Here is a 55,872-nt window from a genome sequence, read left to right as displayed (position 1 = left end):
GAGAATGCGTCGATTTCCAGGCCCTCGACGATCTTGTATTCGCCGTTTTCGCAGGTCACAGGGAAGCCGAACATCGTGTCTTTGGGAATGCCGTACTGACCGTCCGACGGGATACCCATGGTGACCCACTTGCCGTTGGTGCCCAGGGCCCAGTCGTGCATGTGGTCGATGGCAGCGTTGGCAGCCGAGGCGGCCGAAGACAGGCCGCGGGCCTCGATGATGGCGGCGCCGCGCTTACCCACGGTGGGCAGGAACACGTTGGCGTTCCATTCCTGGTCATTGATCATCTTGGCGACGCTTTCGCCGTTGATGGTGGCAAAGCGGTAGTCGGCATACATCGTGGGCGAATGGTTGCCCCAGACGGTGAGCTTTTCAATGTCTGCCACGGCCTTGCCGGTCTTGGCAGCGATCTGGCTGGCTGCGCGGTTGTGGTCCAGGCGCAGCATGGCGGTGAAGTTCTTGCGCGGCAGATCCGGCGCACTCTTCATGGCGATGTAGGCATTGGTGTTGGCAGGGTTGCCAACCACCAGCACCTTGACGTTGCGGCTGGCGACGGCGTTGAGCGCCTTGCCCTGTGCCGTGAAGATGGCGCCATTGACAGCCAGCAGCTCGGCACGTTCCATGCCGGGGCCACGGGGGCGCGAGCCGACCAGCAATGCATAGTCGGCATCCTTGAAGGCGGTCATGGGGTCGCTGTGCGCAGTCATTTCGACGAGCAGCGGGAAAGCGCAGTCGTCGAGCTCCATCATCACACCCTTGAGTGCCTTTTGCGGGCCTTCAACCGGCACTTCCAGCAGTTGCAGGATGATGGGCTGATCTTTGCCCAACATTTCGCCAGAGGCGATGCGAAACAGAAGGGCGTAACCAATTTGGCCTGCGGCGCCGGTGACGGCAACGCGAACGGGTTTTTTGCTCATGGTGAACTCCGATGGTGTGAGAAATAAGGACGTGATCAGCGGATGCCGGCTGCGCCCTGTCTTCCCGCAGCATTTGCCCGCAAACAGCCGGCGATTTTACTGCCGGTTTCCGCAGTGCGTCAATTTGTCTTATGTCTTATATAAGATATGATGAAGCTTTCCGGCATACGCGACGGCAGCATCCTCTCTGCAAAGTCGCCTGAGGCCTCGCAGAGCCGGTTTTGTACGCCGTTCTTCATGTCAGCAACTCCACCTTTCGCTGCCGATACCGCATTGCCGTCTGTCGCAGGCTTGCCAGCGCCTGCTTTCAGCCCGCTGTACCAGCAGATCAAGGGACTGATTCTGCAGAGCCTGCAGGCCGGCGAATGGAAGCCTGGAGAAGCCATCCCCAGCGAAATGGATCTTGCGGCACGCTTTGGCGTCAGTCAGGGCACGGTGCGCAAGGCCATCGATGAACTGGCAGGCGAAAACCTGCTGCTGCGCCGCCAGGGCAAGGGCACCTTCGTGTCCACACATGCGGAGCAGCAAGTGCAGTACCGCTTCCTGCGCCTGATGCCCGACAGCGGGGACGCCACTACCGAGGGGCCAGCTGAGCGGCGCGTCATTGATTGCCGCAGTGTCCGCGCCAACGCCGAGGTGGCACGTGCGCTGGGCTTGCGCGCCGGCGAATCAGTGATCCAGGCGCGGCGCGTACTCTCGTTCCAAGGCGAGCCCACCATCCTCGAAGATCTGTGGCTGCCAGGCAGCGCTTTCAAAGGACTGACAGCGTTGCAGATGAGCGACTACCCCGGTCCGACCTACGCCATGCTTGAGCTTGAATTCGGTGTGCGCATGGTGCGGGCAGACGAAAAAATTCGCGCTGTACTGCCAGACGCGGAGCAGGCTTCGCTGCTGCAGGTCACCGAGCAGACACCGCTGCTGAGCGTGGTGCGCACCTCTTACACCTACAACGATGCCCCCATGGAACTGCGCCGAGGCTTATACCGCACAGACCGGCATCACTATCGCAATGCGTTAGGGTAACCGTATGCCTGCAGACCGTAATTACCGAATTTTCACCTGCATCAAACGAACAGTTGCTGCATTGCAATAGAATTTTGTATTCTCCTGCGCTCGAAGTTACCACGCAGTTACACCCACGAAAGCACCAGCCATGACCGAAATAGCGAAGAAGCGGCCCGAGTTCCGCAACATCAACGCCTTCAAGGATCTGACGACCTACCGCATGACTGCAGCGGCATGGACGTCCATCCTGCACCGTGCCAGTGGCGCCATCATGTTTTTGCTATTGCCGCTGGTGATCTGGTTTTTCGACACATCCGTGTCTTCCGAAGTGTCTTACGAGCGGTTCACCGCAGCCTTCGCATCTGGCATCGGCTTTGTGCCGGGCTGGCTGCTCAAGCTCGTCAGCCTGGGGCTGATCTGGGGCTACCTGCACCATATGTTTGCCGGAATCCGCCACGTGATCATGGATATTGACCACCACGCGGTGAACAACCAGTTCGGCAAGGCATCGGGCCTGACGGTCATCGTCTCCGCGCTCGTACTGACGGTGCTGCTCGGCGCCAAGCTGTTCGGTCTGTACTGACCTAGGCGCTGCGCAGCGCAGCGGCCACCCTCGCTGCAACTCTTCAAAAGAACAGGACCCCCCCATGATTGACTACGGAAACCAACGCACTATCGTCGGAGCCCACTACGGTATGCGCGACTGGCTCGCCCAGCGCGTCACTGCCGTGCTGATGGTGCTCTTTACCCTCGCCTTGCTCCTCCAAGTGCTACTGAAAAAAGGCCCGATCGGCTACGACCTTTGGGCAGGCATCTTTGCTGCGCAGTGGATGAAGTTCATCACGTTTACCGTGATCCTCGCGCTCGCCTACCACGCCTGGGTCGGCATGCGCAATATCTGGATGGACTACATCAAGCCTGCAGGCCTGCGCCTCACGCTCGAAATCTTCACTATCTTCTGGCTGCTGGGCTGCATGGGCTGGAGCATCCAAGTCCTGTGGCGCCTGTAAGCGCGCGCTCCATTTCTGCGATCAAAGGCTAAATTCATGAGCTACACCAACGCCAACATCACCAAGCGCAAGTTCGACGTCGTCATCATCGGCGCCGGCGGCTCCGGCATGCGCGCGGCGCTTGAACTCTCGCGCGCCGGCCTCAACGTGGCCTCGCTGTCCAAGGTGTTCCCCACCCGCTCGCACACCGTGGCGGCACAGGGTGGCGTATCCGCCTCGCTGGGCAACATGAGCGAGGACAACTGGCACTACCACTTCTACGACACCGTCAAAGGCGGCGACTGGCTGAGCGATCAGGATGCCGTCGAATTCATGTGCCGCGAAGCACCCAACGTGGTGTATGAGCTGGAACATTTCGGCATGCCGTTCGACCGCAACCCGGACGGCACCATCTATCAGCGGCCCTTTGGCGGCCACACCGCCAACTACGGCGAGAAGCCGGTGCAGCGCGCCTGCGCCGCCGCCGACCGCACCGGCCACGCCATGCTGCACACGCTCTACCAGCAGAACGTCAAGGCCAAAACCAACTTCTTTGTCGAATGGATGGCACTGGACCTGATCCGCGATCAGGACGGCGACGTGGTCGGCGTCACGGCACTGGAGATGGAAACCGGCGACCTGTACATCCTGGAAGCCAAGACCGTACTGATGGCCACTGGTGGCGCAGGCCGCATTTTTGCCGCCTCCACCAACGCCTTCATCAACACCGGTGACGGCCTCGGCATGGCAGCACGCGCCGGCATCCCGCTGCAGGACATGGAGTTCTGGCAATTTCACCCCACGGGCGTGGCCGGTGCAGGCGTGTTGCTGACCGAAGGCTGCCGCGGCGAGGGCGCCATCCTGCTCAACAGCAACGGCGAGCGCTTCATGGAGCGCTACGCACCAACGCTGAAAGACCTGGCCCCGCGCGACTTCGTGTCACGCTCGATGGACCAGGAAATCAAGGAAGGACGCGGCTGCGGTCCGAACAAGGATTACGTGCTGCTCAAGCTCGACCATCTGGGTTCCGAGACCATCCACAAACGTCTGCCTTCGGTGTACGAAATCGGCATCAACTTCGCCAACGTGGACATCACGAAAGAGCCCATCCCCGTGGTACCCACCATCCACTACCAGATGGGCGGTGTACCGACGAACATCCACGGCCAGGTGGTAACGCACAATGGCACGGTCAATCAAGTCGTCAACGGCCTGTACGCCGTGGGCGAATGCGCCTGCGTAAGCGTGCACGGCGCCAACCGTCTGGGCACCAATTCCCTGCTCGACCTGCTGGTCTTTGGCAAGGCGGCAGGCCGCCACATTGTCGAATTCAATGCCCGCAACGCGCAGCACAAGCCGATGCCCAAGGATGCAGCCGATCGCACTCTTGAGCGCCTCAACCAGCTTGAGAACTCCACCGGTGGCACCTACTCGCAAGCCCTGGCAGGCGAGATTCGCGCCACCATGCAGCAGCATGCAGGCGTGTTCCGCACCCAGGCCAGCATGGACGAGGGCGTCACCAAGGTCGCGGCCCTGCGCGAGCGCGTTGCCAGCATTGAACTCAAGGACAAATCCAAGGTGTTCAATACCGCCCGCGTCGAGGCGTTGGAAGTGGCCAATCTGATGGAAGTGGCCCAGGCCACGATGGTGTCGGCTGCCGCGCGCAAAGAATGCCGTGGCGCCCACATGGTGTACGACTACGAACACCCCGCCGACCACCCCACCGCACCACTGGGCCGCGACGACGTGAACTGGCTCAAACACACGCTCTGGGACAGCGCCACCAATACGCTGTCGTACAAGCCCGTGACCCTCAAACCCCTGACGGTTGAGAGCGTTCCACCCAAGGTCCGTACGTTCTGAAAACCCGGCCGCCCCACGAGAGAAGCACCATGCAAAAACGCACCTTTCAGATTTATCGTTACGACCCGGACAAAGATTCCAAGCCCTACATGCAGACCATCGAGATCGAACTCGACGGACACGAACGCATGTTGCTCGATGCGCTGATCAAGCTCAAGGCACAAGACCCTGCGCTGTCGTTCCGCCGCTCCTGCCGCGAAGGCGTCTGCGGATCGGACGCCATGAACATCAACGGCAAGAACGGTCTGGCCTGCCTGACCAACATGAACACGCTGCAGGGCACGATCGTACTCAAGCCGCTGCCTGGGCTGCCGGTGGTCCGCGACCTGATCGTCGACATGACGCAGTTCTTCAAGCAGTACCACTCGATCAAGCCCTACCTGATCAACGACGACATCCCACCCGAAAAGGAGCGTCTGCAGTCGCCCGAGCAGCGTGAGGAACTTGATGGCCTGTACGAGTGCATTCTGTGCGCCAGCTGCTCGACCGCCTGTCCGAGTTTCTGGTGGAACCCCGACAAGTTTGTCGGTCCTGCCGGCTTGCTGCAGGCCTATCGCTTCCTGGCCGACAGCCGCGACCAAGCATCCGGCGAACGTCTGGACAACCTGGAAGACCCCTACCGTTTGTTCCGCTGCCACTCCATCATGAACTGCGTTGACGTGTGTCCCAAGGGGCTCAACCCCACACGCGCCATCGGCAAGATCAAGGAGCTGATGGTGCGCCGCGCCATCTGAGCCCTCTGAGTATTGCCAGCATGCAAGCCGACGCCCTTCATGATGCCTCCGCCCTCCTTGACCCCAGGGCGCTGAGCAAACTGCACTGGCGTTGCCGGCGCGGTCTGCTCGAGAACGATTTGTTCATCGAACAATTTTTCCTGCGCCATGAAAGCGAAATCACCCAGTTTCATGCGATAGGGCTGACCGCTCTGATGGATTTGGCCGACAACGATCTGCTGGATCTTCTGCTGCGTCGCAAGGAGCCCACCGGCTCACTCGACCAGCCCGCCGTGCACACCGTGCTGGACATGCTGCGGCAAAGCGGCGCGATCGCCAGCCCCCAGGGCTGAAAACGCCCCACACCCTCCTATTCAACAGCACTCTCCCCCAAAGGAATCGAACCATGAAGCTCGCTGACAACAAGGCCATCCTGAATTTCAGCAACGGCAGTCCAAGCATGGAACTGCCTGTCTATCAGGGCACGATTGGCCCGGATGTCATCGATATCCGCAAGCTGTACGCACAGACGGGCATGTTCACCTATGACCCGGGCTTTCTGTCGACCGCAGCCTGCCAATCGGCCATTACGTATATCGATGGCGACAAGGGCGAGCTGCTGTACCGCGGCTACCCCATTGAGCAAATTGCCACCAAGTGCGACTACCTCGACACCTGCTACCTGCTGCTCAAGGGTGATCTGCCCAACCCGACGGAGCGCGGTGACTTCCACAAACTCGTCATCAACCACACGATGGTGCACGAGCAGATGCAGTTCTTCCTGCGTGGTTTCCGTCGTGATGCACACCCGATGGCCGTGCTGACCGGCCTGATCGGCGCGCTCTCGGCCTTCTACCACGACAGCACGGATATCAACAATCCGCAGCACCGTGACATCGCCGCGATCCGCCTGATCGCCAAGATGCCAACCCTTGTCGCCATGGCCTACAAGTACGGCGTCGGCCAGCCCTACATGTACCCGCGCAACGACCTGTCCTACGCCGGCAATTTCCTGCGCATGATGTTCGGCACACCCTGTGAAGACTACGTGGTCAACCCGGTGCTTGAGCGCGCCCTGGACCGCATCTTCATCCTGCACGCCGACCACGAGCAGAACGCTTCCACCTCCACGGTGCGCCTGTGCGGCTCGTCGGGCACGAACCCGTTCGCCGCCATTGCTGCTGGCGTGGCCTGCCTGTGGGGCCCTGCGCACGGCGGCGCCAACGAAGCCTGCCTGAACATGCTCGAAGACATCCAGCGCCAGGGCGGTGTCAGCAAGGTGGGCGAGTTCATGGAGAAGGTCAAGGACAAGAACTCTGGCGTCAAGCTGATGGGTTTTGGCCACCGCGTCTACAAGAACTACGACCCACGCGCCAAGCTGATGCAGGAAACCTGCGACGAGGTGCTGGCCGAGTTGGGCCTGCAAAATGACCCCTTGTTCAAACTGGCCAAGGAAGTCGAGAAGATCGCCCTGGAGGACGACTACTTCGTTTCGCGCAAGCTCTACCCCAATGTGGACTTCTATTCGGGCATCGTGCAGCGCGCGATCGGCATCCCGGTGCATCTGTTCACCGGCGTCTTCGCACTGGCGCGCACCGTCGGCTGGATCGCCCAGCTCAACGAGATGATCAGCGACCCCGAGTACAAGATTGGTCGCCCACGCCAGCTCTACACGGGTGCCCCACGCCGCGATATCGACGGCGCTGCCAGGTAAGCACACAACCCAACTGGCGCTTTGGCGCCACCAAAGCCCGCCGCATTCCGGCGGGCTTTTTCATGGGCAATTGCCGGCGCCATGCTCACCCGACCGCCCAAGGCGCTCGCGACACACCTGTTGTGCAGCACCCAACTCCGTCCCACGAAACACTGGTCGCTGCGATTGCCGTATGTGGCAGAGGTCCCGCCCTTGAACAGCCCAGTGTCGGCTACGCAAATGCTGCCCGGGCACACCGCGTACAGTGGCGCATCCTTGTTTCTGGTGCGACCAGAGCGATTGCCCGAAGGTGCAGCCGCCATGTCGCAGCATTTCCTGAAAGAACGCCATGAAATCCCGTGCCGCCGTTGCCTTTAAAGCCGGAGAACCCCTGCAAATCGTCGAAATCGACGTTGCCCCGCCGCAAAAGGGCGAAGTGCTGGTCAAGATCACCCACACAGGCATTTGCCACACCGACGCCTTCACCCTGTCGGGCGACGATCCGGAAGGCCTCTTCCCCGTGGTGCTCGGCCATGAAGGCGCAGGCATCGTGATGGAAGTCGGAGAAGGCGTCACAAGCGTGCAGCCCGGCGACCATGTCATTCCGCTCTACACCGCAGAGTGCGGCGAATGCCTGTTCTGCAAGAGCGGCAAGACCAACTTGTGTATCGCCGTACGCGCCACGCAGGGCAAAGGCGTGATGCCCGACGGCACGACGCGCTTGAGCTACAACGGCGAGCCCCTCTACCACTACATGGGCTGCAGCACCTTCAGCGAGTACACCGTGGTGGCCGCCGTCTCGCTGGCCAAGATCAACCCGCTCGCCAACCCTGAGCAGGTTTGCTTGCTGGGCTGCGGGGTGACCACGGGCCTTGGCGCTGTCAAGAACACCGCCAAGGTGCAGGAGGGCGACAGCGTGGCCGTGTTTGGCCTGGGAGGCATTGGGCTGGCGGTTCTCCAGGGGGCAAAGATAGCCAAGGCGGGCCGCATCATCGCCATCGACACCAACCCTGCCAAGTTCGATCTGGCCCGCACGTTTGGCGCCACCGATTGCGTCAACCCCAAGGACTTTGACAAGCCGATCCAGCAAGTCATCGTCGAGATGACCGGCTGGGGCGTGGACCACAGCTTTGAATGCATCGGCAACGTTGACGTGATGCGCGCCGCGCTCGAATGTGCGCACCGGGGTTGGGGCCAGTCGGTCATCATCGGCGTGGCGGGTGCGGGCAAAGAGATTTCCACCCGCCCGTTCCAATTGGTCACGGGCCGCAAGTGGCTGGGTTCGGCCTTTGGCGGCGTCAAGGGCCGCAGTGAGTTGCCCGGCATGGTCGAGGACGCCATGACCGGGAAAATCCAGCTGGCCCCGTTTGTGACGCACACCATGCCGCTGCCGAATATCAACAAAGCCTTCGATCTCATGCACGAAGGCAAGTCGATCCGCTCGGTCGTTATCTATTAAAAAATGAGCATCTAGCGCTTATCTGGTAATACTTTGCGTATTAATACATGCTATATCACCCTAGATACAAGCGCTGGCAGCTCTCATTTTAGGAGTTCCCAATGCCCCTCGCCTCTCTCGACCTGCAGGGCGCCCACGGCTGCTTTGGCGGTGCCCAGCGCTTTTACCGGCACAACTCGCGCGAGGTTGGCTTGCCGATGAAGTTTTCGGTCTACCTGCCGCCGCAAGCGCTGGAGGGGGCCAAGGTGCCGGCGCTGTTCTACCTGGCAGGTCTGACCTGCAACGAGGAAACCTTCATGGTGAAGGCTGGCGCCCAGCGGTCAGCGGCCGAGCTGGGCATGGCCCTGGTGGCACCCGACACCAGCCCGCGCGGCGCCAACGTGCCAGGTGAAGCCGATGCCTGGGATTTTGGCGTCGGCGCCGGCTTCTACCTTGACGCTACCGAGGCGCCCTGGAAGCCGCATTGGCGCATGGAGAGCTACCTCGCACAGGAACTGCTGCCGCTTCTGGGCGAGCATCTGCCCATCGACACGGCGCGGATCGGCATCTTCGGCCACTCCATGGGGGGCCACGGCGCGCTGACACTCGCGCTGCGCCACCCCGCACTGTTCCGATCGGTCTCTGCCTTCGCTCCGATCTGCGCGCCCAGCCAGTGTCCTTGGGGCGAGAAAGCGTTTACCGGGTACCTGGGGCCGGACCGAAGCCAATGGTCCGCACACGATGCCACGGGCCTGATGCAAGCGTGCGAGCAACCCCCTTTTCCTGCCGGCATCCTGATCGACCAGGGTCTATCCGATCCATTCCTGGCGGAGCAGCTCCATCCACAGCGCTTCGAGGCCGCCTGTGCCCAAGCCGGGCAGCCGCTCACCCTGCGCCGCCATGCAGGCTACGACCACGGGTACTACTTCGTGCAGAGCTTCGTCGCAGACCATCTGGAGCACCATGCGGCGCAACTTGGCGTCCTCCCTTTGCGGGCGTCACATTAAACTGCACTTAACCGGCGGCGGCTAATCTACCCCTGATACATTTCTCCTTGCGCTCACCAGCGCCGCGCCGTGCCGCGCACCACGTGATGCCCACAAACCTAACCAAACCCCGCGCCGCCCACCCAGTCACGATCGTGCTGCCCTTGGCAGTCTGGTTGGCTTCCGTCTGCAACTGGCCCTTGTGGCGCGCCCTGGCAAACACCCACGCAGCCGGTGCCACTGCGCATGGCTGGCTATTTTTTTTCGCCTTCGGGTTTCTGATCGCCGCTGGCAATACAGCCGTGCTCGCGCTCTTCGCCTGGCGCTGGACGCTCAAACCGGCAGGCACGCTGTTGGTTCTGTTTGCCGCCTTCGGCGCCTACTTCATGCTCAGCTATGGCATCGCCATCGATTCGAGCATGCTGCAGAACGTCTTCCAAACCGACGTGCGCGAAACCGGCGACCTGTTTTCCTGGCGCATGCTGGCCATGGTGCTCGCGTTGGCGGCTCCGCCGCTGTGGTGGCTGTGGCGCAGGCCGCTGCGCCATGCATCGGGCCTGCGGCAGGTGATGCGCAACACCGCCCTGCTGCTGACCTGCGTGGGGCTGGTGGTGGCAAGCATCTTGCTGGTATTCCAGGAGTTTTCCTCCACCATGCGCAACCAGCCGCAGTTGCGCTACCTGATCAACCCGCTCAATACCGTTTATGCCCTGGGCGACCTGGCGACACGCCCGCTGCGCATGGACACGCATACCCTGCTGCCGCTTGGCCGCGACGCCAAACTGGGCGCAAGCTATGCCGGTCAAGCCAAACCTCCGCTGTTGGTGCTGGTCGTAGGCGAGACCGGGCGCAGCGGCAATTTCGGCATCAACGGCTATGCCCGTGACACCACGCCGCAACTCTCGGCGCGCAAAGACCTCTCCAGTGCGCGCAACGCCTGGTCGTGCGGCACCAGCACCGCGACGGCCCTGCCCTGCATGTTTTCGAATCTGGGGAAAACCGCGTACGAAGCACGCAAGAGCAACTATGAAAACCTGCTCGACGTGCTCCAGCACGCGGGCTTGGCCGTACTCTGGCTGGACAACCAGTCAGGCTGTAAGGGCATTTGCGCACGCGTCCCCTCGGCCAGCACCACGGCGCTCAAAGACCCGCAGCTCTGCACGGGTGGCGAATGCCTCGATCCCATTTTGCTGGTGGGGCTGGATGAGCGGCTTGCCGCCTTGCCAGCGGAGCAGCGCGCTCGCGGAACCGTGGTCGTGCTCCACCAGATGGGCAGCCACGGCCCTGCGTATGCGCACCGCTCCGCGCCGGCCCTCAAGAAGTTCAAGCCCGAGTGCCAATCCAACGCCTTGCAGGAGTGCAGCCAGGCAGAAGTCGTCAATGCCTATGACAACAGCATTGTGGAGACCGACGCCTTCCTGAGCGACACCTTGCACTGGCTGGAGCGCCAGGAGCCCAAGGCCGATACCGCAATGATCTATGTCGCCGACCATGGTGAGTCTCTGGGCGAGAACAATATCTACCTGCACGGTTTGCCATACAGCATCGCGCCCGATGTGCAAAAGCACGTCCCCTGGATCACCTGGCTCTCACCCGCCATGCAAGCACGCTCAGGTGTGCACACGGATTGCCTGCAGCGCGATCTGGCTGACCGACACATCACGCAGGACAGCTACTTTCATTCGGTGCTGGGCCTGATGGATGTGCAGACCTCAGCGTACCAAGCCGATCGGGATTTGTTCACCGCCTGCCGCGCCCATTCCTGACCCCGATGGAGCACTCGCGCCGGCAAAAGGCCTAGCCCGCTAAGTGCCCATGCGTCAGGGCCACCAACAAGCTGCCGCCCATAAGTTGGGCTTCCCAGCGCAAGGCCTGCCAGGCGGTGGCGCCGTGGCGCTCCACGCGCTCGTAGAGCAACCAGCCCGCTGCAATGGACAGGCCCAACGCACTCAACAGCCCGATAGTGTGCACCAGCGGTTCGCCGGGCCAGGCATAGGCGAAGAGCGCATTCACCATCAGGCAGACCGGAAAATGCACCAGGAACACAGAGTAAGAGCGCTGACCCACCCAAATCAACGGCGCCGCCAGGGCTTTGGCACGCGAGGGCCTGGTCGATGGCGCGCGCAAGGCAAGCCAGGCCAGCCAGGCAGCAGTGCCCAGCGCTAGCAGAATACGCAGGCGGAAATCAACGGCGAGCGCCAAGCCGCCTAGCAACGCCAGCGCCAGCAGCCAGCGGCCGGGGTGAGAACTGCGCACGGCCCAAAGCGTTGCCATGCCAAGCCCATACGAGCCAAAAAAGTAAATGCCCCAAGCATCGAGCGCGGCAAACCGGTTGAATACCAGCAGCGACGCGGCGCACAACGCCACCACCAGCACTTTGCCCGCAAATGCGGCCCACTGGGCTGCCCCGCCAGAGAGACGGCGCGCCAGCGCCAGCAGCAGAACCGCACCGGCATACAGCTGGAAATCGATGGCGACGTACCAGACGCCGGCCGAAAGAGCCGGCTGGCCCAGCACATCCTGCAGCATCAGCGCGTTGGCCAGCAATTGGGCGAAGTGCGGGCTGTCCGGCACACTGGGATCGTCCAGCCAAGGGCGCACCAGCGCCGCGGCGGCGACCGCCGTCAGCAGCGCTGCCGCATAAGGCACGGCCAGTCGCATGAAGCGCCGCGCGATCTGCACTCCCGCTGCTTCAAACCGTGCAACGCCAGCGGGCGCCAGGCTCGCCGCGGCCAGATAGCCGCCCACCACCAGAAAAATCTGCACCGCCATGCGCGCATAGTCGTAGAGCCAGGCCATCAACTGCGGCGCAAAGGGCCGCACCGTGTCGGAGAGCGGGCCATAGACCGAGAGATGGTGCGCCACGATGGCAAGGCAGGCGGCGCCTTTGGTGGCGTCCAGCCAAGGGCTGCGAAGGGAAGATTGGGACATGGTGCGAGAAAGGTGCCTACCCAGCCGCAAGCATGCGCGCGGCGCGGGGCAAGCACCCATAAGCCGCCAGGCGCCCCGCGCGTTGACATGCCAACCCAATTTGGGGCAAAAATACCAGCATGCCGCAGTGCGAAATTCCGGCAGGGCTACACTGGCCCGTTGCACCGCCAAATAGTGCCTGCCATGCCCAAACCGCCTCTCACTGTCTCGTCCCTGGATCTGGAGCGCCTGGAAACGCTGCTCCAGACCTCTGCGGGCGGGAGCTTCCCAGGCCGCCCGCAGCTACAGGCAGAACTGGACCGCGCAGACATTGTCAACCCCGCCGATATGCCGCCGGAAGTCGTCACCATGAATTCCACGGTGAAATTCTCCATTCAGGAGACGGGCAAAGATTTTTGCCTCACGCTGGTCTATCCGCGCGACGCCGGCAGCACGCCCAACGCCATTTCGATTTTTGCGCCGGTCGGCAGCGCTTTGCTGGGCCTGTCCGTGGGCAACGAACTGGCCTGGCCCGTACCAGGTGGCGCCTGCATGACGGTGCGCGTAGCCGAAGTAACCTACCAGCCCGAGCGCTCAGGCGAGTTACACCGCTAGTGCCATGAACACGCCTGCGCCATCCCCTTCATGCGATCCTTTGACCGCAGGGGAGCCGCAGCCGCTGAACGAGACATTCGACCCCAATTCCACCAGCGCCTTCCAGCGGCGCATGGAGCGGGCTCCAGAGTGGTTCTGCTCCTTTCTTGCAGGCAATACGCGCGAGAAAACACGTTTTCGAAGCGAGCTTGCCACCATGAAAGGTTCCGTGGTCTGGTTGATCCGCCAGCGCAAACAGGGGGCATGGACCGCCACCGAGCGCGCCCACCTGCGCGGCGTCATGCGCTCGGCATCCTCCGTCAGCCCTTACCTCTTCATCTGGGTCCTGCCGGGCTCACTGGTGCTGCTGCCTTTCCTGGCCTGGTTCATGGACCGCAGACGGCGGCGCCCTGAACGCCGCCAGGACATGTGAAAGCACGGCCGCCGACACCGACCGCCACCCCGACGGCAGGATCAAGGCGCAAACCGCAGCGATAGCCATAGCTATCGCGAGGATTTGCAACGCTGCAGATCGCCCGAAGCCGCAGATGCACACGGCGGGACGATTCGTGCAGAGGCTCCCTAGCAGCTATATTCTCGATAGCAAGGCCGGCACCCGCCGGGTGCCGGCCTTTTTTGCCCCAGGGTCGTGCAGGCGCGCACACCGGTGGTGCATGTGCGTTCGATTGCGGTGCAGATCCGGCGCCCAAAGGCTGCTCCAGCCTGGCGCATTTTTTGCTCAAAAGTGTGCATGGCGCCTTTTTGGCGCCCTGTTTCCCCACTTGCCGCACCAAAGGACTCCATGGACGCCACACGCCAGGGCACTGACACCCTTTTCCTTCTGCTGGGCGCCGTCATGGTGCTGGCCATGCACGCGGGCTTTGCTTTTCTGGAGCTGGGAACGGTGCGGAAAAAGAACCAGGTGAATGCGCTGGTGAAAATTCTGGTCGATTTCTCGGTCTCTACCGTGGTCTATTTTCTGGTCGGCTACGGCGTCGCCTACGGCAAGCACTTTTTCGTGGGCGCCGACCAACTGGCGCAGCAAAGCGGCTTTGGCCTGGTGCGGTTTTTCTTCCTGCTCACCTTTGCGGCGGCCATCCCCGCCATCATCTCGGGCGGCATTGCGGAACGCGCACGGTTCTGGCCGCAACTGATCGCAACCGCCGCCATCGTCGGGTTTGTCTACCCGTTCTTCGAGGGCATCGCCTGGAACGGCCACTTGGGCATCCAGGCCTGGATCGCCCGCGTCAGCGGCGCCGAGTTCCACGATTTTGCCGGCTCCGTTGTAGTGCACGCCGTCGGCGGCTGGATTGCACTGCCGGCCGTGCTGCTGCTGGGCTCGCGCGCCAACCGCTACCGCAAGGACGGCGGGATCTCGGCCCACCCTCCGTCGAACATTCCGTTTCTGGCCCTGGGCGCCTGGATTCTCATCGTCGGCTGGTTTGGCTTCAACGTGATGAGCGCGCAGCAGCTCGACAAGATCTCCGGCCTGGTGGCGGTCAATTCCCTGATGGCCATGGTGGGCGGCACACTGGCCGCACTGGCCATGGGCAAGAACGACCCCGGTTTTGTGCACAACGGGCCCCTGGCCGGCCTGGTGGCCGTGTGCGCGGGCTCGGACGTCATGCACCCGCTGGGCGCGCTGGTGGTGGGCGCCGTGGCCGGGGTGGTATTTGTCTCGATGTTCACGCTCACGCAGAACCGCTGGAAGATCGACGACGTGCTGGGCGTGTGGCCGCTGCACGGCCTGTGCGGCACCTGGGGCGGCATTGCGGCCGGCATCTTCGGCAGCAAAGCGCTGGGTGGTCTGGGCGGTGTGGCTCTGGGCGCGCAGCTCCTGGGCACGGGCCTGGGCGTGGTCTGGGCGCTGATGGGCGGGGCGGTGGTGTACGGCGTGCTCAAGGCGACGATGGGCCTGCGCCTGACGCGCGAACAGGAGTTCGACGGGGCCGACCTGTCGATTCACCGCATCAGCTCCACGCCGGACCGCGAAGCGAGCTGGTAGGCGGGCGCCGCGCTGCGTCCGGCGCGGCGTCTGACGCGTCAACACCGGCCCACCGGCTACGCTTGCACCGGGTTGCGCGGGCCGAAGGCCTGAAACCGGTGTTTCGCCGGCGCCGCGTGCCGCCAACGCCATGACGCTTCGCTCCCACCTCGCCAGCCTTGGCCTGCTCTGCTTGCTCAGCGCATGCTCGGGTCTGCCTGAAAACGTTGCGCGACCGGTCTCGCACGCACTGGCCACGCCTGCCGCGACCTCACTGAGCACCAGCGTACAGCAACAGCGCCAACAGGCGCAGGCCCGCAGCAGCTCGGGCTTTCGCTTGCTCAACGGCCCGGACGACGCCTACGGCAGCCGCCTGGCGCTGGCCGAAGCGGCGGAAAAGACACTCGACCTGCAGTACTACGCCATCCATGCCGACGCCAGCACGGCGCGCCTGCTGCGCGCTGTGGTGAAGGCGGCGCGGCGCGGGGTGCGCGTGCGCGTGCTGCTGGACGACTTTCACAGCACCGGGCGCGACGCGCAGGTGATGCGCCTGGCCTTCGAGCCCAACATCGAGATGCGCATGTTCAACCCGGTGGCCGGACCGCGCGCGTCGAAGGTGGGCCGCATCTTCAGTGCCGTGATGGACTTTTCGCGTGCCCAGCAGCGCATGCACAACAAGCTGTTCATCGCCGACAACGCCATGGGCGTGGCGGGCGGGCGCAACCTGGGCGACGCGTATTTCGGCAACGCCGAGGTGGGCAATTTCGTCGATCTCGACGTACTGGCCGCCGGCCCGATCGTGGCCGACCTCTCGCGCAGCTTCGACACATACTGGAACAACCAGCGCGCCTACCCGGTGGCTTCGCTCATCAGCAAGAAGGAACTGCTGCAGATGCGCGAGCAGGTTCGCGCCGAGGACGCTGCCCAGGCGGACGACCCCGCGGACGATGCCACACAGGCGCAGGCCCAGACGGTGAAGCAGGCGAAAACGGCAAGAGCGACAGAGGCGCCGGCTTCCGCGGCCACGCCGACCGCCAGGACCGTGACCAAGCAGGACGTCAAAGAGGTCCAGAAGCGCCACGCCGAACAGTTCGAGGCGATGGACTTGGCGCACGCCCACTTTGTCTGGGCGCCGGCCGTGGTGCTGGCCGACGAGCCGGCCAAAATCGCCGCGGAAAGCAGTCCGGGCGTAGCGCCCCGCGAAGGCGCAGCTCCCACCAGGCAGCCCCCACCGGCTGCGGGCAACGCCGATGGCGAATCCAATACTCCTGTGACGCAGAAGGCAGCCGGGCCATCTGAACTCCAGAGTGAAACGGTGGTGGACGGCCTGCTGCAGCTCATGGGCCAGGCAAAGCGCGAACTGCTCATCGTCTCGCCCTACTTTGTGCCGGGCAAACGCATCATGCAGGCCTTCCAGGATGCGCGTGCGCGCGGCGTGCGGGTGCGGGTGCTGACCAATTCACTGGCCTCCAACGACGCACCGATTGCACATGCCGGCTACATGGGCCACCGCGTGGCCCTGCTTGATTTGGGCGTCGAGCTCTACGAGATGCGCAGCGAGCAGGGAGAGCTGCGCAATGCCCGGAGCCTCTTGGGCTCGGGCAGCGGCGTCACGGGCAGCTCCCGCGCCATGCTGCACTCCAAGTTTCTCGTCATGGACGGCCAGTTGCTGGCCATTGGCTCGATGAACCTGGACTTGCGCTCAGAGCTGCAAAACACCGAAATCGCCTTGCTGATCCGCAGCCGCAAGCTCTCAGCCGTGGCCAGCAAGCAGATTGAAACCGGCATGCGTGACCTGGCCTGGCATGTGGAGCAAGACGCGCAGGGTCTGATCTGGCACGCACCCGCAGGCAGCAATCTGGAGGACACGCGCTCGGAGCCCGACACCAGCTTCCCGCTGCGCTTGCTGATCAACCTGCTTGGCCCCTTGGCGCCCGATCACCTGCTGTGAAACCTCACTTGCGCGCCACGTCGGCCATGTGCGCCAGCGCCGCGCCCACAGCGGTTTGTTCGGTGAGCACGCGCACCGTGTCGTAGGCCTGCTGGGCCTCGGGGTAGCGCCGGCGCAGCAAATTGAGCCACTGCTTGAGCCGCCCGGCGCGCTGGCGCGGTTCGAGCTGGGCGCAGACCAGCTCCCAGAATTCGAGCAGATGCGGCACCAGCGCGCTCCAGGGCAGAGAGGCGGGGGCTGCACCGCTTTCATGCGCGCGCAGTGCCAGCGCCAGGCCCGGATCGGCCACCATGCCCCGCCCCAGCATCAGCGCCTCGCAGCCCGAGGCATCGCGGCAGCGAACGGCATCCGCCACCGTCCAGATTTCACCATTGGCCACCACCGGCACGCGCACCGCCGCGCGGATGGCGGGAATCCGCTCCCAGTACGCGGGCGGGCGGTAGCCGTCCTGCTTGGTGCGCGCGTGCACGACGATCTCGCAGGCGCCAGCGTCCGCCATGGCTTGCGCACAGGCCACGGAGAGCGCCGCATCGTCGTAGCCCAGACGCATCTTGCAAGAGACCGGCATGGCCGCCGGCACGGCGCGGCGCACCGCCGCCACCACCTCGGCAATGCGCTCGGGTTCGCGCAGCAGCGAGGCGCCGCCGCCGTGGCGGTTGACCACCCGGGCCGGGCAGCCGAAATTGAGGTCGATGCCCTCGGGGCCCAGCGCCGCCAGGGCGGCGGCGTTGTCCGCCATGCTCACCGGGTCGGAGCCCAACAACTGCGCGCGCACCGGCGTTCCCGCCAGCGTGCGGCCGCCGTGGTGCAGTTCCGGCAGGTAGCGATAAAAGACTTTGTCGGGCAGCAGCGTGCCGGTGACGCGAATGAACTCGGAGACGCAGCGGTCCACGCCGCCCACGCGGGTCAGAATGTCGCGCAGCACAAAATCGAGCAGCCCCTCCATCGGGGCCAGCAGCAGCAAAGGCGGGGTTGCGGCAGACACGAAATTTAGTGCCAAATTGGCCTCTAGCGCTTATCCAGTAAGCGCTGGCAGCTACAAATTCAGGAGTTCTTCATTCGACGACCGCCAGCCGCCAGAGCGAAGTCACCTCGGCCGAGCGCGCCGCATACAGGGCGTCGCTCGCGTCCTGCGCCTTGGCGTGGTGCGGGCGCACATCGCTGCGGCCCAGCGCTTGCAGACCGGCGGCGGCGACCCAGCCCAGCAACGCCTCGCGCGAGCGCAGGCCCAGGTGCTCCGCCAGGTCCGACAGCAGCAGCCAGGCTTCGCCGCCCGGCGTGAGGTGGTCCGCCAAGCCCGTCAGAAAACCGCGCAGCATCTGGCTGCCTTCGTCGTAGATGGCGTGTTCCAGCGGCGACGCAGGGCGCGCGGGCAGCCAGGGCGGGTTGCAGACGATCAGCGGCGCGCGGCCGGGTGGGAACAGATCGGTGCTGTGCAACTCCACCTGCTTGGTCAGGCCCAGGCGCTGCAGGTTGTCTTGTGCGCAGGCGAGCGCGCGTGGCGCGTTTTCGGTGGCCACGACCCGCTTGACGCCCCGGCGCACCAGCAAGGCGGCCAGCACCCCGGTGCCGGTGCCAATGTCAAAGGCCAGCGACGTATCGTCAGGCAAGGGCTGCTGGGCCACCAGGTCCAGGTATTCGCCCCGAATCGGCGAAAACACGCCGTAGTGCGGGTGAATGCGGTTGCCCGGCGCCTCGCCCAGCACGGGGATCTCGACGCCCGTTTTGCGCCATTCGTGTGCGCCCACGACGCCCAGCAGCTCGCGCAGCGAGGTGACGGTGGGCTCACCGGTGGCCGGGCCCCAGGCCTCGGCAATGGCAGCACGCCAGTCGGGTGCGCGGCGCAGGGCGATCGAATAGTCGGGCTCCAGGGCGATCAGCAGCGTGCCCAGGGTGCGCGCGCGCTGCGACTGCGCCTGGCGGTGCAGGTTGAAACGCTCTTGCGGGCTGGCGGCCGCCGCCTTCGCTGCCGCACGGGCCGCCGCTTTGGCCGGCTTGTTGTCCGCGCGGCGTGCCAGCGCCTGCAGCAGTTGGCGGGCGTTTTGGAAGTCGCCCCGCCACAGCATCCCCGTGCCGGCGCACGCCAGGCGGTAGGCGCTGTCGGCACTCAGGGTGTCGTCCGCAAGTTCCACGCGGCGCGGCGCGCTCACCCCGGCCTCACTGTGCCAGGAGGCACTGGCAGCCACTCCCTTGGAAGTGGTCCACGCAATGGTGGGGGCGGCGTCGCTGGCAGAAGCAGGGGTCATTAAAAACAAGATCTCGGTGAACAGAAGGAAATCGGCCGGCAATCAACCGGCAATCAGCCGGAGATCAGCCGGCAATGGCGCGCTTGAGCCGCACTTCCTCGATCTTCACGCTGCCGACCACCGCCGTCTTGGCGGTGGACATTTCGCGCTTGAAGCCGGCGAGTTCGTGAAAGCGGATGGCGCGCTCGTTGCGCAGCGGTACCCAGGCGGTGACGTTGGTGCAGCCCTCTTCCTGCAGGCCGTCGCGGGCGGCGTCCCACAGTGCCAGGCCCACGCCCTTGTCCCAGTGCGAGGGAGCGGCATAGATGGCCCAGATTTCGCCGGTGGTCGGCCGCGATTTTTCGTCACGCGAACGGTCGTAGCCGACAAAGCCGATCACCTTTTCGTCTTCGACCGCCACCTGCACCTGCGGCTCGCAGTACTCAATGGCTTCGCGCCAATAGGCTTGGCGCTTTTCCACCGAGAGGGACTTGAGCTGCTCGTCGGGAACGATGCCCTGGTAGGCCTGTTGCGCGGCGATGGTATGGATTTGCGCGATGGCTTTGGCATCGCGAAGCGTGGCGGGACGAACCTGAATACTGGACATGAAAAAACCAACCGAAACGGACAACGGAAATTGAAAAAGGAGCGGCATTGTCGCCGCAAACGGGTTTTCCCTCCCCAGCGTGGGCCTGCGCGCGCCAGGGTCACACGCCCGCTGTTCCTCTAGATGATGCGGCGCAACAACTTGAGCGTGCTGTCAAGCCGCGCGCCATACGGTGGGTAGAACACCGAGCCGAGCGACCAGCGCGACTGGATCAGCACCGACTTCTGGTGGCAAAAGCGCAGGAAACCCTGCTCACCGTGGTAGGCGCCCCAGCCGCTGTCGCCCACGCCGCCAAACGGCAGGTTGTCGTGGGCAATGTGCATCAGCGTGTCGTTCACGGTGACGCCGCCGCTCACGGTGCGCGCCAGCACGCCGTCGCGCACGCTGTCGCTGTTGCCAAACCAGTAGAGCGCCAATGGGCGCGGGCCGGCGTTGATGTGGGCGACGGCGTCGTCGAGCCGGTCGTACGAGATGACGGGCAGGATGGGGCCGAAGATCTCTTCCTGCATCAGCTGCATGGCCGAGGTGGCGCCCAGCACCAGCACAGGCGCCATCTGGCGGCTGGTGGCGCCGTCGAGCACGGCCGAGGCGGGCGCCACCGATTGGCCCGGCGCCGGGTCCATGGACAGCACCTGCGCGCCCTGCGTCTGTGCCTGCTGCAGCATGGTGCGCAGACGGGCCAGGTGGCGCGGGCTGATGATCGAGGCGTAGTCCTTGTTGCCGGCAATCGTCGGGAACAGCTTGGCCACCGCGGCCTTGTAGGCGTCGGCAAACGCGCTCTCGCTGCCGCGCGGCACGAGCACATAGTCGGGCGCTATGCAGGTCTGGCCGGCGTTCAGCAGCTTGCCGTGGGCGATCTTGAGCGCGGCGTCTTCGAGCCGGCAGTCCGCATCGATGATGCAGGGCGACTTGCCGCCGAGTTCGAGCGTGGTGGGGGTCAAATTGGCGGCGGCCGCCTGCGCCACCTTGCGGCCCACGGCCGTGGAGCCGGTGAACACCAGGTGGTCAAACGGCAGCGCGGCAAAGGCGCTGGCCACGGCCGCATCGCCCTGCACCACACAGACCTCATCGGGCGTGAAGAACTGGGCCAGCAGGCGCGCCAACTGTGCCGAAGTATGGGGCGTGAGTTCGCTGGGCTTGATCATCACCCGGTTGCCGGCGGCCAGTGCCGTGATCGCCGGCGCCAGGGCCAGTTGAATGGGGTAGTTCCAGGGCGAGATGACGCCCACCACGCCGAGCGGCTGGCGCTCGATGCGCGCGCTCGCCGGCAGCAGGTACAGCGGCGTGCGCACCTTCTGCGGCCGGCTCCAGCGCGCCAGGTGCTTGAGCGTGTGTGAAATGAGCGTGTGCAGCACGAACATGTCGGCCACTTCGGTCAGGCGCTGCGAGCGCACGCCGAAATCGGCCTCGACCGCCGCCGCCAGCGTGCCGCTGTGCTCGTCCAGGAGTTTGCGCATGCGCAGCAGGCGCTCGCGGCGTACCACCAGGGGCACGGCCACGTGCTCGCGGCTGGCTTGGTACTGGGTGTCGAACAGGGCGCGCAGGTCGGTGGAGGTCATCGTTGCATCATAGTGGCGGGGCTTCGCCACGGCTTAGGGGAAACGCCTCAATCGTCTTTGGGCGCGCGCGGCGGGCGCGGCCTCACATCGGTCACCTCGTCGGTGCCGGGCAGCGGGCGCATCAAGGGGCCGGCGGCGCCCGTTTGCGGCGGTGTCGGCGGCTGTTCGGGTTCGGCCGTTGCCTGGCCCTGCCGGCGCCAGGCACCGCGGCTCGCGGCGGCCCGCCAGGCGGTGCGCGGGTCGACGCCCATCACCCAGGGAACCACGGGCCGACCCGTGATGCGCGCCCACAGCGCGCGCAGGCCCCACAAAGCGGCCAACAGCAGCACGGCGGTCAGCAGACTGAGAAACACCACCAGCCCGGCCACAAGGACCACGGCGCGCAGCAGCCAGCTGGCAAGTCGGTTCAACACTTGGTCCAAAACGGCTTTCGGTAAATTTTCATAAAAATATTAGCAAAAATGGCCGCTAGCGCTTATGCAGTAAGCGCTAGCAGCTATTCTTTTGATATCACTTCGGCGCGGCGTCCGCTTGCGACTGCCCGCTGAAATGAAACACCCCCGGCGCCAGCACCGGATCGACATCGACGGCAATCACGCTCTTGGGCAGGAACTTGCCTTCCAGCAAGAGCTTGGAGAGCGGGTTCTCAATGCGCTGCTGGATGGCGCGCTTGAGCGGCCGCGCGCCAAACACCGGGTCGAACCCCACCTTGGCGAGCTCGGCAATGGCCGTCTCGGACACCTGCAGTTCCAGCTCCATCTTCGCCAGCCGCGCCTGCAGAATTTGCAGTTGAATGCGCGCGATGGCCTCGATGTGCGCTGCGTCGAGCGCGTGGAACACCACCGTCTCGTCGATGCGGTTGAGGAATTCGGGTCGGAAATGGTTCTTGAGTTCCCCCCAGACCGCCTCCTTGATGTCGTCCGAATCCTGCCCCACCATGGCCTGGATCAGGTGCGAGCCGATGTTGCTGGTCATCACGATCACCGTGTTCTTGAAGTCCACGGTGCGGCCCTGGCCATCGGTCAGGCGGCCATCGTCCAGCACCTGCAGCAGCACGTTGAACACATCCGGGTGCGCCTTTTCCACCTCGTCGAGCAGCAGCACCGCGTACGGTTTGCGGCGCACGGCTTCGGTGAGGTAGCCGCCTTCTTCGTAGCCCACATAGCCGGGCGGCGCGCCGATCAGGCGGGCCACCGAGTGCTTCTCCATGAATTCGCTCATGTCGATGCGAACCAGATGGTCTTCGCTGTCGAACAGGAAGCCTGCCAGTGCCTTGCACAGCTCGGTCTTGCCGACGCCCGTGGGGCCGAGGAACAGAAAACTGCCCGTGGGGCGGTTCGGGTCCGAGAGGCCCGAGCGGGAGCGGCGGATGGCGTTGGCCACGGCGGCAATCGCCTCGTCCTGGCCCACCACGCGCTCGTGCAGCTTGGTTTCCATCAAAAGCAGCTTGTCGCGCTCGCCCTGCATCATCTTGGAGACCGGAATTCCGGTGGCGCGGCTCACCACTTCGGCGATTTCCTCGGCGCCCACCTGGGTGCGCAGCAGCCGGTTGGGCGTATGGGCACCCGCGCCGGATTCCTTGTCCTGCGCTTCCTTGAGCTGCTTTTCCAGCTCGGGGAGCCTGCCGTATTGCAGCTCGGCCACCTTGTTGAAGTCGCCCTTGCGCTTGAGCTCTTCGATTTGCAGCTTGACGTGCTCCAGCTCTTCGCGCACCTGCTGGCTGCCCTGGGCCTGGGCCTTCTCCGACTGCCAGATTTCGTCCAGATCGGCGATTTCCTTTTGCAAGGACGTGATCTCTTCCTCGATCAGGCCAAAGCGCTTCTGCGAAGCCTCGTCCTTCTCCTTCTTCACGGCTTCGCGCTCGATCTGCAACTGGATCAGGCGCCGGTCGAGCTTGTCCATCACCTCGGGCTTGGAGTCGATCTCGATCTTGATCTTGGCCGCCGCTTCGTCGATCAGGTCAATCGCCTTGTCGGGCAGGAAGCGGTCGGTGATGTAGCGGTTCGACAGCTCGGCAGCAGCCACGATGGCCGGGTCGGTGATCTCCACGCCGTGGTGCAGCTCGTAGCGCTCCTGCAGGCCGCGCAGGATGGCAATGGTCGCTTCCACCGTGGGCTCGCCGACGATGATTTTCTGAAAGCGGCGTTCCAGGGCGGCGTCCTTCTCGATGTACTTGCGGTATTCGTCCAGCGTGGTCGCGCCCACGCAGTGCAGCTCGCCGCGCGCCAGGGCGGGCTTGAGCATGTTGCCCGCGTCCATCGCGCCCTCGGCCTTGCCGGCGCCCACCATGGTGTGCAGCTCGTCGATGAAGACGATGGTTTGCCCTTCGTCCTTGGCAAGTTCGTTCAGCACGGCCTTGAGGCGCTCCTCGAACTCGCCGCGGAACTTGGCGCCCGCCAACAGCGCCGCCATGTCGAGCGAGAGCACGCGCTTGCCCTTGAGCGAATCGGGCACCTCGCCGGCGACGATGCGCTGCGCCAGGCCCTCGACGATGGCCGTCTTGCCGACGCCGGGCTCGCCGATGAGCACCGGGTTGTTCTTGGTGCGCCGCTGCAGCACCTGGATGGCGCGGCGGATTTCGTCGTCGCGGCCAATCACCGGATCGAGCTTGCCGGCGCGAGCGCGCTCGGTCAGGTCGATGCAGTATTTCTTCAGCGCTTCGCGCTGGCCTTCGCCTTCGGCGCTGTCCATTTTTTGGCCGCCGCGCACGGCATCGATCGCCGACTCCAGGCTTTTGCGCGACAGGCCGTTTTCCTTGGCAATGCGGGCCGCATCGCCCTTGCTATCGAGCAGCGCGAGCAGAAACAGTTCGCTGGCAATGAAGTTGTCGCCGCGCTTGATGGCCTCCTTCTCGGTCGCCTGCAGCACGCGGCCGAGCTCGGGGCCGCCCTGGACCTGGTCCTGCCCCGTCACCTGGGGCAAGCGCTTGACGGCAGCCTCGGCCGCCGCCAGCAGGCCGGGCACATTGGCGCCGGCACGCTCGAGGAGCGCACGCGGGCCATCGTCCTGGCGCAGCATGGCGACCAGCAGGTGCACGGGTTCGATGTAGGCGTTGTCGTGCCCCAGCGCAAGCGATTGCGCATCGGAGAGGGCTTCCTGAAATTTGGTGGTGAGTTTGTCGAGACGCATGGGTGTGTTCCTCCAGATTGCTGGGCACGTGGGGCGGAGTCGAACGTATTTCAAGCTGTCCACGCACCGAGGGCTTGCGCCACGTCATGCTTTGTGCAAGCCAGGAGGGCGCGCACTCACTACCAATTCAATAGCTGTAAGCGCTTGACAGCATTTCGCCAGAGCCCATTTAGGCCCTATTTTTTTCAGGGCAGCGGCTGTCAGGTGTCCGGCGCGGTCGCCGCCGCGCTCCAGGCCAGAGGCGCGGGGGTTTTCAGCGCCGTGCTGGCGAGCGACAACAAGTCGTTAAAGCGCTGCCCCTGGACCAGCACATGCTGGCGCGCGGTCTGGGCCGCGGCCTCGCCGTCGCCTCTTTGCAAGGCGGCCACGATCTCGCGGTGTTCCTGGAGCGACTGGCCCATGCGGTTGCGCAGCTGCAGCTGCAGGCGGCGGTAGGGCTTGAGCCGGTTCTTCAGCGCCAGCGTCTGCTGCACCAGGAAAGCGTTGCCGCAGGCTTGGTAAATGCGCTGGTGGAAGTGCTCGTTGGCGTAGTAGTACGCGTTGATGTCCTGGGTTTCGCACTGCGTTGCACATTCCGCCAGCGCGGCTTCAATCTCGTGCAGCACGCCGGCCGTCGCACGCCGTGCCGCCAGGCGCGCGCACAGGGCTTCGAGCTCCGCCATGACCTCGAACATCTCGATCAGCTCGGCAATGCCGATCTGCGCCACGAACGTGCCACGCTTGGGCTGCACAGCGACCAAGCCACTGGCTTCGAGCTGTTGCAAGGCTTCGCGCACCGGCGTGCGCGAGACGCCGAAACGCGCCATCAACTCCTCGATCTGCAGCTGCTCGCCGGGGCGCATGCGCCCATTCACGATGTCGTCCTCCAACTGGTCACGCACCTGCTGGACGCGGCTTCGGGTCTGGGAGACAGAAAGGGGGGACATGGTGCGGCTTGAGACTGCGGTGCAGGGGTAATTCCTAGGCGTGCCGGGAATCTGATACATATAACATGATAGAAATTTTATACAACAAGCCGCCGCAAGGCAGTGGAGACACACCATGACCAAGCCCTTTTTTCGCCCTTTGACCCACGCCCTGGCGGCGGCGGCCCTCGTACTGGCAAGCGGAGCACAGGCCGAGACGGTTCTCAAGCTGTCGCACCAGTTCCCGGGCGGCAAGGGCGACGTGCGCGACGAAATGGTGCAGATGATGGCGCGCGACGTGGCGGCGGCCAAGGTGGACATGGTCATCAAGATCTTCCCCGGCTCCAGCCTGGTCAAACCCCAGGAGCAATGGAAAGCCATGCTCACGGGCCAGATCGACATGGCGTCCTTTCCGCTCGACTACGCCTCGGGCTTTCACCCGCAGTTCGGCGCCACGCTGATGCCAGGCCTGGTCAAGAGCCACGCGCACGCCCGGCGCATCAACGACTCGGATTTCATGAAGGACATCAAGGCCGTCATCGAACAGGGCGGCGTCAAGGTGCTGGCCGACGCCTGGCTGGCCGGTGCTTTTGCCAGCAAGGACCAATGCATTCGCAAGCCCGACGATGCCAAAGGCCTGAAAGTGCGCTCGGCGGGCGCCACGTTCTCGCAGATGTGGGCTGGCGCGGGTGCCTCGGTGGTGTCAATTCCGTCGAGCGAGGTCTACAACGCCTTGCAGCAGGGCGTGATCTCCGCCACCGACACCTCGACCGGCAGCTTTGTTTCCTTCCGCCTGTACGAGCAGGTCAAGTGCATCACCGCGCCGGGCGACAACGGCCTGTGGTTCATGTACGAGCCAGTGCTCATTTCGATGAAGAGCTGGAACAAGCTGAACGACGCGCAGAAGAAGGCGCTGACGACAGCGTCGAAAAGAGCGGAGGACTATTTCGAGGGCGAATCGAAAAAAATGGACGACAAGATGGTCGAGACCTTCAAGGCCAACAAAGTCGAGGTGGTGACCATGAGCGAGGCCGACGCCGACGCCTGGCGCGCTGTCGCCCAAAAAACTTCGTACAAGAACTTTGCCGAGAAGGTGCCCGGCGGCAAAGAGCTGATCGAGAAGGCGCTGAGTGTCAAGTAAAGCGTCTGCCTCCAGGGGCTCTGCCGCGCCAACGCCCCTGTGGGTCACCGCAGTGGGCGGGGCCTCGCGTCTGTTCGGTGTGGCGGCCGCCGGCATGATCCTGCTCTCGGTCATCGTGGTCTGCCAGATGGTGTTCGTGCGCAGCGTGCTGCACCAATCCACCGTGTGGCAAACCGAGTTCGTGATGTACCTGATCGTGGCGGCCACCTTCATCGGCTCGCCCTACATCCTGCTCACGCAGGGCCATGTCGCGGTGGATGTGCTGCCGCTGATGGTGGGCACGCCCATGCGCCGCGTGCTGCATACCGCAGGCACGCTGATCGCGCTGGTTTTTTGCGGTTTTTTCCTCTACGCCGCGGTGCCCTGGTGGTACGAAACCTGGGTTTCGGGCCAGACCACCTCATCGATCTGGCGGGCGCGGGTCTGGATACCGTACCTCTCCGTGCCCGTCGGCCTTGCCCTGCTCTGCCTGCAGTTGCTCGCCGAGCTGTGGATGGTGCTGACGCAACGCGCCCACCCCTTCGGCCTCTCGCCTGAAGACGTGCTTTGACCCCCGTGGAGACCTCATGAGCGCACTCACCATTGGGCTGCTGATTTTTGTCGTCACCGTGCTGGTGCTCGCCACGGGCATTCCGATTGCGTTCGGCCTGGGCGCAGTCGCCCTGCTGTTCATGGTCGCGTTCGATGGCTGGAGCAGCATCAACTTCGTGCCCGAGACCGTTTTTGCCGGCCTGAGCGACTTCACGCTGGTGTCGCTGCCGATGTTCATCATCATGGGGGCCGCCGTGGCCAGTTCGCGCGCCGGCAGCGATCTGTACGAAGCGCTGTCGCGCTGGCTGCACCGCATTCCGGGCTCGCTGGTGATCTCGAACATCGGTGCCTGCGCGCTGTTCTCGGCGCTGACGGGGTCGTCCCCCGCCACCTGCGCGGCCATTGGCAAGATGGGCATCCCCGAAATGCGCAAGCGCGGCTACGACGCCGATCTGGCCACGGGCGCCATTGCCGCCGGAGGCACGCTGGGCATCCTGATTCCGCCCAGCATCACCATGATCCTCTACGGCATCGCGTCGGAAACCTCGATCGGCCGGCTGTTTCTCGCGGGCGTCCTGCCCGGGTTGCTGCTGACCGGCCTGTTCATGGCCTGGGCGCTGTTCCTCAGCTGGAAGCGCGGTACGGTGCTGGTCGATGCCAACCGCGTCTACAGCCTGAAGGAGAAGTTCGAACTGGTCCCCCGGCTGCTGCCTCTCATGGCCGTCATCGTTGGCGTGGTGTACGCGCTGTATGGCGGCATCGCCACGCCCTCGGAGGCCGCTGGCGTGGGCGCTGCGCTGTGCCTGGCCATGGTGATCGTGATCTACCGCGTGTGGCGGCCCATGGACCTGTGGTCCATCCTGCGCGATGGGCTGCGCGAGTCGGGCATGCTGATGCTGATCATGGGCACCTCGATCCTGTTCGGCTACATGATGTCCTCGCTGCAGGTCACGCAGTCGGTGGCGCAGGCGATCAGCGAGATGCACGCCAACCGCTGGCTTATCCTTGCTGCCGTCAATTTGCTGCTGCTGGTCGCCGGCATGTTTTTGCCGCCAGCCGCCATCATCCTGATGACCACGCCCATCCTCATGCCGGTGATCACCGCGGCAGGGTTTGATCCGATCTGGTTTGGCGTGGTGCTCACCATCAACATGGAGCTGGGCCTGATCACGCCGCCGGTGGGCCTGAACCTCTTCGTCATCAACGGCATCACGCCCGATGTGCGCCTGCCCACCATCCTCAAAGGAGCGTTCCCGTTCATGCTGTGCATGGTGGTGGCCATCCTGATCCTGTGCGTGGTGCCCGAAATTGCCACCTGGCTGCCCACAGCACTGATGGGGTAAGGAGGACTGAAAACCTATGCTCGAACAATTGCTGCGCCTCGCCCAGAAAGCGCGCACGGACCACGCCATCAAGCCCTTGGTCGAGGCGTGCCGCCGGCTGCTTTCAGAGCGGGGTCAGGCCAATGTGTACGACCTGGCCCTGCAAGTCATTGAAGGCTACCGGGCGCTGCCACCCGCGCGGCGCGAGGCTTTTTTCGCATCGCTTGCCACCGGCTTTGCTCCGGCCCCCGATGCCGTGCTCAACGCTGCCACGCAGTATGCGAAGGCGCCGACGGCCGAACATTTGGCCGCGTTGACGGCGGTGGTCGAGCCGCCGCGCCAGGAGCTGCTGCGCCGCGTCAATCGCGCCCCGGGCGGCACCGCGATGCTGCTGTCCATGCGCAACGATTTGCTTGCGCTGCGCAAAGGCAACCCTGAGCTGGCGGCGGTGGATGCCGATTTTCTGCACCTGCTCAGCTCCTGGTTCAACCCCGGCTTCCTGCGGCTCGAACGCGTGGACTGGCAATCGAGCGCTGCGCTGCTGGAAAAGCTGATTCAGCACGAGGCAGTGCACGCCATCGCCGGCTGGGACGACTTGCGCCGCCGCGTGCAGACCGACCGCCGGTGCTATGCGTTCTTCCACCCCCAATTGGCCGGCGAGCCCTTGATTTTCGTGGAGGTCGCCCTGGTCAGCGAGATGGCGGAGGCCATCGCGCCACTGATCGCCGCGCAACCCGAAGCGCCGCTGCCCGCCAACGCCAGAACCGCGGTGTTCTATTCCATCAGCAACTGCCAGCCAGGGCTGCGCGGCGTGTCGCTGGGCAATTTTTTGATCAAGAAGGTCGTGGACCAACTGCGCCTCGAACTGCCCCAGCTCAAAACCTTCTGCACCCTCTCGCCGGTGCCAGGTCTGGCGCATTGGCTGGCGAAAGCACCGCCCGCTGAGGACCCCTGGGTCGGTGCGCGCGCACGCGCGGTAGACTGGATCGCGCAGCATGGCACGCCAACGGCCGAAAGCCTGGAGCAGATGGACAAAGCCCTGCAGGCCGACTTTGCCAGCCTGTGCGCGCACTACCTGGTCCACGCATCGCATGCACCCCTGGCCGATCCGGTCGCGCGCTTTCATCTGGACAACGGCGCCCGCCTGGAGCGCATCAATTTCGCCGCCGACCTCTCTCGCAAAGGCCTCAAGCAATCGTTCGGACTGATGGTGAACTACCTCTACGAAGTCACCGAGCTGGAGGCGCGCCACGAGCAGTTTGCGCAGCAAAAGGTCAGCCACTCCTCCACCGTCAAGCGGTTGCTCAAACCCGCCGCTTGATTTCCTCAGAACTGCTTCCCATAGCCATGCCTTCACACAACCTCTACGCCCTGTTCCGCAACGCCTTTGGCAAACACCTGGAGCGCACCGCCATCCAGACCGACGACGGCGCGCGCTACAGCTTTGCCGATCTGGACCAGCAATCGGCCCGTATGGCCTGCTGGCTGGAAAGCCTGGGCGTCGCCCCTGGCGAGCGCGTGGTGGTGCAGGTGGAAAAATCCGTGCCAGCCCTCATTTTTTACCTCGCCTGCCTGCGCGCGGGCGTGGTCTATGTGCCGCTCAACACGGCCTACCAAGCCGCCGAACTGAGCTACTTTCTTGAAAGCGCCGAGCCCCGCCTGTTCGTGGTGGACCCGGCCAAGGCGCAAGCCCTGGGCGAACTGGCGGCGCGCCTGAACGTGCCCCATGTGGCGACGCTGGGGGCCGACGGCCAAGGCACGCTGATCGACGCAGCGCAGAGCCAGGGCACCGACCACGCCATCCGCGACGTGCCAGCCAACACCGTCGCCGCCATTCTCTACACCAGCGGCACCACGGGCCGCAGCAAGGGCGCACAGCTCACACACCGCAACCTCAGCTCCAACGCGCAGACGCTGCACGCGCTGTGGGGCTGGGAGCCGGGCGATGTGCTCATCCATGCCCTCCCGATCTTCCATGTGCACGGTCTGTTCGTTGCCGTGCATTGCGCGCTGCTCAACGCCAGCACCATGCTCTGGATGGGCAAGTTCAAACCCCAGCAGGCGCTGGAATGGTTTGCACAGGCCACCGTGTTCATGGGCGTGCCCACCCTCTACGTGCGGCTGCTGCAGGAGGCGGCACTCACAGCCGAGCGCTGCGCGCACATGCGCTTGTTCATCAGCGGGTCGGCGCCGCTGCTCGTCGATACCTTCCGCGAGTGGCAGGAACGCACCGGCCACACCATCCTGGAACGCTACGGCATGAGCGAAACCTCGATGCTCACGTCCAACCCGTACCACGAGGCCGATGGACCGCGCATGGCCGGCACCGTGGGTCGCCCACTACCCGGCGTAGAGCTGCGCTGCATGAACCAGGAGCAGCACCCCTGCGCCGTGGGCGAAGTCGGGGGAATCGAGGTGCGCGGCCCGAACGTGTTTCCGGGCTATTGGCGCATGCCCGAAGCCACTGCCAAGGAATTCACCAGCGACGGCTGGTTCCGCACGGGCGATGTGGGCCAGGTGGACGCCAACGGCTACGTCACCATCGTCGGCCGCAGCAAGGATCTCATCATCACCGGCGGCTACAACGTCTACCCGGCCGAGGTCGAGAGTTACCTCAACGAGATCGACGGCGTGGTCGAATCGGCCGTGATCGGCTGCCCGCACCGCGACTTCGGCGAAGGCGTGGTGGCAGTGGTGGTGCCTCAGCCCGGAGCGCAGCTGAACGCCGAACACCTTATCGAAGCCGTCAAGGCCCAGATTGCCGGGTTCAAGGTGCCCAAGCGGCTGTTCTTCGTCAAGGAATTGCCGCGCAATGTGATGGGGAAAGTGCAGAAAAAGGCGCTGCGCGAGACCTACGCGCATATTTTCGATGGCCAGTGAGACGTTGAAGAACGCTCTTTATCAGAAGCCCCCTCCAGGGGCCGCTTGTAGCCCACCCAGGCATTGAAGTGGCCTTGGGCATTGCGTTTTGTACCCTTGTTGCAGGGCTGGGGCAGATCGGCCAACGCTTGCCGAGGTGTTTGCAGCAACTGCACCGGGATGCGGCTGCGCGGCTTACCGATCACGGCGGCACAACCGCCTTCGGCATTCGCAGGCGCACACCTTCGTAGCCAGTTGATGCAATGCGAGCGCACAAATCGGCCCACGCGCAGCCCGCACACGCACCACGAATATCCCCACTGGCGTACGCCGTGCGCAGGCGTGCCAACAAGCCAACATCCAGCCGCAAGCGGCTGCCCACGCCCACTGGCACCCCCAGCAATGGCGCCAGCGCTTGCGCCGCACGCTGGTCACGCGCCCGCACACCTGCCCCGTGGCAATGTGCGCAGGCCCCCTCGCTCTCGCACAGAGGGGCGCAAATGGCATCCGGCCCTTCCACCAGAGCCACCTCCTCGCCAACGGCCAGGCGGCTGGCGAGACCATCGAAGTTGTGCACGAATTCAGCGCTGTAGCCTTTGCCGACGTACGTCAGCATGCACAGCAGATGGTGGGCGCGCAGTGCTACCGTCACGTGCGCGGCAACCTGCTGCGTGCCGAGTGCCACACTGCCAGCGTGGCAGCGCCCAGGGCCGACTTGACGACATCGCCCACCAGGAAGGGCAGCACGCCCAACTGCCAGCCCTTGGCCGCACCGATCATCGCGCCCAGCCACGTGCCACCCATCAGCAAAATCAAGGTGGTGCACAGCAGCATGGCCCAAAATGCACGCAGCGGATGGGCCCCATCCCAGCCACGCGCGGCGAGCCAGCCCATCAGCATGGCCGCCAGCGGAAAGGCCAGCAAATAGCCTGCCGTCGGGCCAAAGAAGGGAGCCAGCCCACCTTTGCCACCCGCCAGCACGGGCATGCCAAGAGCCGCTTCCAGCAGCCAGGCCAGCACGGTCAGGCCGCCCAGGCGCCAGCCGTACAGAGCGCCCACCACCAGCACCGCAAAGGTTTGTAGCGACACCGGCACCGGCTGCATCGGGATGCTGACGTAGGACGAAGCGGCCAGCACCGCCGTACCGCCCAGAATCAGGGCCACTTGGCGCACCCCATTGGAATGGCGCGACACGGGCGCAGAGACAGCACTGGAGAGATCTTGAGACATCGGTTCCTCTTGAATGGTGATGGATATAGGGGCAGCACACACTGCGCAACCCTGTCGGCACGAACTGCATGCGCTGCATGCCACCACCGTATTGTAAACATTAATCATAATTTTTAGTTTACGTAATTATTGATTTTTAATTCCAATAACCTCTTGCGGATCGCTCAGCAGGCCGGACGCAGGCCTCGAACTTCATTCGCCCACCGTCGGCTCCTTTGCGTTGGTGCACACTCGGCGCATGCCACCTGAACCGCCCGCCAGAGCACTTCTGAGCCAACTCGCCGCCGGCGACGCTGTGTCTGGCGAAGCGCTCGCCACCCAGTTGGGCGTGACACGGGCAGCCGTCTGGAAGCAGATCGCTGCCTTGCGGGCCATGGGCTTGCCCATCGAGGCACGCAGCCGCGCCGGTTACCGGATGCCCTGGCCCCTGCAGCTGCTGGACCTCCCATCGATCGCCTCCAAGCTGGGCACAGCCCCTGGTTCTCCCATCCACCTGCACTGGGAGCTGGACTCAACCCAGGACGAACTCGCTCGCCTTCTGCCCGATGCCGCTGACCTGACGGTGGTCCTGGCCGAGCGCCAAACCCTCGGGCGCGGGCGGCGCAACCACGGCTGGCTCTCGCCGCCGGGGCTGGGCATCACCCTGTCGTGCCTGAAGCACTTTGCCGGCGGCCCGGCAGTGCTGTCGGGGCTCTCGATCGCCATGGGCGTATGCGTGGTGCAGGCGCTGACCCGTGCCGGGGTACCGGGGCTGCAGCTCAAATGGCCCAACGACGTGGTAACCGACCACGGCAAGCTGGCCGGCATCCTGATCGAGGTCAGCGGCGAATACGATGGCCCGAGCGTGGTGCGCGTGGGGGTGGGCTTGAATGTGCGCCTGTCACCCGCCGTGCTCGGCCAGCTCGACCAGCCCGCCACCGACCTGGCCACGCTGTGCGGCGGCACGCCGCCCGACCGCAACGCGCTCGCGGCGTGCGTCATTGAGGGGCTGCGCACTGGGCTGCTGCGCTTCGAGCAAGAGGGCCTGGCCCCCTTTGCAAAGGACTTCGCGCACATGGACTGGCTGGCTGGCAAGCCCCTCAGCGTGCGCGGCCCACACGGCATGCAGTCGGGCATAGGACGTGGCTTGGACGCACGCGGCGCCTTGCGCGTGGAAATCGACGGCCGCATCACCTCCGTCTACAGCGACACCGTGTCGGTGCGCCCCCAGCAAGGGTGACGCGTGGCCGCAGGCGTTGCGGCGAGCCGCTTGAGGGCGGCTCCCTAACGCCCTGCGTTGCTGGCCTCAATACCCCAGCGCGCCAACGCCGCGTCGTCGCTGACCCGCGCATCCACCCAGCGCGCGCCTTGCGGCGTGGTTTCCTTCTTCCAGAATGGCGCCTGGGTCTTGAGGTAGTCCATCAAAAATTCGCAGGCCTGAAAACTCTGGCCCCGGTGCGCCGAGCTCACCACCACCAGCACGATCTGGTCCAGCGGCGCCAGTACCCCGACACGGTGGATGACGCGCGCACCCAGAATGTCAAAGCGCGCAAACGCTTCGTGCACCATGGCCTCGATGGAGCGCTCGGTCATGCCGGGGTAGTGCTCCAGTTCCATCGCTGCCACGCCATGCTCCGGGCCGTTGCGGTCGCGCACCGTGCCAATGAAGCTGCACACCGCGCCCACGCGGCCATCGTGCTTGCGCAGCGCGGCGACCTCGGCACTCAGATCAAAGTCCTCGGTCTGGATGGTGATGTGGATGGGGTTCATGGCGGGGTGGCGGTCCATCAAGGCGAGCGGTGCAGGCGCGGCGCAGCCATGAGCTGGCGCGCTTCTTCGACCTGCTCGGCGAACTGGCGCAACGGCGGGGTGGCGGGCAAAGCGGCGAGCAGTCCCTGGAAACGCACGATATCGCCCTCCGACGGCGCCACCTGCGTCTGCGCCAGGGCAGCGGGCAGGTTGCCGGCCTTGACAAGCGCCAGTACCTTGAGTGCCCAGGCATTCTTGTCACGCGTGGCCATGATCGCGTCCCGCAAAATTGGTGTGTAGCATTGCCCGCCACTGTAACGGTATCCCATGGCCACCCAGACAATCGACATTCCCGGCTACAAGCTCTTTCCCTCGCCACGCAACCGCCACCGCGACGTGTTTGACGTACAGGTGTTTGTGCCTTACCCGTACGCGCTCATCGTGCTGGAAGATTTTTATTTTGGCGGCAAGGCCACGCTGTTCGCTGCCTGCCGCGCCAGCGACGGCAAGATGGGGCAACTGGTGAGCTTCGAGCTGGACGCCGACTGCGAAAAATTCGAGCGCCTGTTCACGCCCGACTGACGCCCCACGCACGCCCCCGCACGGCCATGCAGGAACACGACAACCAGATCTTCGTCCCGCCAAGCTTCATCGCGCTCTACGCCGATGCGCGCGGCCGGTTGCGCGAGACCGCTGACACCCTGCGCCAGCGCTACGAGCTGTGCGAAGACCTGGCGAACCACCTGGTGGAGCACGCACAAACGCTGTACCACGTGCAGGCCCCGTCGGAGGCAGAAATTCTGCGGCGCATCCATGCCGGGCTTTCCAGCGGCGAGGCCGGCCTGGCGCCTTGTGAGGCCACCTGGATCGTCAGCCGCCTGGCCGAATTGCTGGCGTGGCCCTGTCCGGCGCTGACAGAGCCCTGAGACACGCTGAACACAGTACCCTGCATGGGCCTCAGTGCTCCAGGCTGAACCCGCTCTTGAGCTTGAACACCCCACACCCAATCACCCGCTCGCTCCCCAAAGGCAGGATGTATGAGGTTTTTTCGTCCACCACCCCGGTTACCGGGTTGACTACCTCGTAATCCACCCAGCCGCCACCGCGCCCGGCGGCGGCGAAGAACTCGCGCAACACAAAATCACCATCGAGCCCGCGCACGTCATACACGGACTTGCCCACGGTGGCTGGCGTGGAGCCAAACACCTGGTACACGCCCCGGCGGTCGAAGACGAAAATGTACTGGTCGCGGTCACGGTAAGGCCCTGCTTGGTCGTGGAACTGCACCGCAGCCTGCGCAAGGCCGACACGCTCCACGAGCTGCGCCGCACGGCCTACCAGCGCATAGGCCTCGTCGGCTGTTCCCCGGCGCAAGCGGATGCCCGCCACCGAGGCGCTCAGGTTGGCCGAGCGCTCCGCCAAGCCCATGGTCGCGTGCAGTGCCTCTTCCACCATGCTGCCGTTGCGCTGCGTGATCTGGTCGAGCTCGCGCACAGCCTGCGCCACTTCGCTCAGCGCCGCGCTTTGCGTCCCGCTGGCTTCACTGATGGCACCCAGGCCTTCTGCCACTTCGCCCACGCCATGGACCACGGTTTCCAGTTGGCCCCTCACCGCGTCAATGCGCGCCACGCCGGCGTCGACCTGTCCGCCCGAGCGCGCAATCAGCTCACGGATCTCGCGCGCCGAGGTGGCGCTGCGCTGCGCCAGGGTGCGCACTTCGCTGGCCACCACGGCAAAGCCGCGCCCGGTATCGCCGGCACGCGCCGCTTCCACGGCGGCGTTCAGTGCCAGGATGTTGGTCTGGAAGGCGATGCCGTCGATCACGCCGACAATTTCACCCATGCGCCGCGAGCCGGCGGCAATCTCGCCAATCGCCATGACCGCCACCTCCATGGCGCCGGCGCCGGCGCGGGCTTCGCTCTGCACGCGGCGCGTCAAGGCATCCACCGTGCTGGCGCGCTGCGCCGTACCTTGCACCGATTCGCTGAGCGCGGCAATGCTGGCGCTGGCCTGCTCCAGGCTGGCGGCCTGGGCCTCGGTGCGCTGGGATAGGTCCTGCATGCTCTCTGTGAGCCCGGCGCCCGCCTGGGAAACATACAAGGCCTGGTTGCGGATGGTTCCCACCAGGCCCGAGAAGTTCTCGTTCATCGATTCAAGGTGGCGCCCCGCCAGCGCCAGATCATCGCGGCCCGGCACCACCACGGTCTGCGACAAATCGCCGCGCGCGTTGTTGCGGGCCACTTGGCCCAGCGCCGCTACGGAGCCAAGCAAGTTGGCGGCAAAACCCGCATACAGGTAGGCAGACAGGCCCCACACCACCGCTGCAAGCGCTGCGCGCACCCCGAATGCCGAGTCGACAAGGCCCGGCCATGCCACCCATAAAGCCGCAGCGGGACACAGCACCAGGGCCAGCAGAGCCAACAGAAAAACCCGCGCCCGCAGGGACATGCGCTGCAGCAGCCAGGAAGGCGGAAAAAGCACGATTTCGAGGGGGCGCATGGTGTCTTCCGTGGTGTCTGCTGCCGCAAGGACTTCACCGCCGGCATCCGAAACCGGTCCAGGCCGCAAGCCTACTGCGTGTCGCTCACGCAAGCATGCGGGCATCCCATGATGTTTTTTTGATGCGCCGCACAAGTTATTTCAACCAGCCGCCCAGTTCTGCCGTCTTGGGACAAGCCATCTGCGATGGCCGGCCGGGGGCGGAAAGCAGCCATGCGCAGCCAGAACATCACCCTAATTTCCGGCTAAGGAATGCCTGCCAGCATCCAGGCCACACCACTGCGCAAAAGTGACCCACCGCACCATGCCAAGCATGTTCGCCCCCACGCCATCGCCATCGCTATTGCTATCGCAGACACCGCTCGCGGTCGATGAATGTGCCATCGGGAAAGACAAACGCCCCAGGCAGCAAGCCCCTGGCGCCTGGCCACCCGTCGCGCTGACGCTGCTGGTATTTGGGACCGTCTGGCTGGCACTTCTGTCGTTCGTCAGCCTGTCCCCACCGACCGACAACATCGAGCAGCTCACGTGGGTGCACTCCTTGGAGGGCGGGTATTACAAGCACCCGCCTCTGCCCACCTGGCTGCTCTGGATTCCGGTCCGGCTGTTTGGAATCAATGCCCTCACCAGCTACGCCGTCGGTGCCGCCTGCACGCTCGCCAGCATGGCTGTGATGTGGCGGCTGCTGTGCCGCCTGCGGGATGAACGCTACGCCACCATTGCACTGCTGGCAGCGCTGTGCATCACCTTCTACAACGGAAGGCTGTACTACTACAACCACAACGTCGTGCTGATGGTGTTCGTGGCGGCCAGTGCTGCCACCTACTGGCAGGCTTTCCGCACCGGCCTGACACGCTGGTGGGTGGCACTGGGCCTGGCCATGGGACTGGGTGCACTGGCCAAATACCAGATGGCGGTATCGGTCGCCTGCATAGTTGCTTTCTGGCTGCACCAGCGCAGTTGGCGGGTGCTCTCGCAGCGGCGCGGCCTGCTGCTGGCAACATTGGTGTCCATGCTGGTGTTTGCGCCGCACGTACTCTGGCTGCGTGCCCACGATTTCGCACCCATCCAGTACGCAACAAGCTCGTCCCTGGGGGTTCACTTGCAGGGGCTGCGCCGCTGGATGGAATCAACGCATTGGCTGACCGACCAGATCCTGAACCGTGCGCTGCCCGCATGGATTCTGCTTGGCCTGACGGTTTTCCACGTACGACGCCAAGCACCTCGCAGCCAGGCCCTGCCGAACAAGATGGCCTCCGAACCAGACGCCGCCAGCCGGGTATTTCTGCTGATGTATGGGTTCGGCCCGCTGGTCTTCATGTTCGCCATGGGGCTCTTGACGGGGGCTGAACTTCAATTGCATTGGGGAACCCCTTTTCTGCTCTTTGCCGTACCGGCCGCCATGGAGCTCGCAGGCCGGCATGTGGCGTGGCGAGCCGTTTCGATGCGCCCCATCTGCCTCACGTTCGCTGCATTGCAAGTCGTGCTTCTGCTAGTGGACGGGCTGACGTCTCCGCGCGGACCGGCGGCCTTGCAGGATGGCCATTGGCGCACGTTTGACAGCGCTGCACTGGCGCGCGCCATTGAAGGGCCTGCCCGTGCAGAATTGAACGGCAGGATCTGTGTCGTCTCCGGGCCACCTGCCGTGGCGGGAGCGCTGGCGCTGCAATTGGCAGACCACCCAGAAGTGCTGATTGATGGCCGCTATGACCGCAGCCCATGGGTCTCCCCATCCGTCGTGTCCCGGTGCGGGGAATTGAGGGTTCGAGAAGGGCCACTGCTCGCAGGCTGGACCGCTGCGGGGCCCAGGTTCCCTTCCCTGTCGTGGTACGCAGAACGGCCCGCTGGCGCACCCGCCCAAAGCTTCGCGCAGGCGCCTACCCGCCCGTCACTGGCGGGAAAAAAGCCACCTCATCGCCTTCTGCCAGGCCAGCATGCTCATGCACGAGTTGCTGGTTGAGTGCCATGCGCACGGCACGGCCAGGGGCCAATGCCTCGGCCAGCGCACCACCGCGCGCCAGCAGCTCCGCGCGCAGTTCGGCGATGGTGCCAGCCTCCGTGTCCAGCGATTCGCTGGCGGTGCCGGCCGCCTCGCGGATGGAGGCAAAGTAGCGTACCGTGATGGTCATGACAACAGCTCCGCGAAGGAAATAAAGCGCACCGTGTCGCCCACCGCAATGGTATGGCCGGCCGGGTTGTCCACCACACCATCGCCCCAGACGGCCGAGGTGAGCACGCCCGAGCTCTGGTTCCCAAACAGGTCCAGACCACCGGCATCGTTGTGGCGCACCCGCAAGAATTCACGCCGTTTATCGGCCTTTGCGCAGGTGAAATCTGCGCGAGCAGCTATTGTTTTAGGAGCAACGTCGACCACACCTTGCAAGCGCAGCAAAAACGGCCGCACCAGCACCGCAAAGGTCAGAAAGCTCGACACCGGGTTGCCAGGCAAGCCCATGAAGTGCGCGTTGCCGATGCGCCCATAGGCGAAGGGTTTGCCGGGTTTCATGGCAATCTGCCACAGGTCCAGGCGCCCGAGGGCCTCGACGGCGGGCTTGATGTGGTCTTCCTCGCCCACCGAAACCCCGCCGCTGGTCAAAATCAGGTCGTGCGCCTCGGCCGCCTTGCGCAGCGCGGCGATGGTGGCGTCCCGCTGGTCGGGCACGATGCCGAAGTCGCTCACCTCGCAGCCCAGGCGCAGCAGCATGGCGCGCAGAAAGAAGCGGTTGCTGTTGTAGATGGCGCCGGGTTTCATGTTGCGCGGCGCCACTTCGCCTGGCATGACCAGTTCGTCGCCAGTGGAAAACAGCGCCACGCGCGGGCGGCGTGCCACCAGCAGGTGCGCCAGGCCGATGCTGGCGGCAAGGCCGAGCTCTGCCGGGGTGAGGCGGGTGCCAGCGGCCAGCACTTCGCTGCCCAGAGTGATGTCTTCGCCAGCGCAGCGAATCCATTGGCCGGGGCGGGGCACGGCGTTGACGCGGACCGCCCCGCCATCCAGCGCCACGCAGTCTTCCTGCATCACGATGGCGTCAGCCCCTGCGGGCACGGGCGCGCCGGTGAAGATGCGCGCTGCGCTACCGGGTGCGAGCGGCGCGCCCGCGCTGCCGGCCGCAATGCGCTGCGAGACCGGCAGCTCGGCGCCGGCCTGCGGCACGTCGGCGCAGCGCAGGGCGTAGCCGTCCATGGCGCTGTTGTCCTGGGGCGGCACGTGCAGCGGCGAGATCGCGCCCGCCTGCAGCACGCGGCCGTCGGCATCCCAGGTGGCCACCGTGTCGCTGCCGGCCAGCGGCACTGCGTGTGCCAGCAGCTCGGCCAGCGCTTCGTCCAGAGGTTTGAGCGGCTTCATCGGTGGGCGCATGGTTTGGCCTCTCCGTGCAGTTCCCAGTCGTAGTCGAAACGCTCGCCCTGGCGCAGCAGCCAGGCGGCCATCTCGGCCGGGGCGTTGAGGTCGAACACCGGCAAGCCGGTCGGCACGGGGAGCTTGTCGGGCGCATCGGTGGCGACGGCGATGACAAAGTCGTCGTTCGCGTAGCGCACCGGGTGCGGCGCACTGCCGGGCTCCGGGGCACGCCAGACTTCAATCTTGGGCAGGTCGCTTTCCTTGAAGCCTTCGACGAAGACCCAATCAACGCCGTCGTACAGCTCGGCGAGCAACTGGTGCACCGAAAGTTGGCTGGGCTGCTCGAACTCGCGCATCAGCGCCAGGCGCCGGTCGGACGCCACCACCACTTCGAACGCGCCGGCTTCCCGGTGGCGCCAGGTGTCCTTGCCGGCGTGGTCGATGTCGAAACTGTGGTGCGCGTGCTTGACGACCGAGACGCGCTGACCCTGCATGCGCAATTCTGGAATCAGCTTTTCCACCAGCGTGGTCTTGCCGCAGCCCGAAAAACCGGCAAAGCCGACAACCTTCATGCGAACTCCTGATTGCTATAAATTAAATAGCTATAGGCACTTATCAATAAAGCGCTAGAGGCTGTTTTTACTACAAATCACAGTGCTGCGCGATGAACGTCTTGATGTGCTGCACATCGGCAGGCATCACCTGCACGCGCTTGGGCAAAGCCTCAATCCCCTCGAAACGCGCCGGGCGCTCGGGCGGGTGGCCCAGCGCTTCGGTAATGGTTTCGGCAAACTTGATGGGCAGCGCCGTCTCCAGCACGATCATGGGCGCATCGCCAGCACCCAGGTGCTCGCGCGCCACCTTGACGCCGTCGGCGGTGTGGGTATCGATGGTGGTGCCAAAGCGCTTGAAGGTGTCTTGAATCGTGGCCAGGCGGTCGGCATGCGTGCTCTTGCCGCTGACAAAGCCATAGCGGCTCGCGGCCTCGGCAAAGTGCGGGTCGCCGCTCAAATCAAAGCGCCCTTCCCGTGCCAGCGCCTCGCCAAACAGCGCCTGCGTGCGCGCGCCGTCACGGCCCAGCAGGTCGAACACGAAACGCTCGAAGTTGCTGGCCTTGCTGATGTCCATGGAGGGGCTGGACGTCTCGTGCGTGTCGGCGCTGCTGCGCACGCGGTAGACGCCGGTGCGGAAGAACTCGTCGAGCACGTCGTTTTCGTTGGTCGCCACCACCAGTTGGTCAATCGGCAGGCCCATCATGCGTGCCACATGGCCGGCGCAGACGTTGCCGAAGTTGCCGCTGGGCACCGTGAAGCTGACCTTCTGGTCATTCGACGTGGTCGCCTGCAGGTAGCCGGCAAAGTAGTACACCACCTGCGCCAAGAGGCGCGCCCAGTTGATGGAGTTGACGGTGCCGATCTTGTATTGGCGCTTGAACGCCAGGTCGTTGGAGACGGCCTTGACGATGTCCTGGCAGTCGTCGAACACGCCCTCAATGGCGATGTTGTGGATGTTTTCGTCCTGCAGGCTGAACATCTGCGCCTGCTGGAACGCGCTCATGCGGCCATGCGGGCTGGTCATGAAGACGCGCACGCCCCGCTTGCCGCGCATGGCGTATTCGGCCGCGCTGCCGGTGTCGCCGGAAGTCGCCCCGAGGATGTTCAGCGTCTCGCCACGCCGCGCCAGTTCGTACTCGAACAGGTTGCCCAGCAGTTGCATGGCCATGTCCTTGAAGGCCAGCGTGGGGCCGTTGGACAGGGCCTCCAGCCACAGGCCGGGTTCGAGCGGGCGCAGCGGCACGATCTCGGGCGTGCCAAAGACTTCTGCCGTATAGGTCTTGCGGCACAGCGCGCGCAGGTCGGCGGCCGGGATGTCGTCGATGTAGAGCGAGAGGATCTGGAACGCGAGTTCTGCGTAGCCCTGCTCGCGCAGCACGCTGCGCAGACGCGTCAAGGCAGCGTCGTCGATCTGGGGGTAGCGCTCGGGCAGGTACAGGCCACCGTCGGGCGCCAGGCCTTCAAGCAGGATGTCGCAGAAGTGTTTGCGTTCGGCGTGGCCGCGCGTGGAAAGGTACAGCATGGCGGTCTCGTCTGGCCAGGGGTTAGTTCAGCTCTTCCTTGCGGATGCGCACGATGGGAGCGAGCACGGTGGGCAGGGCCTGCATCTGGGCAAGCACACCATTGACCGTGCCTTCGCGCGCGTTGTGCGTAAGAATGATGAGGTCGGTCTGGGTCGAACCCTCGCCACCCACGTCCTCGGCTTCGCGCTGCAGCACCGCGTCGATGCTGACGCCGGCCTCGGCCAGCAGCCCGGTCACCTTGGCCAGCACGCCGGCCTGATCGGCCACGCGCAGGCGCAGGTAGTAGCTGGTTACCACTTCGCTCATCGGCAGCACGGGCAGCTCGCCCATGGCGTCCTGCAGCGTGCCCGGCTGGAAGGCCAGGTGCGGCACGCGGTGGTGCGGGTCGGCGGTGTGCAGGCGGGCGATGTCCACCAGGTCGGCAATCACGGCGCTGGCCGTGGGTTCGCTGCCCGCGCCCTTGCCGTAGTACAGCGTGGTGCCCACGGCGTCGCCGTGCACCACGACCGCGTTCATGGCGCCCTCGACGTTCGCGATCAGGCGCTTGGCGGGCACCAGGCTCGGGTGCACGCGCAGCTCAATGCCCTTGTCCACGCGCCGGCTGATACCCAGCAGCTTGATGCGGTAGCCCAATTGCTCGGCGTATTTGATGTCCTGGGCGGCGAGCTGGGTGATGCCTTCGACGTAGGCCTTGTCGAACTGCACCGGAATGCCAAAGGCAATCGCCGACATCAGCGTGACCTTGTGCGCCGCGTCCACCCCTTCGATGTCGAAGGTGGGGTCGGCCTCGGCGTAGCCCAGGCGCTGGGCGTCCTTGAGCGCGGCGTCGAAGTCCAGGCCCTTGTCACGCATCTCGGAGAGGATGAAGTTCGTCGTGCCGTTGATGATGCCGGCCAGCCACTGGATGCGGTTGGCCGTGAGGCCCTCGCGCAGCGCCTTGATGATGGGGATGCCACCGGCAACGGCGGCCTCGAACGCCACCATCACGCCCTTGGCGGATGCGGCAGCAAAAATCTCGCTGCCATGCACCGCCAGCAGCGCCTTGTTGGCCGTGACCACGTGCTTGCCAGCGGCAATGGCTTCGAGCACCAGCGCCTTGGCAATGCCGTAGCCACCGATCAGCTCGACGACGATGTCGATGTCCGGGTTGGCGATCACGGCGCGCGCATCGCTCACCACCTGCACGCCGTCGCCCACGATGCCGCGAGCGCGCTCCACGTCGAGGTCGGCCACCATGGTGATCTGGATGCCACGGCCAGCACGGCGCTGGATTTCCTCCTGGTTGCGCGAAAGCACCTTGAACACCCCGCTGCCCACGGTGCCCGCACCCAGAAGTCCTACTTGAATCGGTTTCATAAAAATATCAATCAAATTGGCCTCTAGCGCATACCCAACAAGCGCTATCAGCTATCAAAACAGGAGTTATTCGGTGCCAAAGCGCTTGCGTGCGGCGGCAAGAAAGCGCGCCACCCGGCCAATGGCTTCGCGCAGGTCGTCCTCATGCGGCAGGAACACGATGCGGAAATGGTCCGGCGACGCCCAGTTGAAACCCGTGCCCTGCACCAGCATGACACGCGTTTCCTGCAACAGCTCCAGGAAGAACTGCTGGTCGTTCTGGATCGGGTAGACCGCCGGGTCCAGCCGGGGGAACATGTAGAGCGCCGCCTGCGGCTTGACGCAGCTGACCCCTGGAATGGCGGTGATCAGCTCGTACGCCAGGTCGCGCTGGCGGCGCAGGCGCCCGCCCTCGCCCACCAGCTCGTTGATGCTCTGGTGGCCGCCCAGCGCCGTCTGAATGGCCCACTGGCCCGGCACGTTGGAGCACAGCCGCATGTTCGAGAGCATGTTCAGGCCCTCGATGTAGTCCTTGGCGGGCTTCTTGTCGCCGGAAAGGACCACCCAGCCAGCCCGGTAGCCGCAGGAGCGGTAGCTTTTGGAGAGCGAATTGAAGGTCAGCGTGAGCACGTCTTCGCTGAGCGAAGCAATCGGCGTGTGGTGCACGCCCTCGTACAGCACCTTGTCGTAGACCTCATCGGCAAAAATGACCAGGCCATGTTCGCGCGCAATGTCCACGATGCCCTGCAGCAGGGTGTCGGAATACAACGCGCCTGTGGGGTTGTTGGGGTTGATGACGACGATGCCGCGGGTAGCGGGGGTGATGCGGGCGCGAATGTCGGCCAAGTCGGGCATCCAGCCATTGGCCTCGTCGCACAGATAGTGCACCGGCGTGCCGCCCGAGAGGCTGGCCGCCGCCGTCCACAGCGGGTAGTCGGGCGAGGGCAGCAGCAGCTCGTCGCCGTTGTCGAGCAGCGCGTTGGTCGCCATCACGATCAACTCGCTGGCGCCGTTGCCCAGGTAAATATCGTCCAGGGTAACGCCACGAATGCCCTGCTTTTGCGTCTCGTGCATCACCGCCTTGCGCGCGGCAAAAATGCCCTTGCTGTCCGAGTAACCTGCCGAATTGGGCAGGTTACGGATCATGTCCTGCTGGATTTCCTCGGGCGAATCAAAGCCAAACACGGCCAGATTGCCGATGTTGAGCTTGATGATCTTGTGGCCCTCTTCCTCCATCTGCCGCGCCGCGTCCATGATCGGGCCCCGGATGTCGTAGCAGACGTTGGCGAGCTTGGCGGATTTGTGGATGGTTTTCATGCGCGGTAAAGCTAGGGTCTTTGCGGCAATGGGCGGCCCGCAGAGCGGGGAAACCTATAATTTGACCACAGTTCCTCCGCCGCTTGGCCGCCTGCTGAGGCGTACTACCCAACCCGAGACCGCATGAAATTCTCACCCGAACGCATCGACGCCCAAAGCATTTCGGGCTACGGCCCAGGTTGGGTGGCGGTAGCCGGCGAGAAAATCGAATCCGGCGTGATCCTGGGCGCCAAAGGCTTGCGCGAGGCCTGGGACGTGCAGAATTTTGAGCAACTTGGCTCACAGCATTTCGCCCACCTGGCGACACTGGACGCTGAAGTCATGCTGCTGGGCACCGGCGAGCGCACCCGCTTTGTGCCGCCCAAGTGGCTCGCGCCACTGTTTGCGCGGCGCATCGGGCTCGAAACCATGGACAGCTTTGCAGCCTGCCGCACCTACAACATCCTCGCAGCCGAGGGGCGCAACGTCGTAGTGGCGCTCATCATCAGCCCGCCCCCCGCCGGTCTGAAGACTTAAGGCAGACGCTGCAGAGCCCCTGAGGATGCTGCGGAATGGGCTTTCAGAGTAAAATCACGGGTTGCTGCCGGGGTTATACGACAAAAAGAACAGATGCATGCCCCGGTTCTTCAACGACCTCACCGAGAGAGATTAAAGATATATGGCGATCGTTGTCAATAAACCCCTCCCAGAATTTGAAGCCAACGCCACCGGTGGTGTGAAAGTAAGCAACATTTCGCACAACGGCCAGGTCATGGTGCTGTACTTCTACCCGAAGGACAACACGCCCGGCTGCACCACGGAAGCCATGCAGTTTCGAGACAAATACAAGGATTTCGTCAAGCTCGGCGCTGCCGTGTTCGGCGTTTCGCGCGACAACATGAAATCGCACGACGATTTCAAGGAAAAGCTGGAACTGCCTTTTGAATTGATTGCCGATACTGAAGAAAAAATGTGCCACATGTTCGGTGTGGTCAAAAACAAAATCATGTACGGCAAAAAGGTCAAGGGCATCGAGCGCAGCACCTTCCTCATCGACGCCGACGGCACCCTCGCGGAAGAATGGCGTGGCTTGAAGGTGCCGGGCCATGTGGAAGAAGTGCTCAAATCGGTAAAAGCCCTCAATGCACTGAAAAAGGCGGCCTGACTGGCCTTCCTGCCTTGCCTCGGGAGGCCTGGGTGCCGTGCATAATGGCCTGATGCCGCTGCACCGCGCGACGCCCGCCCTCCTCTTCAAGCCGCCTCGGTCTCCAGGCGGCTTTTTGTTTTTCTGAATTGCCCAGGTCCACTGCCCATGCCACTGCCCCCCGCTCCCAATCGGCGCGCCGCGCTTCTCGCCCAGGACGCCTTTGACCACCAACAGGCGCCACAAGCACGCAGCCGCAAACGCGTCGCCGAGCCCGATGAAGCCCCGGCACCTGTCGCTACGGCCGTGGTAGCACCGGCTGCACCCGCCCCTTCAGAGGCCAGACCAACCCGGCCGCGCACACGCCGCAGCCAGGACAATGGCGTGGCACCGGCCCCTGTTGCGGCTGCTGCGCCTCCTGTCGCCACCGCCGCGGCGCCTGCCGCTGCCCCAGCGCCCAAACCGGCGCGCGAGCGCAAGGCCCGCAGCACGGGCCCGGCCAAACTCTTCGTGCTCGACACCAATGTGCTGCTGCACGACCCGACCAGCCTGTTCCGCTTCGAAGAGCACGACATCTACCTGCCGATGATCGTGCTCGAAGAGCTCGATGCCCACAAGAAAGGCATGACCGAGGTGGCGCGCAACGGCCGCCAGGTGAGCCGCTCGCTCGACGCGCTGGTCGCCACGCCGGGCGCGGACATCGGCCGCGGCATCAAGCTCGATTCCACCGGCCAGCGCGCTGCTGGCGGCTGCCTGTTCTTCCAGACCTCGGGGCTCGACTTCGATCTGCCCAGCAGCCTGCCGCCCAGCAAGGCAGACAACCAGATCCTGGGCGTTGTCGAAGGCCTGCGCAAGCAGCAGTCGGCGCGCGAGGTGGTGCTGGTGTCCAAAGACATCAACATGCGCGTCAAGGCGCGCGCCCTCGGCCTGCCTGCCGAGGATTACCAGAACGACAAAGCACTGGAAGACGGTGACTTGTTGTATTCCGGCATGCTGGCGCTGCCGCCCGATTTCTGGAACCGCAACGGAAAATCGGTGGAAAGCTGGCAGAGCGGCGCGCACACCTTCTACCGCATCAGCGGCCCCATCGTGCCGCAGCTGATGATCAACCAGTTTGTCTACTTCGAGGCGCCGGGCGAGCCCAGCCTGTACGCGCGGGTGAGCGAAATCCGCGACAAGACGGCGGTGCTCAAGACGCTCAAGGACTACGGCCATGCCAAGAACGCCGTGTGGGGCGTGACCACACGCAACCGCGAGCAGAACTTCGCCGTCAACCTGCTGATGGACCCCGAGGTCGATTTCGTCACCCTGGCCGGCACGGCAGGCACCGGCAAGACGCTGATGGCCCTGGCCACGGGCCTGACGCAGGTGCTCGACGACCGCCGCTACACCGAAATCATCATGACCCGCGCGACGGTAAGCGTGGGCGAGGACATCGGCTTCCTGCCCGGCACCGAAGAAGAAAAGATGGGTCCCTGGATGGGCGCGCTGGATGACAACCTCGAATTTCTGGCCAAGGGCGATGGCGGCAACGCCGGCGAATGGGGGCGCGCCGCCACCAACGATTTGATTCGCAGCCGCATCAAGATCAAGAGCATGAACTTCATGCGCGGGCGCACGTTCATGAACAAGTTCGTCATCATCGACGAGGCGCAGAACCTCACGCCCAAGCAGATGAAGACGCTGATCACCCGCGCCGGCCCCGGCACCAAGATCATTTGCATGGGCAATTTGGCGCAGATCGACACGCCCTACCTGACCGAAGGTTCGTCGGGCCTGACCTTCGCGGTGGACCGTTTCAAGGGCTGGCCGCACAGCGGGCACATCACGCTGGCGCGCGGCGAGCGCTCGCGCCTGGCAGACTTTGCGAGCGAAGTGCTGTAGCGCGATTCGTCACAAGCCAAAAGAGCTTCCAGCGCTTGTTCCGTATGCGCTAGAAGCTCTTTTTTTGATAGTGAGTAAGGTGCAGTATGCTATGCAATTTATAGCTACTGACGCTTACCCAATAAGCGCTAGTAGCTATATTTACTAAAAATCGTCACTGGAGCCCATGGCCAGGCTCTCGAAGCGTGTCTGCGACTTCTGGAAGAACAGCTTGACCGTGCCCGTGGGGCCGTTGCGCTGCTTGCCGATGATGATCTCGGCGACGTTGGGCTCCTTGCTGTCCTTGTTGTAGTAGTCGTCGCGGTAGATGAACATGATGATGTCGGCGTCCTGCTCAATGGCGCCGGACTCACGCAGGTCGCTCATCATGGGGCGCTTGTCGGTGCGCGTCTCGACACTGCGGTTGAGCTGCGAGAGCGCGATCACCGGGCACTGCAGTTCTTTGGCGAGCATCTTGAGCCCGCGCGAGATCTCGCCCAGTTCGGTGGCGCGGTTCTCACCCTGTGAACCAGCCGAGCCGCTCATCAGCTGCAAATAGTCGACCACGATCAGGCCCAGCTTGCCACACTGGCGCGCCAGGCGCCGTGCATTGGCACGCAGCTCGCTGGGAGTGAGACCAGGGGTTTCGTCGATATGCAGCGAGACGTTGCGCAGCTTTTCAATGGCTTCCGTCAGGCGCGGCCATTCGTCGTCGGTCAGCTTGCCGGTGCGCAGATGGCCCTGGTCGATATGGCCAATGGAGCCCACGATACGCACAGCCAACTGGGCTGCGCCCATTTCCATGGAGAACACCGCCACCGGCAAGCCTTCGTTGAGCGCCACGTGCTCGGCGATGTTGATGGCCAGCGCCGTCTTGCCCATGGAGGGGCGCGCCGCCAGCACCACCATGTCGCCTGCCTGCAGGCCAGACGTCATGCGGTCCAGGTCGATGAAGCCCGTGGGCACGCCGGTGATGTCGTTGGGGTTGTCCGCCATCTCCTGCACGCGGTCGAGCAGGTTGACCACCAGGGTGTCCATGCCCTGGAAGCCCTGCTTCATGCGCGAGCCTTCCTCGCCGATGTTGAAGATCTTCTGCTCGGCTTCGTCGAGGATCTTGTCCACCGGTCTGCCTTGCGGATTGAAGGCATTGGTGGCGATTTCGTCGCTGGCGGTGACGAGTTTGCGCAAAATGGCGCGCTCGCGCACGATTTCGGCATAGCGGCGGATGTTGCTGGCGCTGGGCACGTACTGCGCCAAGCCATTGAGGTAGGCCAGGCCGCCAATTTCCTCCGACTTGCCGATGCTCTGCAACTGCTCGTACACCGTGATCACGTCGGCGGGCTTGCTGGCGTTGATCAGTTTGGAAATGCCGGCGTAGATCAGCCGGTGCTCGAAACGGTAGAAATCGCTCTCGACCAACAGGTCGCCGACGCGGTCCCACGCCTGGTTGTCAAGCAGCAAGCCGCCCAGAACGCTGGACTCCGCTTCGGTTGAGTGCGGTGGCACGCGCAACTGCGCAAGCTGGTGGTCGTACGGTGCGAATTCCTCGTCAACCGGCATCATGAATTCGGACATGGATTTCCTGGGCTAGCACCCGATGGTAGCGGGCGCAGCCGGGCACGTCACCGCACAAGCCTGTGCGCAGGCTGTGGACAAGCCTATGGACAAGCGGTGCAGGCCAGGCTGCAAGCCGCGCGCCGCAAGCCCCACGTCAGAGCCCTGAAAAATCCGAAAAAACAGATTTCAGCCGCATCTCCCACGCACGCTTGTCCGCCTCGGGCGCGAAGCTGGCCTCGAAACTGTTGCGCGCCAATTGCCAGGCGTGGGCGGAATTCATTCCGGTGGCGGCAAACACCTGCAGGAAGTTGTCGTTGATATAGCCGCCGAAATAGGCCGGATCGTCAGAATTCACCGTGGCGCACAGGCCAGCATCCAACAGTTGGCGCAGGTTGTGCCGGGCCAGATCCGGAAACACGCAGAGTTTCTGGTTGGACAAAGGGCACACGGTGAGCGGCACGCGTTCGCTTGCGAGACGCGCGACCAGGGCTTCGTCTTTCAAAGCCTGAACGCCATGGTCAATACGCTCGACATGCAGCACGTCGAGCGCGCTCCAGATGTAGGCCGGTGGTCCCTCCTCACCCGCATGCGCCACGCGGTGCAGGCCCAGCTCGCGGCAGCGCGCAAACACGCGCTCGAATTTTTCCGGCGGGTGGCCAAGTTCACTGGAATCGAGCCCCACGCCAATGAATTGGTCTCGCAGCGGCAAGGCCTGCTCCAGCGTGGCAAAAGCGTCTTCTTCGCTCAGGTGGCGCAGGAAACAGAGAATCAGCGCCGCACTGATGCCCGATTCGCGCTGCGCATCCGCGCAGGCGCGGTGCAGGCCGCGGATGACCGTCTCCATGGATACGCCGCGTGCCGTGTGCGTCTGTGGGTCAAAGAAAATCTCGGCGCGCACCACGTTGTCGCCAGCGGCCCGCGCCAGGTAGGCGCGCGCCATGTCGTAGAAATCCTGCTCGTGCAGGAGCACGCTGGCACCGGCGTAGTAAATATCGAGAAAGCTCTGCAGATCGCTGAAGGCGTAGGCACTGCGCAAGGCCTCGACGCTGGCGTAAGGCAGGCGTACGCCGTTGCGCTCAGCCAGTTCGAAGATCAGCTCGGGCTCCAGCGAGCCTTCGATATGAATATGCAGTTCGGCCTTGGGCATGGCCTGCAACAAGGCGGGAAGGTGCGCAGCATCAACGGGGGGCGGAACCAACATGCTGAAATCTCCAGATCAATGAAAAAGGCCGCCCAAAGGCGGCCGGGGCTGGCGCGGTGCAAGCGCGCTGGCTTACTTCTTGTCGCCGCCGGGCACGCTGCCCTCGACGCCCTTGACGTAGAAGTTGATGCCCGTGAGGAACTTGTCGTCGGCGACGGCGTCCTTGGCGATGACTTCCTTGCCGGTGTTGTCCACCAGCGGCCCCTTCCAGATGTGGAAGGTGCCGGCCTTCAGGCCGGCCTTGACCTCATCGACCTTGGCCTTGATCTCGGCGGGCACGTCGTCGGCGATGGACACCAGGTCAATCGCGCCTTCCTTCACGCCCCACCAGGCCTGGCCCGTGGTCCAGGTGCCGTCCAGAACGTCCTTGACGCTCTTGGTGTAGTACGGCGCCCAGTTGATGACGGCCGAGGCCAAGTGGGCCTTGGGGCCGTAGGCCGTCATGTCCGAATCCCAGCCAAAGGCGCGCACGCCCTTTTCCTGTGCGGTCTTGAGCACGGCAGGCGAATCGGTGTTCTGGAACAGGATGTCAGCGCCGCCATTGATGAGCGAAGTGGCAGCTTCGGTTTCCTTGGGCGGGCTGAACCATTCGTTGACCCACACCACCTTGGTCCGGATCTTGGGGTTCACGCTTTGCGCGCCCAGCGTGAAGCTGTCAATGTTGCGCAGCACTTCGGGGATCGGCACCGAACCGACCACGCCCAGGGTGTTGGTCTTGGTCATGCCGCCAGCGACCACCCCCGCAAGGTAAGCGCCTTCGTAGGTGCGGCTGTCGTAGGTGCGCAGGTTTGGCGCCGTCTTGTAGCCGGTGGCGTGTTCGAACTTGACGTCGGGGTTGTCAGCAGCCACCTTGACCATGGTTTCCATGTAGCCAAAGGTCGTACCGAAAATGAGCTTGTTGCCCTGGCCAACAAAGTCGCGTATCACGCGCTCGGCGTCGGCCGATTCGGGCACGCTCTCGACGAAGGTGGTGACGATCTTGTCGCCAAATTCCTTTTCGATCGCCTTGCGCGCATTGTCGTGCGCGTACGACCAGCCACCGTCCCCGACGGGGCCGACATAGGCAAACGCAATTTTCAGTGGTTCGGTCGCCGGCGCCGGCGCAGCGGCCACTGGTGCGGGAGCGGGTTCAGCCGCAGGGGCTGGTGGCGCCTCCTTCTTGCCACAGCCTGCGAGTGCGGCAGCGGCCACGGCGGACAGTGCAGCCACTTTGAGGAGTGTGCGTTTGTGCAGGTCGGTCATGTCGGGTTTCCTTATGGGTTGAAAAACTGGCAGGCTTGCAAGACGGTAAATGTCAATTATGGAGTGTTACACGCTATATCAGCGACTGACGTGGAAGGGCTTGCCCAGCGACGCCGGCATGTTCACCCGAATCCACGCCGGGTTGCGCGAAATCAGGGCCAGTACCACGATGGTGGCCAGATAGGGCAGCATGCTGAGCCACTGGCTGGGCACCTGCACGCCCGAGACTTGCAGCTGGAACTGCAGCATGGTCACGCCGCCAAACAGATAGGCGCCGAGCAGCACACGCCCTGGGCGCCAGGTGGCAAAGGTGGTGAGCGCCAGGGCGATCCAGCCGCGCCCGGCCACCATGTTTTCCACCCACAGCGGCGTGTAGACGGTGGAGATGTAAGCACCGGCCAGACCGCACAGGGCACCGCCCGCCATCACCGCGGCCAGCCGGATGCGGCGCACCGGGTAGCCCAGCGCGTGGGCCGATTCGGGCGACTCGCCCACTGAGCGCAGGATCAAGCCGGCTCGGGTGCGGTAGAGGAACCACACCAGCACTCCGGCAAACGCCACCGTCAGGTAGACCAGCGGGTGCTGGCGAAACAGCGCGGGGCCCACCAGCGGCAGATCACGCAGCCAGGGCAGCGTGAACTTCGGGATTTCAGGCATGCGCGCCTGCACGTAGTGGATGCCGGCAAATGCCGAAAAACCCACGCCAAACAGACTGAGCGCCAGGCCCGTGGCGTACTGGTTGGTGCCCAGCCAGATCACCAGCCAGCCAAACACCGCCGCCAGCAGCGCGCCCGCCAGCATGCCGGCAGCAAAGCCCAGCCAGGGATTGCCCGTGTGCACCACGGTGGCAAAGCCGGCAATAGCGGCGCACAGCATCATGCCCTCGGCGCCCAGGTTGACGATGCCGGCCTTTTCGTTGATCAACAGGCCCAGGGCGGCAATCGCCAGCACGGTGCCGGCGCTCAGCGTAGAGCCAATCAAGAGTGCCCAGGATTCCATGTCAGCCTCCCGCCTTTGACACCGCTGGACGCACCCAGCGCACGCGGTAGGCAATCAGGGTGTCGCAGGCCAGCAGCGTGAACAGCAGCAGGCCCTGGAACACCCCCGTCAATGATTTTGGCAAACCCAGGCGCGATTGCGCCAGCTCGCCGCCGATGTAGAACATGCTCATCAGGATGGCCGAGAGCACCATGCCTACCGGGTGCAGCCGCCCGACGAAGGCCACGATGATGGCGGCAAAGCCGTAGCCTGCCGGCACATAGGGCGTGAGCTGGCCAATCGGGCCCGCGACTTCCAGCGCGCCGGCCAGGCCGGCCGACCCACCCGACACCAATAGCGCAATCCACAGCGCACGGCGCGACGAAAAGCCCGCGTAGCGCGCCGCAGCCGGCGCCAGGCCGGAAACCTGCTGCGCAAAGCCGGCACGCGAGCGGAACAGGAACAGCCACAGCACGGCCGAACCCGCCAGCGCAATCAGCAAGCCAATGTTCATGCGCGAGCCTGCCATGAGGCGCGGAATCTGCGTCACCTTTTCAAACGCCCGCGTTTGCGGAAAGTTGTAGCCCAAGGGGTCTTTCCACGGCCCGAACACCAGGTAGCTGAGCAGCAGTATGGCCACATATACCAGCATCAGGCTCACCAGGATTTCATTGGCATTGAACTTGTCGCGCAGCAAGGCCGTGAGAGCGCCCCAGGCCATGCCGCCCAGCGTGCCGGCGAGCAGCACGGCCAGCATGATCCAGTGGCCGGTGGTCTTGTCCGCCATCAGCGCGACGCCGCCGGCGGCAATCGCGCCCATCACGAACTGGCCTTCGGCGCCGATGTTCCAGACGTTGGAGCGAAAGCACACTGCCAGGCCCAGGGCGATCAAGAGCAGTGGCGTCGCCTTGACCATGAGTTCGCCCAGCGCGTAGCGCGACTTGAGCGGCTCCCAGAAGAACACTTCAAGCCCGCGCAGCGGGTCTTTGCCCAGCAGCGCAAACAGCGCCACGCCAATGAGCACGGTGATGGCGAGCGCCAGCACGGGCGAACCGTAGATCCACCATTTCGACGCCGCAGGGCGTGCTTCAAGCTTGAGCATGGTGGGCCTCCGCTGTCTGTTTCAGGTGCTGCTGCACATCGGCATGCCACAACCCGCTCATCCACTCGCCAATGCGCGGCGCGGTGGCGTCGGCGCGGTCTACCGAAGGCGAGAGATGCCCCTTGGCCATGACGTAGAGCCGGTCGCACAGATCAAACAGCTCATCGAGCTCCTCGCTCAGCACCAGCACCGCGCAGCCGGCATCGCGCAGCGCCAGGATTTCGCCGCGGATTTGCTGTGCTGCACCCACGTCCACGCCCCAGGTGGGTTGCGAGACGATGAGCAGGCTGGGGCCAGCGGATATCTCGCGCCCGACGATGAATTTTTGCAAATTACCACCCGAGAGCGATTGCGCCGGCGCATCCGGACCGCCGGCCTTGACGCCAAAGCGCGTGATGATGTCCTGCGCCTGGGCGCGCAGCGCGCCCACATCGATCCAGCCGAGCTTGCGCACGGCGTCGCTGCGGGTCAGCAGCAGGTTGTGCGCCAGGCCGATGCTGGGCACGGCGCCCCGCCCCAAGCGCTCTTCCGGCACGAAATGCAGGCCCAACGCGCGGCGCTGGCGCGGCCCCAGGTGGCCGGCGTTGTGCCCCGCCACCTGCACCATGGCCGGTTCGGCGCGCGGGTCTTCGCCCGACAGCGCGTAGAGCAGCTCCTTCTGGCCATTGCCCGACACCCCGGCGATGCCCACCACCTCGCCGGCCTGCACCTGCAGTTCCAGGTCGATCAAATCGACACCAAACGGATCGGTGCGCACCAGGCTCAGATGGTCCACGCGCAGCACCACGGCGCCCAATTGCACGGCACGGTGCTCCAGCGCGGGCGGCTCGGCGCCGATCATCAGGCGCGAGAGCGAAGCGTTCGATTCCTCCCGCGGGTCACACACGCCCGTAACCTTGCCGCCGCGCATCACCGTGCAGGCCGTGCACAACGCGCGGATTTCGTGCAGCTTGTGGCTGATGTAGAGAATGCTGCAGCCCTCGTCTGCGAGCTTGCGCAGCACCACGAACAGCCGCTCGACAGCCTGCGGCGTCAGCACCGAAGTGGGTTCATCCAGAATCAACAGGCGCGGTTCGGTCAGCAGCGCGCGGATGATCTCGACCCGCTGCATCTCCCCCACGCTGAGCGTGTGCACCGGGCGCTCGGGGTCGATGTCCAGACCGTAATCGACCGCCTTGGCGGTGATGCGCCGCGCCACTTCGGCCAGCGTCAGGCTCTTGTCCAGCCCCAGCCAGACATTCTCGGCCACGGTCAGCGTATCGAACAGGCTGAAGTGCTGGAACACCATGGCGATGCCCAGTTGCCGGGCTTCCTGCGGGTTGCGCACCTGGACCGCGCGGCCGTCGAACTGCACACTGCCTTCGTCGGGCCGCACGGCGCCGTAAATGACTTTCATCAGCGTCGATTTGCCGGCGCCGTTCTCACCGAGCACCGCATGAATTTCGCCCGGCTGCACGCTCAGCGACACGCCGCTGTTGGCCACCACCGCCGGGTAGCGCTTGGTGATCCCGGTGAGCTGCAAGCGCGGCGGCGCCTGGCCTGCGGGCAGAGGAGAAGCGGAGGAGGTCATGCGCGTTGTTGTCTCGGAAATGTTGTATTTTAATAGTCAAATCGGCACCCATCGCTTATTCTATATGCGCATACAGCTATCCTTTTGGAAGCGAATCAGCGACCTTGCGGACGCAATCGCGCAGCCAGGCCGCTGCGGCGGAATGCTGCGTCCGCGCATGCCAGAGTTGGTAGTAGCCCAGCGGCGGAAACGCCAGCGGCGGCGCCAGAATGGTCAGCGGCAGGCGTGCAGTGAAACGCTCACAGTACTGGCGGCCCGTGGTGAGCACCAGCAGGCTGGACGCCACCATCTCCGGAATCTGCCCGAAGTGCGCGCAGCGCGCAACGATGTTGCGCGAGAGGCCCAGGCCGTCGAGGTGCGCGTCGATCACGCCGCGCGCGCCGGGGTGGGTG

53 protein-coding genes (1 of these 53 only partly in view) are annotated in these 55,872 nt (G+C 64.5%); 26 read left to right on the top strand and 27 right to left on the bottom strand.

Translation table 11 applies throughout. The features are described from left to right. Positions 1-917, bottom strand: partial view of a malate dehydrogenase gene (locus AC07ZH_RS16235; RefSeq protein ID WP_119108762.1) — the 5' portion only. It extends 70 nt beyond the left edge of the window; 917 of the gene's 987 nt are visible here — the first part of the coding sequence; it begins with the start codon at positions 915-917; its stop codon lies beyond the left edge, outside the window. Between the two features lie 237 nt (positions 918-1,154). Between AC07ZH_RS16235 and AC07ZH_RS16230 the strand changes: the two genes are divergently transcribed. The 10 genes from AC07ZH_RS16230 (at position 1,155) to AC07ZH_RS16185 (ending at position 11,370) form a co-directional block, all read left to right on the top strand. Next, positions 1,155-1,940 carry a GntR family transcriptional regulator gene (locus tag AC07ZH_RS16230; protein WP_119109435.1) on the top strand — a complete coding sequence of 262 codons (786 nt, stop codon included), beginning with the start codon at positions 1,155-1,157 and terminating at the stop codon, positions 1,938-1,940. Between the two features lie 130 nt (positions 1,941-2,070). Then, complete coding sequence (gene sdhC / locus AC07ZH_RS16225; protein ID WP_495200547.1) at positions 2,071-2,505, top strand: succinate dehydrogenase, cytochrome b556 subunit; 435 nt, start codon at positions 2,071-2,073, stop codon at positions 2,503-2,505. A 64-nt stretch (positions 2,506-2,569) separates the two neighbouring features. After that, positions 2,570-2,932, top strand: coding sequence for a succinate dehydrogenase, hydrophobic membrane anchor protein (sdhD, locus tag AC07ZH_RS16220; protein ID WP_495200546.1), 363 nt, complete (start codon positions 2,570-2,572; stop codon positions 2,930-2,932). Positions 2,933-2,968: 36 nt separating this feature from the next. Beyond that, positions 2,969-4,774, top strand: coding sequence for a succinate dehydrogenase flavoprotein subunit (sdhA, locus tag AC07ZH_RS16215; RefSeq protein ID WP_495200545.1), 1,806 nt, complete (start codon positions 2,969-2,971; stop codon positions 4,772-4,774). Positions 4,775-4,803: 29 nt separating this feature from the next. Then, entirely contained in the window at positions 4,804-5,508 is a 705-nt protein-coding gene (locus AC07ZH_RS16210) for a succinate dehydrogenase iron-sulfur subunit (RefSeq protein WP_119108766.1), read from the top strand. 20 nt (positions 5,509-5,528) lie between these two features. Further along, on the top strand, positions 5,529-5,840 hold the full coding sequence (locus AC07ZH_RS16205; RefSeq protein WP_495200544.1) for an FAD assembly factor SdhE: 312 nt from the start codon (positions 5,529-5,531) through the stop codon (positions 5,838-5,840). Between the two features lie 53 nt (positions 5,841-5,893). Further along, positions 5,894-7,201, top strand: coding sequence for a citrate synthase (gene gltA, locus AC07ZH_RS16200; protein WP_119108768.1), 1,308 nt, complete (start codon positions 5,894-5,896; stop codon positions 7,199-7,201). 328 nt (positions 7,202-7,529) lie between these two features. Then, positions 7,530-8,639, top strand: coding sequence for an S-(hydroxymethyl)glutathione dehydrogenase/class III alcohol dehydrogenase (locus tag AC07ZH_RS16195; protein WP_495200543.1), 1,110 nt, complete (start codon positions 7,530-7,532; stop codon positions 8,637-8,639). 101 nt (positions 8,640-8,740) lie between these two features. Continuing rightward, a complete protein-coding gene (fghA, locus tag AC07ZH_RS16190) occupies positions 8,741-9,625 on the top strand; it encodes an S-formylglutathione hydrolase (RefSeq protein ID WP_495200542.1) in 885 nt (294 codons plus the stop codon). A gap of 86 nt (positions 9,626-9,711) precedes the next feature. Beyond that, complete coding sequence (locus AC07ZH_RS16185; protein WP_495200541.1) at positions 9,712-11,370, top strand: phosphoethanolamine transferase; 1,659 nt, start codon at positions 9,712-9,714, stop codon at positions 11,368-11,370. 31 nt (positions 11,371-11,401) lie between these two features. Here the strand turns inward: AC07ZH_RS16185 and AC07ZH_RS16180 are convergent, their stop codons facing one another. Next, positions 11,402-12,535 carry an acyltransferase family protein gene (locus AC07ZH_RS16180; protein ID WP_495200540.1) on the bottom strand — a complete coding sequence of 378 codons (1,134 nt, stop codon included), beginning with the start codon at positions 12,533-12,535 and terminating at the stop codon, positions 11,402-11,404. Between the two features lie 183 nt (positions 12,536-12,718). Here AC07ZH_RS16180 and rnk point away from each other — a divergent pair, with 183 nt between their 5' ends. The 4 genes from rnk (at position 12,719) to AC07ZH_RS16160 (ending at position 17,043) form a co-directional block, all read left to right on the top strand. After that, entirely contained in the window at positions 12,719-13,129 is a 411-nt protein-coding gene (gene rnk / locus AC07ZH_RS16175) for a nucleoside diphosphate kinase regulator (RefSeq protein ID WP_495200539.1), read from the top strand. Positions 13,130-13,133: 4 nt separating this feature from the next. Then, positions 13,134-13,541, top strand: coding sequence for a hypothetical protein (locus AC07ZH_RS16170; RefSeq protein WP_495200538.1), 408 nt, complete (start codon positions 13,134-13,136; stop codon positions 13,539-13,541). 369 nt (positions 13,542-13,910) lie between these two features. Then, positions 13,911-15,113 carry an ammonium transporter gene (locus tag AC07ZH_RS16165; protein ID WP_119108776.1) on the top strand — a complete coding sequence of 401 codons (1,203 nt, stop codon included), beginning with the start codon at positions 13,911-13,913 and terminating at the stop codon, positions 15,111-15,113. Between the two features lie 130 nt (positions 15,114-15,243). Further along, positions 15,244-17,043: a phospholipase D family protein gene (locus AC07ZH_RS16160; RefSeq protein WP_495200537.1), complete on the top strand. Its 1,800-nt coding sequence runs from the start codon at positions 15,244-15,246 to the stop codon at positions 17,041-17,043. Between the two features lie 4 nt (positions 17,044-17,047). Here the strand turns inward: AC07ZH_RS16160 and AC07ZH_RS16155 are convergent, their stop codons facing one another. The 7 genes from AC07ZH_RS16155 to AC07ZH_RS16125 all read right to left on the bottom strand — a co-directional run bounded on the left by AC07ZH_RS16155 (position 17,048) and on the right by AC07ZH_RS16125 (position 25,489). Next, complete coding sequence (locus tag AC07ZH_RS16155) at positions 17,048-17,989, bottom strand: tRNA dihydrouridine synthase (RefSeq protein WP_495200554.1); 942 nt, start codon at positions 17,987-17,989, stop codon at positions 17,048-17,050. Between the two features lie 109 nt (positions 17,990-18,098). Then, on the bottom strand, positions 18,099-19,289 hold the full coding sequence (locus AC07ZH_RS16150) for a methyltransferase (protein ID WP_495200536.1): 1,191 nt from the start codon (positions 19,287-19,289) through the stop codon (positions 18,099-18,101). Positions 19,290-19,353: 64 nt separating this feature from the next. After that, positions 19,354-19,875 carry a GNAT family N-acetyltransferase gene (locus AC07ZH_RS16145; protein WP_119109439.1) on the bottom strand — a complete coding sequence of 174 codons (522 nt, stop codon included), beginning with the start codon at positions 19,873-19,875 and terminating at the stop codon, positions 19,354-19,356. Between the two features lie 119 nt (positions 19,876-19,994). Then, the gene (locus AC07ZH_RS16140) at positions 19,995-21,434 is read right to left on the bottom strand and encodes a coniferyl aldehyde dehydrogenase (RefSeq protein WP_495200535.1); all 1,440 of its coding nucleotides are present in this window, start codon (positions 21,432-21,434) and stop codon (positions 19,995-19,997) included. Between the two features lie 47 nt (positions 21,435-21,481). Beyond that, positions 21,482-21,844, bottom strand: a complete 363-nt coding sequence (locus AC07ZH_RS16135) for a hypothetical protein (protein ID WP_495200534.1) — start codon at positions 21,842-21,844, stop codon at positions 21,482-21,484. Positions 21,845-21,944: 100 nt separating this feature from the next. Beyond that, entirely contained in the window at positions 21,945-24,563 is a 2,619-nt protein-coding gene (clpB, locus tag AC07ZH_RS16130) for an ATP-dependent chaperone ClpB (protein WP_495200533.1), read from the bottom strand. A 200-nt stretch (positions 24,564-24,763) separates the two neighbouring features. Continuing rightward, the gene (locus tag AC07ZH_RS16125; protein WP_495200532.1) at positions 24,764-25,489 is read right to left on the bottom strand and encodes a GntR family transcriptional regulator; all 726 of its coding nucleotides are present in this window, start codon (positions 25,487-25,489) and stop codon (positions 24,764-24,766) included. Between the two features lie 115 nt (positions 25,490-25,604). On the opposite strand from AC07ZH_RS16125, the gene dctP reads away from it, so the two are divergent. The 5 genes from dctP to AC07ZH_RS16100 are packed head-to-tail and all read left to right on the top strand — an operon-like array spanning position 25,605 to position 31,342. Next, positions 25,605-26,609 carry a TRAP transporter substrate-binding protein DctP gene (gene dctP, locus AC07ZH_RS16120; RefSeq protein ID WP_495200531.1) on the top strand — a complete coding sequence of 335 codons (1,005 nt, stop codon included), beginning with the start codon at positions 25,605-25,607 and terminating at the stop codon, positions 26,607-26,609. Further along, positions 26,599-27,159 carry a TRAP transporter small permease subunit gene (locus tag AC07ZH_RS16115; RefSeq protein ID WP_495200530.1) on the top strand — a complete coding sequence of 187 codons (561 nt, stop codon included), beginning with the start codon at positions 26,599-26,601 and terminating at the stop codon, positions 27,157-27,159. Before dctP ends, AC07ZH_RS16115 begins: the two co-directional genes overlap by 11 nt. A 16-nt stretch (positions 27,160-27,175) precedes the next feature. Then, the gene (locus AC07ZH_RS16110; RefSeq protein WP_495200529.1) at positions 27,176-28,483 is read left to right on the top strand and encodes a TRAP transporter large permease; all 1,308 of its coding nucleotides are present in this window, start codon (positions 27,176-27,178) and stop codon (positions 28,481-28,483) included. A 16-nt stretch (positions 28,484-28,499) separates the two neighbouring features. Continuing rightward, on the top strand, positions 28,500-29,783 hold the full coding sequence (locus AC07ZH_RS16105) for a malonyl-CoA decarboxylase (protein ID WP_495200528.1): 1,284 nt from the start codon (positions 28,500-28,502) through the stop codon (positions 29,781-29,783). Between the two features lie 26 nt (positions 29,784-29,809). Next, positions 29,810-31,342, top strand: a complete 1,533-nt coding sequence (locus AC07ZH_RS16100; protein ID WP_495200527.1) for a malonate--CoA ligase — start codon at positions 29,810-29,812, stop codon at positions 31,340-31,342. Between the two features lie 181 nt (positions 31,343-31,523). Here the strand turns inward: AC07ZH_RS16100 and AC07ZH_RS16095 are convergent, their stop codons facing one another. Together AC07ZH_RS16095 and AC07ZH_RS16090 are read right to left on the bottom strand one after the other, a co-directional pair. Then, complete coding sequence (locus AC07ZH_RS16095) at positions 31,524-32,006, bottom strand: DUF1284 domain-containing protein (RefSeq protein WP_495200526.1); 483 nt, start codon at positions 32,004-32,006, stop codon at positions 31,524-31,526. Then, on the bottom strand, positions 31,970-32,551 hold the full coding sequence (locus tag AC07ZH_RS16090; protein ID WP_119108787.1) for a biotin transporter BioY: 582 nt from the start codon (positions 32,549-32,551) through the stop codon (positions 31,970-31,972). The genes AC07ZH_RS16095 and AC07ZH_RS16090 overlap by 37 nt, the downstream gene beginning before the upstream one ends. Positions 32,552-32,789: 238 nt before the next feature. Here AC07ZH_RS16090 and AC07ZH_RS16085 point away from each other — a divergent pair, with 238 nt between their 5' ends. Continuing rightward, positions 32,790-33,770, top strand: a complete 981-nt coding sequence (locus AC07ZH_RS16085; protein WP_495200525.1) for a biotin--[acetyl-CoA-carboxylase] ligase — start codon at positions 32,790-32,792, stop codon at positions 33,768-33,770. Positions 33,771-33,814: 44 nt separating this feature from the next. On the opposite strand, the gene AC07ZH_RS16080 is transcribed toward AC07ZH_RS16085, so the two are convergent. Further along, a complete protein-coding gene (locus AC07ZH_RS16080) occupies positions 33,815-34,318 on the bottom strand; it encodes a molybdenum cofactor biosynthesis protein MoaE (RefSeq protein ID WP_495200524.1) in 504 nt (167 codons plus the stop codon). After that, the gene (locus AC07ZH_RS16075) at positions 34,318-34,551 is read right to left on the bottom strand and encodes a hypothetical protein (protein WP_119108789.1); all 234 of its coding nucleotides are present in this window, start codon (positions 34,549-34,551) and stop codon (positions 34,318-34,320) included. The genes AC07ZH_RS16080 and AC07ZH_RS16075 overlap by 1 nt, the downstream gene beginning before the upstream one ends. Before the next feature lie 55 nt (positions 34,552-34,606). Between AC07ZH_RS16075 and AC07ZH_RS16070 the strand changes: the two genes are divergently transcribed. Both AC07ZH_RS16070 and AC07ZH_RS16065 read left to right on the top strand, forming a co-directional pair. Continuing rightward, positions 34,607-34,861: a hypothetical protein gene (locus tag AC07ZH_RS16070; protein ID WP_495200523.1), complete on the top strand. Its 255-nt coding sequence runs from the start codon at positions 34,607-34,609 to the stop codon at positions 34,859-34,861. Between the two features lie 26 nt (positions 34,862-34,887). Beyond that, entirely contained in the window at positions 34,888-35,205 is a 318-nt protein-coding gene (locus AC07ZH_RS16065) for a hypothetical protein (RefSeq protein ID WP_119108791.1), read from the top strand. A gap of 31 nt (positions 35,206-35,236) precedes the next feature. Here the strand turns inward: AC07ZH_RS16065 and AC07ZH_RS16060 are convergent, their stop codons facing one another. Then, the gene (locus tag AC07ZH_RS16060; RefSeq protein WP_495200522.1) at positions 35,237-36,778 is read right to left on the bottom strand and encodes a methyl-accepting chemotaxis protein; all 1,542 of its coding nucleotides are present in this window, start codon (positions 36,776-36,778) and stop codon (positions 35,237-35,239) included. Positions 36,779-37,082: 304 nt separating this feature from the next. Here AC07ZH_RS16060 and AC07ZH_RS16055 point away from each other — a divergent pair, with 304 nt between their 5' ends. Further along, entirely contained in the window at positions 37,083-38,738 is a 1,656-nt protein-coding gene (locus tag AC07ZH_RS16055; protein WP_495200521.1) for an ArnT family glycosyltransferase, read from the top strand. On the opposite strand, the gene moaD is transcribed toward AC07ZH_RS16055, so the two are convergent. The 6 genes from moaD to AC07ZH_RS16025 form a co-directional block, all read right to left on the bottom strand. Continuing rightward, positions 38,656-38,907, bottom strand: coding sequence for a molybdopterin converting factor subunit 1 (gene moaD / locus AC07ZH_RS16050; protein WP_119108794.1), 252 nt, complete (start codon positions 38,905-38,907; stop codon positions 38,656-38,658). The genes AC07ZH_RS16055 and moaD overlap by 83 nt on opposite strands. Further along, the gene (locus AC07ZH_RS16045) at positions 38,904-40,133 is read right to left on the bottom strand and encodes a molybdopterin molybdotransferase MoeA (protein ID WP_495200520.1); all 1,230 of its coding nucleotides are present in this window, start codon (positions 40,131-40,133) and stop codon (positions 38,904-38,906) included. Before AC07ZH_RS16045 ends, moaD begins: the two co-directional genes overlap by 4 nt. Continuing rightward, positions 40,118-40,687, bottom strand: a complete 570-nt coding sequence (gene mobB / locus AC07ZH_RS16040; RefSeq protein WP_495200519.1) for a molybdopterin-guanine dinucleotide biosynthesis protein B — start codon at positions 40,685-40,687, stop codon at positions 40,118-40,120. The genes AC07ZH_RS16045 and mobB overlap by 16 nt, the downstream gene beginning before the upstream one ends. A 70-nt stretch (positions 40,688-40,757) precedes the next feature. Continuing rightward, entirely contained in the window at positions 40,758-42,191 is a 1,434-nt protein-coding gene (gene thrC, locus AC07ZH_RS16035; protein ID WP_495200518.1) for a threonine synthase, read from the bottom strand. Between the two features lie 22 nt (positions 42,192-42,213). Further along, entirely contained in the window at positions 42,214-43,548 is a 1,335-nt protein-coding gene (locus AC07ZH_RS16030) for a homoserine dehydrogenase (protein WP_495200517.1), read from the bottom strand. 66 nt (positions 43,549-43,614) lie between these two features. Beyond that, positions 43,615-44,844, bottom strand: a complete 1,230-nt coding sequence (locus tag AC07ZH_RS16025; protein WP_119108799.1) for a pyridoxal phosphate-dependent aminotransferase — start codon at positions 44,842-44,844, stop codon at positions 43,615-43,617. A gap of 123 nt (positions 44,845-44,967) precedes the next feature. On the opposite strand from AC07ZH_RS16025, the gene AC07ZH_RS16020 reads away from it, so the two are divergent. From AC07ZH_RS16020 to AC07ZH_RS16010, 3 genes are all read left to right on the top strand, one after another. After that, entirely contained in the window at positions 44,968-45,360 is a 393-nt protein-coding gene (locus AC07ZH_RS16020) for an Mth938-like domain-containing protein (protein WP_495200516.1), read from the top strand. Positions 45,361-45,502: 142 nt separating this feature from the next. Continuing rightward, positions 45,503-45,988 carry a peroxiredoxin gene (locus tag AC07ZH_RS16015; protein ID WP_495200515.1) on the top strand — a complete coding sequence of 162 codons (486 nt, stop codon included), beginning with the start codon at positions 45,503-45,505 and terminating at the stop codon, positions 45,986-45,988. Between the two features lie 147 nt (positions 45,989-46,135). Further along, positions 46,136-47,851: a PhoH family protein gene (locus tag AC07ZH_RS16010; protein WP_495200514.1), complete on the top strand. Its 1,716-nt coding sequence runs from the start codon at positions 46,136-46,138 to the stop codon at positions 47,849-47,851. A gap of 144 nt (positions 47,852-47,995) precedes the next feature. On the opposite strand, the gene dnaB is transcribed toward AC07ZH_RS16010, so the two are convergent. The 7 genes from dnaB to AC07ZH_RS15975 form a co-directional block, all read right to left on the bottom strand. Continuing rightward, positions 47,996-49,405: a replicative DNA helicase gene (gene dnaB, locus AC07ZH_RS16005; RefSeq protein ID WP_495200513.1), complete on the bottom strand. Its 1,410-nt coding sequence runs from the start codon at positions 49,403-49,405 to the stop codon at positions 47,996-47,998. Between the two features lie 136 nt (positions 49,406-49,541). Then, on the bottom strand, positions 49,542-50,588 hold the full coding sequence (locus AC07ZH_RS16000; protein ID WP_495200512.1) for an adenosine deaminase: 1,047 nt from the start codon (positions 50,586-50,588) through the stop codon (positions 49,542-49,544). A gap of 72 nt (positions 50,589-50,660) precedes the next feature. Beyond that, entirely contained in the window at positions 50,661-51,830 is a 1,170-nt protein-coding gene (locus AC07ZH_RS15995; RefSeq protein WP_495200511.1) for a BMP family ABC transporter substrate-binding protein, read from the bottom strand. A gap of 78 nt (positions 51,831-51,908) precedes the next feature. Then, positions 51,909-52,829, bottom strand: coding sequence for an ABC transporter permease (locus AC07ZH_RS15990; protein WP_495200510.1), 921 nt, complete (start codon positions 52,827-52,829; stop codon positions 51,909-51,911). A 1-nt stretch (position 52,830) separates the two neighbouring features. After that, the gene (locus AC07ZH_RS15985) at positions 52,831-53,910 is read right to left on the bottom strand and encodes an ABC transporter permease (RefSeq protein ID WP_495200509.1); all 1,080 of its coding nucleotides are present in this window, start codon (positions 53,908-53,910) and stop codon (positions 52,831-52,833) included. Beyond that, the gene (locus AC07ZH_RS15980; RefSeq protein WP_495200508.1) at positions 53,897-55,480 is read right to left on the bottom strand and encodes an ABC transporter ATP-binding protein; all 1,584 of its coding nucleotides are present in this window, start codon (positions 55,478-55,480) and stop codon (positions 53,897-53,899) included. The genes AC07ZH_RS15985 and AC07ZH_RS15980 overlap by 14 nt, the downstream gene beginning before the upstream one ends. A 76-nt stretch (positions 55,481-55,556) precedes the next feature. After that, positions 55,557-55,872: LysR substrate-binding domain-containing protein (locus AC07ZH_RS15975; RefSeq protein ID WP_495200507.1), on the bottom strand; the 316-nt coding region annotated here is incomplete at its 5' end.

This window comes from Simplicispira sp. GW247-4R2A (assembly GCF_059424465.1).
The sequence above is the reverse complement of the archived record's forward strand: the minus strand, read 5'-3'. Positions and strand labels throughout refer to the sequence as shown.

Excerpts from the sequence above, each read along its gene's own strand:
- AC07ZH_RS16075 (WP_119108789.1), bottom strand. The coding sequence starts at position 34,551 with ATGGCCACGCGTGACAAGAATGCCTGGGCACTCAAGGTACTGGCGCTT.
- AC07ZH_RS16000 (WP_495200512.1), bottom strand. The coding sequence starts at position 50,588 with ATGTTGGTTCCGCCCCCCGTTGATGCTGCGCACCTTCCCGCCTTGTTG.
- sdhC (WP_495200547.1), top strand. The coding sequence starts at position 2,071 with ATGACCGAAATAGCGAAGAAGCGGCCCGAGTTCCGCAACATCAACGCC.
- AC07ZH_RS16010 (WP_495200514.1), top strand. The coding sequence starts at position 46,136 with ATGCCACTGCCCCCCGCTCCCAATCGGCGCGCCGCGCTTCTCGCCCAG.
- AC07ZH_RS16185 (WP_495200541.1), top strand. The coding sequence starts at position 9,712 with ATGCCCACAAACCTAACCAAACCCCGCGCCGCCCACCCAGTCACGATC.
- AC07ZH_RS15980 (WP_495200508.1), bottom strand. The coding sequence starts at position 55,480 with ATGACCTCCTCCGCTTCTCCTCTGCCCGCAGGCCAGGCGCCGCCGCGC.
- AC07ZH_RS15990 (WP_495200510.1), bottom strand. The coding sequence starts at position 52,829 with ATGGAATCCTGGGCACTCTTGATTGGCTCTACGCTGAGCGCCGGCACC.
- AC07ZH_RS16030 (WP_495200517.1), bottom strand. The coding sequence starts at position 43,548 with ATGAAACCGATTCAAGTAGGACTTCTGGGTGCGGGCACCGTGGGCAGC.
- AC07ZH_RS16210 (WP_119108766.1), top strand. The coding sequence starts at position 4,804 with ATGCAAAAACGCACCTTTCAGATTTATCGTTACGACCCGGACAAAGAT.
- AC07ZH_RS16105 (WP_495200528.1), top strand. The coding sequence starts at position 28,500 with ATGCTCGAACAATTGCTGCGCCTCGCCCAGAAAGCGCGCACGGACCAC.
- AC07ZH_RS16060 (WP_495200522.1), bottom strand. The coding sequence starts at position 36,778 with ATGCGCCCCCTCGAAATCGTGCTTTTTCCGCCTTCCTGGCTGCTGCAG.
- AC07ZH_RS16015 (WP_495200515.1), top strand. The coding sequence starts at position 45,503 with ATGGCGATCGTTGTCAATAAACCCCTCCCAGAATTTGAAGCCAACGCC.
- fghA (WP_495200542.1), top strand. The coding sequence starts at position 8,741 with ATGCCCCTCGCCTCTCTCGACCTGCAGGGCGCCCACGGCTGCTTTGGC.
- mobB (WP_495200519.1), bottom strand. The coding sequence starts at position 40,687 with ATGAAGGTTGTCGGCTTTGCCGGTTTTTCGGGCTGCGGCAAGACCACG.
- AC07ZH_RS16080 (WP_495200524.1), bottom strand. The coding sequence starts at position 34,318 with ATGGACCGCCACCCCGCCATGAACCCCATCCACATCACCATCCAGACC.
- AC07ZH_RS16180 (WP_495200540.1), bottom strand. The coding sequence starts at position 12,535 with ATGTCCCAATCTTCCCTTCGCAGCCCTTGGCTGGACGCCACCAAAGGC.
- AC07ZH_RS15995 (WP_495200511.1), bottom strand. The coding sequence starts at position 51,830 with ATGACCGACCTGCACAAACGCACACTCCTCAAAGTGGCTGCACTGTCC.
- rnk (WP_495200539.1), top strand. The coding sequence starts at position 12,719 with ATGCCCAAACCGCCTCTCACTGTCTCGTCCCTGGATCTGGAGCGCCTG.
- dctP (WP_495200531.1), top strand. The coding sequence starts at position 25,605 with ATGACCAAGCCCTTTTTTCGCCCTTTGACCCACGCCCTGGCGGCGGCG.
- AC07ZH_RS16090 (WP_119108787.1), bottom strand. The coding sequence starts at position 32,551 with ATGTCTCAAGATCTCTCCAGTGCTGTCTCTGCGCCCGTGTCGCGCCAT.
- AC07ZH_RS15985 (WP_495200509.1), bottom strand. The coding sequence starts at position 53,910 with ATGCTCAAGCTTGAAGCACGCCCTGCGGCGTCGAAATGGTGGATCTAC.
- AC07ZH_RS16045 (WP_495200520.1), bottom strand. The coding sequence starts at position 40,133 with ATGCGCCCACCGATGAAGCCGCTCAAACCTCTGGACGAAGCGCTGGCC.
- clpB (WP_495200533.1), bottom strand. The coding sequence starts at position 24,563 with ATGCGTCTCGACAAACTCACCACCAAATTTCAGGAAGCCCTCTCCGAT.
- dnaB (WP_495200513.1), bottom strand. The coding sequence starts at position 49,405 with ATGTCCGAATTCATGATGCCGGTTGACGAGGAATTCGCACCGTACGAC.
- AC07ZH_RS16140 (WP_495200535.1), bottom strand. The coding sequence starts at position 21,434 with ATGACCTCCACCGACCTGCGCGCCCTGTTCGACACCCAGTACCAAGCC.
- AC07ZH_RS16110 (WP_495200529.1), top strand. The coding sequence starts at position 27,176 with ATGAGCGCACTCACCATTGGGCTGCTGATTTTTGTCGTCACCGTGCTG.
- AC07ZH_RS16070 (WP_495200523.1), top strand. The coding sequence starts at position 34,607 with ATGGCCACCCAGACAATCGACATTCCCGGCTACAAGCTCTTTCCCTCG.
- AC07ZH_RS16170 (WP_495200538.1), top strand. The coding sequence starts at position 13,134 with ATGAACACGCCTGCGCCATCCCCTTCATGCGATCCTTTGACCGCAGGG.
- AC07ZH_RS16150 (WP_495200536.1), bottom strand. The coding sequence starts at position 19,289 with ATGACCCCTGCTTCTGCCAGCGACGCCGCCCCCACCATTGCGTGGACC.
- sdhA (WP_495200545.1), top strand. The coding sequence starts at position 2,969 with ATGAGCTACACCAACGCCAACATCACCAAGCGCAAGTTCGACGTCGTC.
- AC07ZH_RS16020 (WP_495200516.1), top strand. The coding sequence starts at position 44,968 with ATGAAATTCTCACCCGAACGCATCGACGCCCAAAGCATTTCGGGCTAC.
- AC07ZH_RS16085 (WP_495200525.1), top strand. The coding sequence starts at position 32,790 with ATGCCACCTGAACCGCCCGCCAGAGCACTTCTGAGCCAACTCGCCGCC.
- AC07ZH_RS16125 (WP_495200532.1), bottom strand. The coding sequence starts at position 25,489 with ATGTCCCCCCTTTCTGTCTCCCAGACCCGAAGCCGCGTCCAGCAGGTG.
- sdhD (WP_495200546.1), top strand. The coding sequence starts at position 2,570 with ATGATTGACTACGGAAACCAACGCACTATCGTCGGAGCCCACTACGGT.
- AC07ZH_RS16145 (WP_119109439.1), bottom strand. The coding sequence starts at position 19,875 with ATGTCCAGTATTCAGGTTCGTCCCGCCACGCTTCGCGATGCCAAAGCC.
- AC07ZH_RS16160 (WP_495200537.1), top strand. The coding sequence starts at position 15,244 with ATGACGCTTCGCTCCCACCTCGCCAGCCTTGGCCTGCTCTGCTTGCTC.
- AC07ZH_RS16230 (WP_119109435.1), top strand. The coding sequence starts at position 1,155 with ATGTCAGCAACTCCACCTTTCGCTGCCGATACCGCATTGCCGTCTGTC.
- thrC (WP_495200518.1), bottom strand. The coding sequence starts at position 42,191 with ATGCTGTACCTTTCCACGCGCGGCCACGCCGAACGCAAACACTTCTGC.
- AC07ZH_RS16155 (WP_495200554.1), bottom strand. The coding sequence starts at position 17,989 with ATGGAGGGGCTGCTCGATTTTGTGCTGCGCGACATTCTGACCCGCGTG.
- AC07ZH_RS16065 (WP_119108791.1), top strand. The coding sequence starts at position 34,888 with ATGCAGGAACACGACAACCAGATCTTCGTCCCGCCAAGCTTCATCGCG.
- moaD (WP_119108794.1), bottom strand. The coding sequence starts at position 38,907 with ATGACCATCACGGTACGCTACTTTGCCTCCATCCGCGAGGCGGCCGGC.
- AC07ZH_RS16100 (WP_495200527.1), top strand. The coding sequence starts at position 29,810 with ATGCCTTCACACAACCTCTACGCCCTGTTCCGCAACGCCTTTGGCAAA.
- AC07ZH_RS16195 (WP_495200543.1), top strand. The coding sequence starts at position 7,530 with ATGAAATCCCGTGCCGCCGTTGCCTTTAAAGCCGGAGAACCCCTGCAA.
- AC07ZH_RS16055 (WP_495200521.1), top strand. The coding sequence starts at position 37,083 with ATGCCAAGCATGTTCGCCCCCACGCCATCGCCATCGCTATTGCTATCG.
- AC07ZH_RS16165 (WP_119108776.1), top strand. The coding sequence starts at position 13,911 with ATGGACGCCACACGCCAGGGCACTGACACCCTTTTCCTTCTGCTGGGC.
- gltA (WP_119108768.1), top strand. The coding sequence starts at position 5,894 with ATGAAGCTCGCTGACAACAAGGCCATCCTGAATTTCAGCAACGGCAGT.
- AC07ZH_RS16025 (WP_119108799.1), bottom strand. The coding sequence starts at position 44,844 with ATGAAAACCATCCACAAATCCGCCAAGCTCGCCAACGTCTGCTACGAC.
- AC07ZH_RS16205 (WP_495200544.1), top strand. The coding sequence starts at position 5,529 with ATGCAAGCCGACGCCCTTCATGATGCCTCCGCCCTCCTTGACCCCAGG.